Source organism: Streptomyces sp. NPDC043878 (assembly GCF_056435735.1).
The window spans coordinates 1-57,081 of sequence record NZ_JBWKDW010000018.1 but is presented as its reverse complement, the minus strand read 5'-3'; the positions used below and the strand labels follow the sequence as shown (position 1 = coordinate 57,081).

General features: G+C 71.1%; 48 protein-coding genes (1 of these 48 only partly in view). 22 read left to right on the top strand and 26 right to left on the bottom strand.

Going from position 1 to position 57,081, the window contains the following annotated elements; genetic code table 11:
* Positions 1-1,682, bottom strand: the 5' portion of a protein-coding gene (locus AC07AZ_RS24290) for a glycosyl hydrolase family 18 protein (protein ID WP_478851098.1). 139 nt of this gene lie to the left of the window's left edge; only the first 1,682 of its 1,821 coding nucleotides appear in the window; its start codon is at positions 1,680-1,682; its stop codon lies off the left edge, out of view.
* Positions 1,683-1,902: 220 nt separating this feature from the next.
* Positions 1,903-2,475, bottom strand: coding sequence for a cob(I)yrinic acid a,c-diamide adenosyltransferase (locus tag AC07AZ_RS24285; RefSeq protein WP_478851096.1), 573 nt, complete (start codon positions 2,473-2,475; stop codon positions 1,903-1,905).
* 325 nt (positions 2,476-2,800) lie between these two features.
* Between AC07AZ_RS24285 and AC07AZ_RS24280 the strand changes: the two genes are divergently transcribed.
* The 3 genes from AC07AZ_RS24280 to AC07AZ_RS24270 all read left to right on the top strand — a co-directional run bounded on the left by AC07AZ_RS24280 (position 2,801) and on the right by AC07AZ_RS24270 (position 6,945).
* Complete coding sequence (locus tag AC07AZ_RS24280) at positions 2,801-3,649, top strand: 3-hydroxyacyl-CoA dehydrogenase family protein (protein WP_478851094.1); 849 nt, start codon at positions 2,801-2,803, stop codon at positions 3,647-3,649.
* 150 nt (positions 3,650-3,799) lie between these two features.
* Positions 3,800-4,123 (top strand): STAS domain-containing protein, encoded by a 324-nt coding sequence (locus AC07AZ_RS24275; RefSeq protein ID WP_478851092.1) that lies wholly within the window; start codon positions 3,800-3,802, stop codon positions 4,121-4,123.
* A gap of 275 nt (positions 4,124-4,398) precedes the next feature.
* On the top strand, positions 4,399-6,945 hold the full coding sequence (locus AC07AZ_RS24270) for an ATP-binding protein (RefSeq protein WP_478851090.1): 2,547 nt from the start codon (positions 4,399-4,401) through the stop codon (positions 6,943-6,945).
* Positions 6,946-7,057: 112 nt separating this feature from the next.
* Here AC07AZ_RS24270 and nucS read toward each other — a convergent pair whose 3' ends face one another.
* Positions 7,058-7,729: an endonuclease NucS gene (gene nucS, locus AC07AZ_RS24265; protein ID WP_478851088.1), complete on the bottom strand. Its 672-nt coding sequence runs from the start codon at positions 7,727-7,729 to the stop codon at positions 7,058-7,060.
* 303 nt (positions 7,730-8,032) lie between these two features.
* Here nucS and AC07AZ_RS24260 point away from each other — a divergent pair, with 303 nt between their 5' ends.
* A complete protein-coding gene (locus AC07AZ_RS24260) occupies positions 8,033-8,425 on the top strand; it encodes an SCO5389 family protein (RefSeq protein ID WP_478851086.1) in 393 nt (130 codons plus the stop codon).
* Positions 8,426-8,508: 83 nt separating this feature from the next.
* On the opposite strand, the gene AC07AZ_RS24255 is transcribed toward AC07AZ_RS24260, so the two are convergent.
* Positions 8,509-9,537 (bottom strand): LLM class flavin-dependent oxidoreductase, encoded by a 1,029-nt coding sequence (locus AC07AZ_RS24255; protein WP_478851084.1) that lies wholly within the window; start codon positions 9,535-9,537, stop codon positions 8,509-8,511.
* A gap of 222 nt (positions 9,538-9,759) precedes the next feature.
* On the opposite strand from AC07AZ_RS24255, the gene AC07AZ_RS24250 reads away from it, so the two are divergent.
* Positions 9,760-10,092, top strand: coding sequence for an ATP/GTP-binding protein (locus AC07AZ_RS24250; protein ID WP_478851082.1), 333 nt, complete (start codon positions 9,760-9,762; stop codon positions 10,090-10,092).
* A 19-nt stretch (positions 10,093-10,111) separates the two neighbouring features.
* Here AC07AZ_RS24250 and AC07AZ_RS24245 read toward each other — a convergent pair whose 3' ends face one another.
* The 7 genes from AC07AZ_RS24245 to mce all read right to left on the bottom strand — a co-directional run bounded on the left by AC07AZ_RS24245 (position 10,112) and on the right by mce (position 19,824).
* The gene (locus AC07AZ_RS24245; protein WP_478851080.1) at positions 10,112-10,984 is read right to left on the bottom strand and encodes an ABC transporter permease; all 873 of its coding nucleotides are present in this window, start codon (positions 10,982-10,984) and stop codon (positions 10,112-10,114) included.
* Positions 10,981-12,219 carry an ABC transporter ATP-binding protein gene (locus tag AC07AZ_RS24240; RefSeq protein WP_478851078.1) on the bottom strand — a complete coding sequence of 413 codons (1,239 nt, stop codon included), beginning with the start codon at positions 12,217-12,219 and terminating at the stop codon, positions 10,981-10,983. The genes AC07AZ_RS24245 and AC07AZ_RS24240 overlap by 4 nt, the downstream gene beginning before the upstream one ends.
* Positions 12,220-12,335: 116 nt before the next feature.
* Positions 12,336-13,106, bottom strand: a complete 771-nt coding sequence (locus AC07AZ_RS24235; RefSeq protein ID WP_478851076.1) for an ABC transporter permease — start codon at positions 13,104-13,106, stop codon at positions 12,336-12,338.
* Positions 13,107-13,108: 2 nt separating this feature from the next.
* Complete coding sequence (locus AC07AZ_RS24230) at positions 13,109-14,059, bottom strand: ABC transporter ATP-binding protein (RefSeq protein WP_478851074.1); 951 nt, start codon at positions 14,057-14,059, stop codon at positions 13,109-13,111.
* Between the two features lie 119 nt (positions 14,060-14,178).
* Complete coding sequence (locus tag AC07AZ_RS24225) at positions 14,179-15,111, bottom strand: cellulose-binding protein (protein WP_478851072.1); 933 nt, start codon at positions 15,109-15,111, stop codon at positions 14,179-14,181.
* A 182-nt stretch (positions 15,112-15,293) separates the two neighbouring features.
* Positions 15,294-19,175, bottom strand: coding sequence for a polarized growth protein Scy (gene scy / locus AC07AZ_RS24220; RefSeq protein WP_478851070.1), 3,882 nt, complete (start codon positions 19,173-19,175; stop codon positions 15,294-15,296).
* A gap of 208 nt (positions 19,176-19,383) precedes the next feature.
* Positions 19,384-19,824 carry a methylmalonyl-CoA epimerase gene (gene mce / locus AC07AZ_RS24215; RefSeq protein WP_478851068.1) on the bottom strand — a complete coding sequence of 147 codons (441 nt, stop codon included), beginning with the start codon at positions 19,822-19,824 and terminating at the stop codon, positions 19,384-19,386.
* A 152-nt stretch (positions 19,825-19,976) separates the two neighbouring features.
* Here mce and AC07AZ_RS24210 point away from each other — a divergent pair, with 152 nt between their 5' ends.
* A complete protein-coding gene (locus AC07AZ_RS24210) occupies positions 19,977-21,179 on the top strand; it encodes an acetyl-CoA C-acetyltransferase (protein WP_478851066.1) in 1,203 nt (400 codons plus the stop codon).
* A 41-nt stretch (positions 21,180-21,220) separates the two neighbouring features.
* Positions 21,221-22,180, top strand: coding sequence for a methylmalonyl Co-A mutase-associated GTPase MeaB (gene meaB / locus AC07AZ_RS24205; RefSeq protein WP_478851064.1), 960 nt, complete (start codon positions 21,221-21,223; stop codon positions 22,178-22,180).
* A gap of 277 nt (positions 22,181-22,457) precedes the next feature.
* Here the strand turns inward: meaB and AC07AZ_RS24200 are convergent, their stop codons facing one another.
* The 4 genes from AC07AZ_RS24200 to AC07AZ_RS24185 all read right to left on the bottom strand — a co-directional run bounded on the left by AC07AZ_RS24200 (position 22,458) and on the right by AC07AZ_RS24185 (position 25,111).
* A complete protein-coding gene (locus tag AC07AZ_RS24200) occupies positions 22,458-22,934 on the bottom strand; it encodes a MarR family winged helix-turn-helix transcriptional regulator (RefSeq protein WP_478851062.1) in 477 nt (158 codons plus the stop codon).
* Positions 22,935-23,026: 92 nt separating this feature from the next.
* Entirely contained in the window at positions 23,027-23,824 is a 798-nt protein-coding gene (locus AC07AZ_RS24195; protein ID WP_478851060.1) for an AIM24 family protein, read from the bottom strand.
* Positions 23,825-23,826: 2 nt separating this feature from the next.
* Positions 23,827-24,477: an AIM24 family protein gene (locus tag AC07AZ_RS24190; RefSeq protein WP_478851058.1), complete on the bottom strand. Its 651-nt coding sequence runs from the start codon at positions 24,475-24,477 to the stop codon at positions 23,827-23,829.
* A gap of 1 nt (position 24,478) precedes the next feature.
* Entirely contained in the window at positions 24,479-25,111 is a 633-nt protein-coding gene (locus AC07AZ_RS24185) for an AIM24 family protein (RefSeq protein WP_478851318.1), read from the bottom strand.
* Positions 25,112-25,338: 227 nt separating this feature from the next.
* On the opposite strand from AC07AZ_RS24185, the gene AC07AZ_RS24180 reads away from it, so the two are divergent.
* The 5 genes from AC07AZ_RS24180 to AC07AZ_RS24160 all read left to right on the top strand — a co-directional run bounded on the left by AC07AZ_RS24180 (position 25,339) and on the right by AC07AZ_RS24160 (position 28,788).
* On the top strand, positions 25,339-25,686 hold the full coding sequence (locus tag AC07AZ_RS24180; RefSeq protein ID WP_478851056.1) for a DUF3817 domain-containing protein: 348 nt from the start codon (positions 25,339-25,341) through the stop codon (positions 25,684-25,686).
* A complete protein-coding gene (locus AC07AZ_RS24175) occupies positions 25,683-26,045 on the top strand; it encodes an MTH1187 family thiamine-binding protein (RefSeq protein WP_478851054.1) in 363 nt (120 codons plus the stop codon). The genes AC07AZ_RS24180 and AC07AZ_RS24175 overlap by 4 nt, the downstream gene beginning before the upstream one ends.
* Positions 26,046-26,066: 21 nt before the next feature.
* Entirely contained in the window at positions 26,067-26,576 is a 510-nt protein-coding gene (locus AC07AZ_RS24170; protein WP_478851052.1) for a MarR family winged helix-turn-helix transcriptional regulator, read from the top strand.
* Between the two features lie 79 nt (positions 26,577-26,655).
* Entirely contained in the window at positions 26,656-26,994 is a 339-nt protein-coding gene (locus AC07AZ_RS24165) for a DUF3817 domain-containing protein (protein WP_478851050.1), read from the top strand.
* 93 nt (positions 26,995-27,087) lie between these two features.
* The gene (locus AC07AZ_RS24160) at positions 27,088-28,788 is read left to right on the top strand and encodes an acyl-CoA mutase large subunit family protein (RefSeq protein WP_478851048.1); all 1,701 of its coding nucleotides are present in this window, start codon (positions 27,088-27,090) and stop codon (positions 28,786-28,788) included.
* Positions 28,789-28,828: 40 nt separating this feature from the next.
* Here the strand turns inward: AC07AZ_RS24160 and AC07AZ_RS24155 are convergent, their stop codons facing one another.
* Entirely contained in the window at positions 28,829-29,557 is a 729-nt protein-coding gene (locus AC07AZ_RS24155; protein ID WP_478851046.1) for a TetR/AcrR family transcriptional regulator, read from the bottom strand.
* 273 nt (positions 29,558-29,830) lie between these two features.
* Between AC07AZ_RS24155 and AC07AZ_RS24150 the strand changes: the two genes are divergently transcribed.
* The 5 genes from AC07AZ_RS24150 to AC07AZ_RS24130 all read left to right on the top strand — a co-directional run bounded on the left by AC07AZ_RS24150 (position 29,831) and on the right by AC07AZ_RS24130 (position 34,815).
* On the top strand, positions 29,831-30,805 hold the full coding sequence (locus tag AC07AZ_RS24150; RefSeq protein ID WP_478851044.1) for a tetratricopeptide repeat protein: 975 nt from the start codon (positions 29,831-29,833) through the stop codon (positions 30,803-30,805).
* 670 nt (positions 30,806-31,475) lie between these two features.
* A complete protein-coding gene (locus AC07AZ_RS24145; RefSeq protein ID WP_478851042.1) occupies positions 31,476-32,117 on the top strand; it encodes a DUF6230 family protein in 642 nt (213 codons plus the stop codon).
* 136 nt (positions 32,118-32,253) lie between these two features.
* Positions 32,254-32,859 (top strand): DUF6114 domain-containing protein, encoded by a 606-nt coding sequence (locus AC07AZ_RS24140; RefSeq protein WP_478851040.1) that lies wholly within the window; start codon positions 32,254-32,256, stop codon positions 32,857-32,859.
* Positions 32,849-34,180 (top strand): hypothetical protein, encoded by a 1,332-nt coding sequence (locus AC07AZ_RS24135; RefSeq protein WP_478851038.1) that lies wholly within the window; start codon positions 32,849-32,851, stop codon positions 34,178-34,180. Before AC07AZ_RS24140 ends, AC07AZ_RS24135 begins: the two co-directional genes overlap by 11 nt.
* A gap of 215 nt (positions 34,181-34,395) precedes the next feature.
* Positions 34,396-34,815, top strand: coding sequence for a hypothetical protein (locus AC07AZ_RS24130; RefSeq protein WP_478851036.1), 420 nt, complete (start codon positions 34,396-34,398; stop codon positions 34,813-34,815).
* A 63-nt stretch (positions 34,816-34,878) separates the two neighbouring features.
* On the opposite strand, the gene pyk is transcribed toward AC07AZ_RS24130, so the two are convergent.
* The 3 genes from pyk to pta form a co-directional block, all read right to left on the bottom strand.
* Positions 34,879-36,312 (bottom strand): pyruvate kinase, encoded by a 1,434-nt coding sequence (gene pyk / locus AC07AZ_RS24125; RefSeq protein WP_478851034.1) that lies wholly within the window; start codon positions 36,310-36,312, stop codon positions 34,879-34,881.
* Between the two features lie 100 nt (positions 36,313-36,412).
* The gene (locus AC07AZ_RS24120) at positions 36,413-37,624 is read right to left on the bottom strand and encodes an acetate kinase (protein WP_478851032.1); all 1,212 of its coding nucleotides are present in this window, start codon (positions 37,622-37,624) and stop codon (positions 36,413-36,415) included.
* Positions 37,621-39,735, bottom strand: a complete 2,115-nt coding sequence (pta, locus tag AC07AZ_RS24115) for a phosphate acetyltransferase (RefSeq protein WP_478851030.1) — start codon at positions 39,733-39,735, stop codon at positions 37,621-37,623. Before pta ends, AC07AZ_RS24120 begins: the two co-directional genes overlap by 4 nt.
* Before the next feature lie 238 nt (positions 39,736-39,973).
* Here pta and AC07AZ_RS24110 point away from each other — a divergent pair, with 238 nt between their 5' ends.
* Complete coding sequence (locus AC07AZ_RS24110; protein ID WP_478851028.1) at positions 39,974-40,999, top strand: ATP-dependent 6-phosphofructokinase; 1,026 nt, start codon at positions 39,974-39,976, stop codon at positions 40,997-40,999.
* Between the two features lie 7 nt (positions 41,000-41,006).
* Here AC07AZ_RS24110 and AC07AZ_RS24105 read toward each other — a convergent pair whose 3' ends face one another.
* The 3 genes from AC07AZ_RS24105 to AC07AZ_RS24095 form a co-directional block, all read right to left on the bottom strand.
* The gene (locus AC07AZ_RS24105; protein WP_478851026.1) at positions 41,007-41,720 is read right to left on the bottom strand and encodes an XRE family transcriptional regulator; all 714 of its coding nucleotides are present in this window, start codon (positions 41,718-41,720) and stop codon (positions 41,007-41,009) included.
* A gap of 415 nt (positions 41,721-42,135) precedes the next feature.
* Positions 42,136-42,834, bottom strand: coding sequence for a response regulator (locus AC07AZ_RS24100; RefSeq protein ID WP_478851024.1), 699 nt, complete (start codon positions 42,832-42,834; stop codon positions 42,136-42,138).
* Entirely contained in the window at positions 42,831-44,606 is a 1,776-nt protein-coding gene (locus AC07AZ_RS24095; protein ID WP_478851022.1) for a sensor histidine kinase, read from the bottom strand. Before AC07AZ_RS24095 ends, AC07AZ_RS24100 begins: the two co-directional genes overlap by 4 nt.
* Positions 44,607-44,756: 150 nt before the next feature.
* Between AC07AZ_RS24095 and AC07AZ_RS24090 the strand changes: the two genes are divergently transcribed.
* The 4 genes from AC07AZ_RS24090 to AC07AZ_RS24075 all read left to right on the top strand — a co-directional run bounded on the left by AC07AZ_RS24090 (position 44,757) and on the right by AC07AZ_RS24075 (position 49,599).
* Entirely contained in the window at positions 44,757-46,136 is a 1,380-nt protein-coding gene (locus AC07AZ_RS24090) for a cation:dicarboxylate symporter family transporter (RefSeq protein WP_478851020.1), read from the top strand.
* Between the two features lie 275 nt (positions 46,137-46,411).
* Positions 46,412-46,840, top strand: a complete 429-nt coding sequence (locus tag AC07AZ_RS24085) for a MerR family transcriptional regulator (RefSeq protein WP_478851018.1) — start codon at positions 46,412-46,414, stop codon at positions 46,838-46,840.
* Complete coding sequence (locus AC07AZ_RS24080; RefSeq protein WP_478851016.1) at positions 46,837-47,169, top strand: thioredoxin family protein; 333 nt, start codon at positions 46,837-46,839, stop codon at positions 47,167-47,169. Before AC07AZ_RS24085 ends, AC07AZ_RS24080 begins: the two co-directional genes overlap by 4 nt.
* Positions 47,170-47,352: 183 nt before the next feature.
* Positions 47,353-49,599, top strand: a complete 2,247-nt coding sequence (locus tag AC07AZ_RS24075; protein ID WP_478851316.1) for a HelD family protein — start codon at positions 47,353-47,355, stop codon at positions 49,597-49,599.
* Between the two features lie 250 nt (positions 49,600-49,849).
* Here the strand turns inward: AC07AZ_RS24075 and glgB are convergent, their stop codons facing one another.
* The 4 genes from glgB to AC07AZ_RS24055 all read right to left on the bottom strand — a co-directional run.
* Positions 49,850-53,104 (bottom strand): 1,4-alpha-glucan branching enzyme, encoded by a 3,255-nt coding sequence (gene glgB / locus AC07AZ_RS24070; protein WP_478851014.1) that lies wholly within the window; start codon positions 53,102-53,104, stop codon positions 49,850-49,852.
* Positions 53,105-53,133: 29 nt separating this feature from the next.
* Complete coding sequence (locus AC07AZ_RS24065; RefSeq protein ID WP_478851012.1) at positions 53,134-54,522, bottom strand: maltokinase N-terminal cap-like domain-containing protein; 1,389 nt, start codon at positions 54,520-54,522, stop codon at positions 53,134-53,136.
* A 97-nt stretch (positions 54,523-54,619) separates the two neighbouring features.
* Complete coding sequence (treS, locus tag AC07AZ_RS24060) at positions 54,620-56,320, bottom strand: maltose alpha-D-glucosyltransferase (RefSeq protein ID WP_478851010.1); 1,701 nt, start codon at positions 56,318-56,320, stop codon at positions 54,620-54,622.
* On the bottom strand, positions 56,317-57,081 hold a 765-nt coding region (locus tag AC07AZ_RS24055), incomplete at its 5' end, for an alpha-amylase family glycosyl hydrolase (RefSeq protein WP_478851008.1). The genes treS and AC07AZ_RS24055, both read right to left, overlap by 4 nt.

Here is a 57,081-nt window from a genome sequence, read left to right as displayed (position 1 = left end):
GACCACCAGTTGTTGCCGCAGTAGGCGTAGGCCGTGCCGGCGACGGTGCCGTTGGCCGGGCAGGACGTCTTGAGGACCTTGTAGTCCTCGATGCCCTGCTCGTAGGTGCCGGGCGCCGGACCGGTCGCCGTGCCGCCGGGCGCCGCCTGGGTGACTCCGGTCCAGCCGCGGCCGTAGAAGCCGATGCCGATGAGCAGCTTGCTCGCGGCCACGCCCTTCGACTTGAACTTGGCGATCGCGTCGGCCGTGGTGAACCCGGCCTGCGGGATGCCGCTGTAGGTGGTGAGCGGGGAGTGCGGGGCGGTCGGGCCGTCCGCGTCGAACGCGCCGAAGAAGTCGTACGTCATCACGTTGTACCAGTCGACGTACTGCGCCGCTCCCGCGTAGTCGGCGGCGTCGATCTTGCCGCCGGAGGTGCCGTCGGCCGTGGTGGCCGCGGTGACCAGGTTGCCGGTGCCGAACTTGGCGCGCAGGGCCTGCATCAGGTTCCTGTAGGCCGCCGCGCCGCTGGTGTCACAGGACAGGCCGCAGGCGTTCGGGTACTCCCAGTCGATGTCGATACCGTCGAAGACGTCGGCCCAGCGCGGGTCCTCGACCAGGTTGTAGCAGGACTGGGCGAACGCGGCCGGATTGGCGGCCGCCTGGGCGAAGCCGCCGGACCAGGTCCAGCCGCCGAAGGACCACAGCACCTTGATGTTCGGGTACTTGGCCTTCAGCTCGCGCAGCTGGTTGAAGTTGCCGCGCAGCGGCTGGTCCCAGGTGTCGGCGACGCCGCTGACCGACTGGTCGGCGGTGAAGGCCTTGTCGTAGTCGGCATAGGAGTCGCCGATCGCGCACTGGCCGCCTGTGACGTTGCCGAAGGCGTAGTTGATGTGCGTGATCTTGGCGGCCGAGCCCGACGTCACCAGGTTCTTGACGTTGTAGTTGCGGCCGTAGATGCCCCACTCGGTGAAGTAGCCGAGTTTGACCTTGTTCCCGCTGGGCGGGGGAGTGGTGCCGCCGGTGGTGTGCACCGCGACCGCGCCGCCGGCCGGACCGGTCTGGTCGGCGGTGTCCCGGGCCCGGACGGTGTAGGAGTAGTCGGTGCCGGCGGTGAGTCCGGTGTCCGTGTACGAGGTGGTCGTCACCGTGGCGACCTTGGCGCCGTCGCGCAGGACGTCGTAGTTCTTGACGCCCTTGTCGTCGGTGGCCGCGCTCCAGGCGAGCTTCACCGAGGTGTCGGTGATCGACGAGGCGGTCGGGGTGCCCGGCGCCGACGGGGAGGCGTCACCGGGGACGGTCGTGCCGTCGCAGCTGTCGCCGTTCAGCCTGCAGTTGGACGGCGAGCCGGAGCCCGCGCCGTTGAAGCCGAAGGAGACCGAGGCGCCGGCGGCGAGGGAGCCGTTGTAGGACTTGTTCTTCGCCGTCCAGTGGGTGCCAGAGGACGTGACGTCCGCGTCCCAGGCGGAGGTGACGGACGTGCCGGAGGGGAAGTCCCACTCGACCGTCCAGGAGCTGATGGCGGTGGTGCCGGTGTTCTTCACCGTCCACCTGCCCTCGAAGCCGGTGCCCCAGTCGGAGCTCTTGGTGTAGGTGGCGGTGGCGGTCGTCGCGGCCTGGGCGGGGCTCGCGAGGCCGACCAGACCGGCCAGCGGGAGCAGCAGTGTCGCGAACCCTGCCGCGGCTCTGTGTCTGAAGCGCATGCTGCGCCTCCTCGTCGGGGATCGTCGGAGGGGGCGTGACTGAGCCTTCACACCCCACAGTGCCGCGAGAATAGAAAGGTCTGGACCATAGGTCAATAGGTCTGGACCACTGCTCCGGTATGTGCGGTGGACCCCCAACTCTCGTGACAGCGCCACCGCTTGGGCCCGACGACCTCACCTCGGCGGGCCCCGCGGGCGGCTGACGTGCGGGGAGCCGCCCTCAGCGCTCCCCGCCAGGGACCCACAGCACGTCCCCGACGTCCTTGTTGGCCGTGCGCGCCAGGATGAAGAGCAGGTCCGACAGACGGTTGAGGTAGGTCGCCGTGAGCGGGTTCATCACCTCGCCGTGCACCTCCAGGGCGGCCCACGTGGAGCGCTCCGCCCGCCGTACGACCGTGCACGCCTGGTGCAGCAGGGCCGCGCCCGGGGTGCCGCCCGGGAGGATGAAGGACCGCAGCTTCTCCAGCCGTTCGTTGAAGCGGTCGCAGTCCGCCTCCAGCTTGTCGACGTAGAACTGCTCGACCCGCAGCGGCGGGAACTCCGGGTTCTCCACCACCGGCGTCGACAGGTCCGCGCCCACGTCGAACAGGTCGTTCTGGACGCGGGTGAGGACCTTCACGACCTCCTCGTCCAGACCGCCGAGGGCGATCGCGGTACCGATCACGGCGTTCGCCTCGTTGGCGTCCGCGTACGCGGAGATCCGCAGATCGGTCTTGGCGACCCGGCTCATGTCGCCGAGTGCGGTGGTGCCCCGGTCGCCGGTCCGGGTGTAGATGCGCGTCAGATTGACCATGGGGCCAGCGTAGTTACGCGGCACCCCTCCGGGCGACGCGCGGGCCCGCCCGCGGTGCCGGCCGGCCGTGGGACCGCCGCCGGGCGCAATCCGGACGAAGTGTCACGTCCGGACGCTCGCGCTCCTCGGCGACATAGCGGAGTTGTCACGCGAAAAGGGGCTCAACTAGGCCGTACGAGGGGTGCGGTGACCCCTGCCGGTGTGACGTCCGTCAGATGAGACGTGACGCGCATTACTTAGCGGTCACACGTCGTCGCGCGAGCGCTAGTGTCCGCCGAAGAGGCATACGTCAACAGTGTGTAAGCGTTCACAGGGGAGTCGCACAGTGGCACGGAAGCTTGCCGTCATCGGCGCCGGGCTCATGGGTTCCGGTATCGCCCAGGTCTCCGCACAGGCGGGCTGGGACGTCGTCCTGCGCGACGTCACCGACGAGGCCCTGACCCGCGGCACCGACGGCATCAAGGCCTCCTACGACCGGTTCGTCGCCAAGGGGAAGCTGGAGGCGCACGACGCCGACGCCGCCATCTCCCGGATCACCGCGACCACCGACCTGGACGCCGTCGCGGACGCCGACGTCGTGATCGAGGCCGTCTTCGAGAAGCTGGAGGTCAAGCACGAGATCTTCCGCGCGCTCGACAAGCTCGTGCGCGAGGACGCCGTGCTGGCCTCCAACACCTCCGCCATCCCGATCACCAAGATCGCGGCGGCCACCGAGCGCCCGGAACGCGTCGTCGGGGTGCACTTCTTCTCGCCGGTGCCGATGATGCAGCTCGTCGAGCTGGTCCGCGGCTACAAGACCAGCGACGAAACCCTGGCCACCGCGCGGGAGTTCGCGGAGTCCGTCGGCAAGACCTGCATCGTCGTCAACCGGGACGTGGCCGGGTTCGTGACCACCCGTCTGATCTCCGCGCTCGTCGTCGAGGCGACCAAGCTCTACGAGTCGGGCGTCGCCACCGCCGAGGACATCGACCTCGCCTGCAAGCTGGGCTTCGGCCACGCGATGGGCCCGCTGGCCACGGCGGACCTGACCGGCGTCGACATCCTGCTGCACGCCACCAGCAACATCTACGCCGAGTCCCAGGACGAGAAGTTCGCACCGCCGGAGCTGATGCGCCGGATGGTTGACGCCGGTGACATCGGACGCAAGAGCGGGCAGGGCTTCTACAAGCACTGAAACCGCACGCACCTCGGGCGTATCACCCGCCCGAGTGAATTGGGTATCGGTTCGCTCACGGACGGCAACCTCTGAGGCTCTCACACCGTCAGAGGTTGCATCACCGAAGACATCAGACACGGAGCACGCACGCACTCTCGGGGAGCGCATATGTTCATCAGGGGCGACCACGCCGAGCTGGTCGTCGGGGGCCGCCTCGACGTCCGCAGCGCGGCGGACGCCCGTACGGTCCTGCACTCGGCCGTCGACGACGGGGTCGGCGACCTCGTGCTCGACCTGTCCGAGCTGGACTCCTGGGACGCCACCGGGCTCGGGGTGATCATGGGAGCACACCGGCGCGCCGGCCGCTGCGGCCGCCGGCTCGTCCTGCGCGAGGTACCGCTGCAGATGCAGCGCCTGCTGGTCGCCACCCGGCTGCACCGCATCCTGGCGATCGAGGGCGGTATCGGCGTGGAGTCCCTGCCCCGCGTGTGACGCCCCTCCCGATGTGACGCGCGCCACTGGTGTGGCGCGGCGGGCGGGGGAGACCCGGGCGGAGCACCCCGAACCGGACGCGGGCAATCCTCATGAGACTGTGATGTCCCGGACGGCGCGGTACCCCGGACTGTCGGAGATACTGACCAAAGGTTTAAGGTTCGGTCGCCCGCTGCGTGACAACCCTTGAGCGGGCCCGGACCAGAAGCGACAGCGCGGTGTGCGGCAAGGCCGGGAGGGGCTCGGCACACGACGCTTTTGGGGGGCTCGAACCTATGGACCCGAACAACCGGGGACCCGAGGAGCACGGCCATGACGCCGGCGGCGACACGCCGCGTCAGCGCCAGTCGAGGGAGTCCCTCGCAGCGGACTTCGGGCAGCACGCTCCCGCGCTCGCCCGCACCGTACAGCTCGTCGCCGGTGACTTCCTGCTCACCGTCAACCCCGTCGACGGCAGCGAGATAGAGACCTGCCCGCCGGGCGAACGGCCGGAGCGGCCCCGTAAGCGCACCCTCGCCGAACGCTTCGACGTCGCCCGTGCCGCGAGGCCGCCCGTCCCGCCCGGCCCGACACCCACCGCGCTGCCCCTCCTGGCCCGCCAGGACGAACGCGAACAACTGGTGCGCCTGCTCGCCCGCGGCCGTTCCGTTCGCCTCACCGGACCCGCCGGTTCCGGCCGCACCAGCCTCCTCGCCCTGGTCGCCGACGACTGCGAGGACCTCGCCCCCGACGGCGTGATCCGCCTCACCGGCTTCCGCCGCTCCCCGGACGACCTGCTCCACGGGCTCTTCCACGCCGTCCACGACGCTCCCCGGTACCGCCCCGGCCCGGACGAACTGCGTGCCTGCCTCAGGGACGTCGGCGCGGTCGTCGTCCTCGACGACCTGGAGTTCGGCGGCACCGCCCTCGACGAGCTCATCGAGGCCACCCCCGAGTGCGCCTTCCTGATGGCCGCCACCCCCGACGTGCCCGCCCCGTCGGCCGGCTCCGCCGTCGAGGAGGTCGTGCTCGGCGGTCTCGACCGCGCCGACGGCCTGGAACTCCTGGAACGCTCCGTCGGCCGCGTCCTCACCGAGGAGGAGGCCAACTGGGCCGGCGACCTCTGGTTCGAGTCCGAGGGCCTGCCGCTGCGCTTCGTCCAGGCCGGTGCCCTGCTCCGCCGCCGCGACGAGGTGCGGGCCGGCACGAGCGCCGTCGACGAGTTCGGCGTCTTCGCGGACGCGCAGGTCACCGACGTCCCCGTGGAGACCGAGGACGGCGACAGCGTCCCGCTGCCCTCCCTCGGCGAGGCCGCCGCGCCCGCCCCGCTGCTCGCGGCCCGGCTCAGCGCCTCGGCGCGGGCCACCCTGCGCTTCGCCGTCGCGCTCGGCGGGGAGGTGCCGCACCAGGCGCACCTGCCCGCGCTCGTCGGAGACACCCACGCCGACGCCGCCCTCGGTGAACTGGTGGCCTGCGGACTGGTCTCCCCGGTCGGCGCCCGCTACCGGCTCGCGGCGGGCGTCCAGACCCAGCTGGAGGCCGCCGGATACGGCGACGAGGCCGACACCCTGGCCCTGTCCGCCGCCCAGCACTACACCTGGTGGGCCGGACACCCCTCGGTCGGCCCGGAGCGGGTGTGCGCCGAGTCGGACGCCCTGCTCGCCGCCCTCGGCGTGCTCGCGCCGGCCACCACGGCCCCGGGCGAGGGCCAGGAGAGCGCCACCGTCCAGCTGGCCCGCACGGCGGCGCCCGCGTTCGCCGCAGGACTGGACTGGAGCGCCTGGGAGCAGACGCTGCAGCTCGGCGACGAGTCCGGCCGGCTCGCGGAGGACGTCGCCGAGCGGGCGTACTTCCACCACGAGCTCGGTGTCCTCGCGCTGTGCGGCGGACAGCTCGACCGGGCCCGCAGCGAACTGGAGACCTCCGTCGGCCTGCGCGGCGCCCTCGCCGACAAGCGCGGCACCGTCGCGAGCCGCCGCGCCCTCACCCTGGTCTCCGACCGCTCCGGCACGGCCTCCGGCCCCGGCCTCGTGGCCGGCCTCGGCTCCGCGGCGGGCGAGGAGACGTCCGAGGCGCGCCACGACGAGTCGGCGTCCCCCGCGGGCGGCACACCGACGCCCTTCCCGCCCCTGCGCCCGCCGGCCCGTGACACCTCGTCCGTGGTCGTCCACCAGTCCGCCGCGCCGCGGGCTCCGAAGCGGGAGGAGCGGGGCATCCGGGCCTACGCCCGCCGCAACCTCGTCGCGGCCGGCGCGGGTGCGCTGCTGGTGGCCGTGCTGGGCACGGTCGTGACGCTCGGCGCCACCTCCAACAACGACGCGAACGACCCGTCCGACCGGGTGGGCGTCAACCCGTCGGCCAGCCAGGGCGGCGGTGACGACAGCCTGGGCGCCGACAAGACCGCGAAGGACAGCACGGGCTCAGGCGACACCGGCCCGGCGACGAGCCGGCCGACCGACCCGGGCCCGGACGGCACGCTCGGCACGACGGACGACCCGACGCCGGAGCAGACTGCGGGACCCTCCGACGATCCGAGCGGGACGGGGGGGCCGGGGAGCAGTGCGCCGAGTTCGCCGTCCACGTCGCCGACCAGGAGGCCCACGACTCCGACGACCCCCACCACACCGACCACTCCGACGACGCCCACCACGCCCACGACGCCGACCACTCCGACGACCCCCACGACTCCAACGACTCCCGTGACTCCGACGGGTGGCCCGACGACGTCCAACTCCGCCAGCGGTCCCGCCTCCAGCGCCCCCGCCGCGACGAGCGGTTCGGCGAGCGCCCCGGTGAGCGGTGGTCAGGACACGCCGCCGACCGGTTCGGACCCGCTGATCTGACGCCCCTCCGGACGCGGTGGGGCCGGGTCCGTCCGCCGGACCCGGCCCGTGACCGCCGTGACTCCTGAAGGGCCGTCGGGCGGCGCGGTACGGCCGCCCGGGGGCCCGTCGGTCAGAACAGCCGCAGCTTGTCGTCCTCGATGCCCCGCAGCGCGTTGTAGTCGAGGACCTGGCAGCCGATGCCCCGGTCGGTGGCGAGGACGCGGGCCTGCGGCTTGATCTCCTGCGCGGCGAAGACACCGCGGACCGGGGCGAGGTGCGGATCGCGGTTCAACAGCTCCAGATAGCGCGTGAGTTGCTCCACGCCGTCGATCTCGCCGCGCCGCTTGATCTCGACCGCGACGGTCTGCCCGGCCGCGTCCCGGCACAGGATGTCGACCGGTCCGATCGCCGTCATGTACTCGCGGCGGATGAGCGTGTAGCCCTCGCCGAGCGTGTCGATGCGGTCGGCGAGGAGTTCCTGGAGGTGCGCTTCCACGCCGTCCTTGATCAGGCCGGGGTCGACGCCGAGTTCGTGCGAGGAGTCGTGGAGGACTTCCTCCATGGTGATGATGAGCTTCTCGCCCGCCTTGTTGACGACGGTCCAGACGCCTTCCTCGTCACCGCTGCCCTCCTTGAGGGTGCAGGGCGGCGACATCCAGTTGAGGGGCTTGTAGGCCCGGTCGTCCGCGTGGATCGAGACGCTTCCGTCCGCCTTGACCAGGATCAGCCGGGGTGCGGAGGGGAGGTGGGCGGTGAGCCGGCCCGCGTAGTCGACGGAGCAGCGGGCAATGACGAGACGCATGGTCGGCAACGCTACTCGACGGGCCGGGGTGCACGCGATTCGCCTCCCTCCGCCCGCCCTGTCCGGCAGGGCCGGAGCGGGCCGCGCCTGTGGCTGTGGAAGACCCGGGTCACCCCTGTTCACCAGTGGCCGATTGTGTGCCTATTGAGGTCGCCCTATGTGCGCAATCTCCTGGTGCCGCCCCCGTCGGCTGCTTACCGTATAAACGGGAGGTCGCGAGATGTGTACTCAGCGTGTTCGGCATCGCGGACTCCCTCATCTGTCCGGCAACCCCTGCTCATCGGGGGTGCGAGAGGAGAACCCATGTCGCTCGACGTCTCACCGGCCCTACTCGAACAGGCCGAGCGAGGCGAGGTCGACGAAGCGGAATTCGTCGACTGCGTCCGGAGCTCCCTGCCCTACGCATGGGAGATGATCAGCTCCCTGGTGGCCCAGCTGAAGGTGGACGGCGGACAGTTCGCCGACAACCAGACGCCTCCGCCGGACGAGCAGGCACGCGGTCAGCTGCTGCGTGCACTTGCGAGTGACGCGATACGCGGTGCGCTGCAGAGGCATTTCGGTGTGCGACTGGCCTTCCAGAACTGCCACCGGGTGGCGGTGTTCCCGGCTGACTCCTCGGTCGACGAGACACTGGCCCGCTTCACCTCGGTGCGCAGTCAGTTGCTGAACCAGTCACCGGAGTTCAGGGACTGCTGACGCGGTGAGCCCGCCTGCTTGCCGCTCCGTACGTGGGAGGTGCATTCGGTACCGGGGCGGCAAGCGGTCCGCGGGGGGCATATTCAGCCGAGGTGTGGAAGTACCTCGGCCCCCAGTCGCCTGAGGTTCTCCTCGGTCGCGGCGAGGTCCCCCGAGCCCTCGACGAGCAGCGCGAAGCGCGAGATGCCGGTGCGCTCGCTGGTCGCCGCGAGCCGGTCCGCGCACAGCCGCGGGGTGCCCACCGGGTGCAGCCCGCAGAGCAGTTCGGTGTACGCCAGCGGGTCGCGCATCGAACGCTGCCGCCCGTCCACCGTCACATGGGCCTCCAGGCCCTGCCTGAGCCAGCCGGGCATCGCCTTCGTCAGTGTCTCCACCGCGTCCGTGCGCCGGTCGGCGATCTCGCACACGCCGGCCGACACATGGGCCGCGCCGAGGATCTCCTCGGCCGGCCGGCCGGCCGCGCGCGCGAGCCGCCGCCACAGGGCGACCATCTCGGCCTTCTCCTCGTCCCCCACGTGCATCCCGAGCAGCATCGGCAGCCCGCGCTCGGCCGCGAGGCGCACACTCGCCGGGGAGGTGCAGGCGACGACGACCTCGGGACCCGCCGTCTCCGACAGGGACTCCGACGGCCGCGGTACGACGGGCACTTCGCGAAACGCGTAGCGGTCCCCGGCGGCCCCGACCGACGGCTCGCGCAGCCAGCGCACCAGCAGATCGAGTGATTCCGGGAACCCCTTCTCGTACGCCTCCAGGCCCGCCCCGAACACCTCCAGGTCGACCCACGGCCCGCCGCGCCCCACCCCCAGCGAGAAGCGCCCGCCGCTCGCCACGTGCAGCAGCGCGGCCTGTTCGCCGAGCGCCACCGGATGGACGGTGGGCAGCACGCTGACCGCGGTGCCCACGCGGACGCGGCGGGTGCGGCCGAGCAGCAGGGCCGCCAGGGTGATCGCCGACGGACAGGTGCCGTACGGCACGAAGTGGTGCTCGGCCAGCCAGACCGTGTCGAGCCCCGCCTCCTCGGCCACCTCGGCCGAGCGGACCGCGCGGTGCAGCGCCTCCCCCTGGCCCTGTCCCGGGAACTGGGCGGCCAACACGAAACTTCCTACGCGCATCGCTCTTCCTGCTTCCTTGGCTCCGACGCGGAGCTCCCCCACCGGGCATAACCGTGTGACACGTGCCGAGGACACGGCCTGGCGAAGAGATTTGCGGATTGTCTGCAGAATGGGGGGCGTGGGTGGGTGACTTGAGCGGGTTGGTCCCCTACGCCTGCCCCTGTCCGTGCCGCGTAGGCTGGACGCGGCCCCTGCATCCTGTATAGCCCCGTGAGGTGTCCCGTGTCCCCGCGTCGCAACCGACCCAAGGAAGCCGCCCCGGCCGCCCGCGGCGCCGAGGACGACCGCCCGGGCCGTTACGGGGGCTGGCAGGCCGCGGAGAACTGGCGGGGCGAGGAGTGGAGCGTGCGCCAGGTGGCGGGGGCGAGCGCGCAGGGCAAGACCTACCGCTGCCCCGGCTGCGACCAGATGATCGCCTCCGGGGTCCCGCACCTCGTGGCCTGGCCCGAGCACGCCGGCGTCGAAGACCGCCGACACTGGCACAAGGCGTGCTGGAACGCGAAGGACCGCCGCACCACGCGGGTGCAGCGGTCCCGTAACGCGCCGAGGTTCTGACGCCGTCGTCGTCCCGTCCCTACACGTCCCGCTTCTCCAGCAGCGCGTAGGCACCGGCGAACGCGGCCGCCGTCACCCCGAGGACGATCCACAGCGGGTCCCAGCCCGAGGGACCCGTGTCCGTCAGGGAGTTGGAGTAGAAGACGCTGAGCTGGTTCGGGATCGAGTACTCGAACAGGGCCTGGCGCACGCCCTCCAGTGACCGGGAGAACATGAACAGCGCGATCACCAGCGGGGCCAGCACGGCGCCGATCATGATGGTGATCGCACCCGCCGAGTGACGGATGATCGAGCCGACGACGAGCGAGAGCAGGCCGAGCAGCGCCAGGTAGAGCGAGACGCCGACCGTGGCCTTCAGCCATTCCTGGCCCGTCGGGTCCTTGGCGCCGGTGCCGTCCAGCAGCGGGATCTGCACCAGGGCCACGAAGCAGGAGGCGGCCAGCGTGACCGCGAACGCCACCCCGAAGAACACGATCGCCTTCGCCGCCAGCACCCGGCCGCGGCTCGGGCAGGCGGTCATCGTGGTGCGGATCATGCCGGTGCCGTACTCCGAGGCCGTGGTCAGCACGCCCAGCGTGATGAGGCACATGCTGCCCAGCAGCAGCCCGAAGAAGCCCATCGACAGCGGGCTCTCACCCGACAGGTCCGAACTCGACGAGCCGACCACCACCCCGGTCAGCAGCCCGATGCCGACCACCAGCAGGACGAACACACCGAGCGTCCACATCGTGGAGCGCACCGACCTGATCTTCGTCCACTCGGAGGCGAGCGCGTGCCCGAGGTGCGTGCGCACCACCGGGATCGGCGAGGTGTAGGTGGGGTACGACGAGGGACCGGGCGCCGCCTGCCAGGCGGGCGCGCCCTGCTGCGTCGGGGGCTGGGGGGTGCTCATCGGGCGTCCTCGGGCTTGGTCAGGTCGGCTGCGGGGGCGGTGGGCAGGGCGGGGGCCGGGGGCTGCGCGTACGGGTTGGGATGACCCGCGCCCGCGGCGGCACCCGGCCCGCCGGGAGCGCCGTACGGCCCGGGCGGCGGCTGCCCCGGCAGCCCGGGAGGTGCCTGCGGCGCGGGCTGTCCCTGCGGCATCGAGAACGGCTGCCCGCCGTGCTGGGGCGGCGGCGGGGCGTACCAGCCGGGCTGGCCCTGCCCCGGCACCGGCGTCGGCGGCTGCGTACCGGGCGGCAGCTGCTGCATCAGCCCGGCCTTCTGGTCGGTGGTCGAGCGGTAGTCGACGACGCCCTGCGTCATCCGCATGTACGCCTCCTCCAGCGAGGCCTGGTGCGGCGACAGCTCCCACAGCCGTACGTCGGAGTCGTGCGCGATGTCGCTGATCCTGGGCAGCGCCAGCCCCGTGACCCGCAGTGCGCCGTCCTGCTCCGGCATGACGTGGCCGCCCGCCTCGGTCAGCGCGACCGTCAGCTTCTCGCGCACCTGCGGCTCGCCGTCCGGCGTCCGCACGCGCGCGAAGTCGGCAGAGTTCGCCGAGATGAAGTCCCGCACGCTCATGTCGGACAGCAGCTGCCCGCGCCCGATGACGATCAGGTGGTCGGCGGTCAGCGCCATCTCGCTCATCAGGTGGCTGGACACGAACACGGTCCGGCCCTCCGCCGCGAGGGCCCGCATCAGGTTGCGCACCCAGAGGATGCCCTCGGGGTCGAGGCCGTTGACGGGCTCGTCGAACAGCAGCACCTGGGGGTCGCCGAGCAGCGCGGCCGCGATACCGAGCCGCTGGCCCATGCCCAGGGAGAAGCCCTTGGACCGCTTCCTCGCCACGTCCTGGAGCCCGACGACGCCCAGCACCTCGTCCACCCGGCGGGCGGGGATCCCCGACAGCTGGGCCAGGCTCAGCAGGTGGTTGCGGGCGTGCCGGCCGCCGTGCACCGCCTTGGCGTCCAGCAGGGCGCCGACCTGGCGGGGAGCGTTGGGCAGCTTGCGGTACGGGAAGCCGCCGATCGTCACCTGCCCCGAGGTGGGGTTGTCCAGGCCGAGGATCATCCGCATGGTCGTCGACTTGCCCGACCCGTTGGGTCCGAGGAAACCGGTGACGGCACCGGGCCGCACCTGGAAGGAAAGGTTGTACACAGCGGTCTTGTCGCCGTAGCGCTTGGTCAGGCCGACTGCCTCGATCATGCTCCGCACCCATCGAAAGGTTCAGGACAGCGGGGCACACGCCCCCCGTAAGGGTTAGGAGCTTATCGGGGAGCTGACGGTTCCACCCAAGGGAAGGCAAAGGCCCGGCGGGCCGGCTACGCGTCCCGCCGTTTGAGCAAGACGTATCCGCCCGCAAGAGCCGCAAGCACCCATAGCGCCATGATGCCGAGCCCGCCCCAGGGGCCGTACGGGGTGTCGTCGTCGAGCGGGGTCACCACCCGCATGATCCTGCTGCCGGCCTGGTCCGGCAGGAACCGGCCGATCTTCTTCGTCGCCGAGACGTTGCCGAGGATGTTGGAGATCAGGAAGAAGAACGGCATCAGGATGCCCAGCGACAGCATCGGCGAGCGCAGCATCGCCGCGACACCCATCGAGAACATCGCGATCAGGGCCATGTAGAGGCCGCCGCCCAGCACCGCGCGCAGGACCCCCGTGTCGCCGATCGACGCCCGGTGCGAGCCGAGCATCGCCTGCCCGAGGAAGAAGGCGAGGAAGCTGGTCACCAGGCCCACGGCGAGGGACAGCCCGGTGGCCACCGCGATCTTGCTGAACAGGAACGTGCCGCGCTGCGGTACGGCGGCCAGCGAGGTGCGGATCATGCCGGTGCTGTACTCGTTCGACACGACGAGCACCCCGAACACGATCATCGCGAGCTGCCCGAGGCTCATGCCCGCGAAGCTGATGAACGTCGGGTCGAAGGAGATCTGGTCCCTGGCGCTCATGTTGTCGAACTCGTTGCGCGACAGCGCCGAGATCAGCATGCCGAGCGCGAGGGTGACGACCACGGCGAGGGACAGCGTCCACACCGTGGACGCCACCGACCGGATCTTGGTCCACTCGGACCGGACGACCTGGATCGCCGCCATCTTCAGCTCCTCGTCCAGTCGTCGCCCCAGGGCCGGTCCGCGGGCTCCTGTGAATGCGCGTGGTACTCCACCGACTCCGCGGTCAGCCGCATGAACGCCTCCTCCAGGGAGGCCTGCTGCGGACTCAGCTCGTGCAGCACGATCTGGTGCTGCGCGGCCAGCTCCCCGATGTGCTCGGACTTGCCGCCGTCGACCTCCAGCGTGCCGCTGCCCGCCTCGACCACGGTGACCCCCGCCCCGTGCAGCACGTCGAGCAGCCGCTCGCGCTGGGGGGAGCGGATACGGACGTACGACCGCGAGTTCCGGTCGATGAAGTCGGCCATGGAGGTGTCGGCGAGGAGCCGGCCCTGGCCGATGACCACGAGGTGGTCGGCGGTCAGCGCCATCTCGCTCATCAGGTGGCTCGACACGAACACGGTCCGCCCCTGGGCCGCGAGGGACTTCATCAGGTTGCGGATCCAGTGGATGCCCTCGGGATCCAGGCCGTTGACCGGCTCGTCGAACATCAGGATCCGGGGGGCGCCGAGCAGCGCGCCCGCGATGCCGAGCCGCTGGCCCATGCCGAGGGAGAAGCCCTTGGCCTTCTTCCTCGCGACCGAGGTGAGACCGACCGTGTCCAGCACCTCGTGCACCCGGCTCGTCGGGATGCCGTTGCTCTGGGCCAGGCACAGCAGGTGGTTGAAGGCGCTGCGGCCGCCGTGCATGGCCTTGGCGTCCAGCAGGGCGCCGATGTGGCGCAGCGGGTCCCTGAGCCGGTCGTAGTGCGTGCCGTCGATGCGGACGTCACCGGCGGTGGGGCGGTCGAGGCCGAGCATCATCCGCATGGTCGTCGACTTGCCGGCGCCGTTCGGCCCGAGGAAGCCCGTGACGATGCCGGGTCTGACGGTGCAGGTGAGGTCGTCGACCGCCACCTTGTCGCCGTACCGCTTCGTCAGGCCCTCAAGCTCGATCATGCGGCCACGCTAGAACGCGGCAAAGCCCTCTGCCACCGGAGTGGCAGAGGGCTTCGCAGGTGTTCAGCTGCCGGATGCCCGGAGGTCACCGGTGCCCGGAGGCAGCCGGCGGCCGATGGTTACCGGGACTGCTGAGCCGGAACGCCCCGGGAGATCGGCTCGTCCTCGGCCGGCGTCGCGGCGGCCACCGCGGCACCGGTGAGCGTGGCCAGCATCTCGCGCACGTTCGTCAGCTGGGCGTTGATCGAGTCGCGGCGGTTGGTGAGGGCCGCGAGCTCGCGCTCGGATTCCGAACGGATGCGGTCGGCCTTGGCGTTCGCGTCGGCCACGATGTCCTCGGCCTGGCGCTGCGCCGTCTCGACGGTCTGACGGGCGCGGCGCTCGGCGTCCGTGCGCAGCTTCTCCGCCTCCAGCCGCAGCTGCTCCGCGCGGTGCTCGATCTCCGCGAGGCGCTTCTCCGCCTTCTGCTGACGCGAGGCCAGGTCGCGCTCGGACTGCTCGCGGCGCTTGGCGAGGTTCGTCTCGAAGTCGGCGGCGGCCTGAGCGGCCTTGGCACGGGTCTCCTCGAAGAGGGCGTCGGCCTCCTCACGCTTCGACTGGGCGTCCTTCTGCGCCTCGGAACGCAGCTGCGAGGCGTCGCTCTTGGCCTTCTCGACGATCCGGACGCCTTCGTCCTCCGCCTTGGACTTGCGCTCCGCGGCGAACGACTCCGCGTCGTTGCGGACCTGCTGGGCCGCCGACTCGGCGAGTTCGCGGTGCTGCTCGGCGGCGCGACGGGCCTCCTCCCGCAGGTCCTTCGCCTCCTCCTCGGCGAGGCGGAGGATCTTCTCGACACGCGCGCCGAGACCGGCGTACGACGGCTCGGCGTCGCTTACCTGGGCCTGGGCGTTCTGCGTCTCGAGGTGGAGCTCCTCGATGCGCTTTTCCAGAGCGGTGATGCGGGCGAGAGCGCTGTCACGGTCGGAGACGAGCTTCGAGATCCGTTCGTCCACCTGCGCGCGGTCGTACCCACGCCGCACAAGCTCGAAGCCGTAGGGGGAAGTGTCGCTCATGGGGTTCCTGTCGAATGAGACCGGTGAGGTGATAGGTGGAATCCTAGGGCCGGAAGCGGTGTGTCATCGAGCGGATGCGCGTTTGATCTGGAGAATGACACCCCTTTTGAGTGGCTAACCGGCGGACGGCTTGCCAAAGACCGACTCAAAGGCGTCAGAAGGCTCCCAATTCGACCTGCGCGTCAGTTGTCTGACGCCTTGCCGCCCGAACGGGGGGCGCCGACCGTGGCCCCCGCCTTCACACCGCCGTCCTTGCCCGCCGCCGGGGCCTCGAAGGATTCCAACGCCTCCAGGACGTCCTGGACACGGGAGATCTCGGCGTTGATGTCCTCGCGCCGGCGCACCAGGATCTCCAGTTCGCGCTTGCCCTCCTCGACCGTGCGCCGCGCCTCGCGGATCGCCTCGGCCTTGAGTTCCTCCGCCTCCCGGATCAGCGTGGCCTTCTTCGTCTCGGCCTCCTTGAGGAGACCCTCGGCCTTCTTCACGGCGGCGATACGCACCTTGCCGGCCTCCGAGTTGGCCTCCGAGACCAGTTCCTTGGCCTTCGCCTGCGCCTTGCCCAACTGCTCCTCGGCGGCCTTGATGAGCGCGTCGCAGCGGTCGCCCGTCGACTTCATCGTCTCGGCGGCCTCGCGGCGGGCCCGCTCGTGCAGCTGCTCGATCTCGGTGGTGATCCGCTCGCGCAGCTCCTCCGCGCGCTCCCGGATCGCGGTGGCGTCCCTGCGGGCGCCGACGAGCAGGTCGTCCGCGTCCGTACGGGCCCTCTCCACCGTCGAGTTGCCCTCGACCGTCGCCTCCGACACCAGCCGGTCGGCCTCGCTGCGGGCCGCGCCGACCATGCTGTCGGCCTGCGCCTCCGCGTCGGCCGTCGTCTGCTGCGCCTGCTGCTGGGCCTCGGTGAGCAGCTTGTCGGCCTCCGCGGCGGTCTCGGTGATGAGCTTGTCGACCTGCTCGGCCGCCTCCGAGCGCCGCTTGTTGGAGTCCCGGCGGGCCTCGTCGAGGGTGCGCTCGGCCTCCTCGCGCGCGGCCGACACCAGACGCTCCGCCGCCGCCTCGGCCGCCGCCTTGGTGCGCTGCGACTCGTCCCTGACCCGCTCCGCGTGCTGCTGCGCCGAACCGACCGTCTCCGCGGCCTCGGCCCGCAGCCGCTCCGCGTCCCCGGCGGCGTCCGCGATCAGCCGCTCGGCCTTGGTGACCGCGTCGACGCGGACCCGCTCGGCCTCGGCCGCCGTCTCCGTCGTGAGCCGCTCGGCCTCGGCGAGGGTCTCCGTCTGGAGCCGCTCCGCCTCCGAACGCGCCTCGTTGATGAGGGTGTCCGCCTGGTTCGCGGCGTCCGACCGGATGCGGTTGGCGTCCTCGCGGGCGTCCGCCCGGGTGCGCGCCGCGGCCTGGTCGGCCTCGGCGACCAGGTCCGACACCTCGGTGCGCACCCGCTGGGCGTGCTCCGACGCGTCCGACCGCAGCCGCTCCGCCTCGGCGATCGCCTCCGAGACCGTGTGCTCGGCGAGCGACTTGGCGGCGTCCGTCTCCTCGTTCGCCTCGCGCCGGATCCGGCTCGCGTCCTCCGCGGCCCGCTCCCGCTCGGCGTAGGCGTCGGCGCGGACCCGGCCCGCCTCCTCCTCGGCCTCGCGGCGGACCCGGCCCGCCACGTGCTCGGCGGCCGAACGCAGCCCGGCGATCTCCTCCTGGGCCTGCTCGTGCAGCCCGGCGACCGCGTCCCGCACCTGCTGGGCGTGCTGCTCGGCGGCCGACACCATCTCGTTGGCCCGCCGGTCGGCCTCCTCGACCAGACGGACCGCCTCGGCCTGCGCGTCCTCCACCCGGCGGCGCGCCGAGGCCAGCAGCTCCTCGCTCTGCTCCCGGGCCTGCTCGCGCTCCTGGCCGGCCTCCTGGCGGGCGCTGCCGAGGAGTTCCTCGGCCTCGCGGCGGCGCCGGGCGGCCTCCTCCTGCGCGGCGGCCAGCGTCTCCGACGCCTCGGCGGCCAGCCGCTCGGCGGCGGCCTGCGCCTCCGCCCGCATCCGGTCGGCGCTGTCCTGGGCCTCCGCCTTCAGCTGTTCGGCCTCGGTGACCGCGTCCGACCGCAGGCGTACGGCGATGGCCTCGCCCTCCGCCCGGGACGCGGAGGCGTCCGCCGCGGCCTCGGTGCGCAGCCGGTCGGCCTCCTCGGTGGCCTGCGCCTGGAGGGTGCGGATGCGCTCCGCGGCCTCGGCGCGCAGCCGTTCGTTCTCCTCGGCGGCCTCCCGGCGGATCCGCGAGGCCTCCTCGCGGGCGTCGGTGAGGGCCTGCTCGGCGGCGGTGAGGCGCTCCTCGGCGTCGGTGTGCAGCCGGGTCAGCTCCTGGGCGGCCTCCGCCCGGCGGGTCTCTATGGCCCGCTCGGTCTCCTCGCGCAGCTCACGGCCGGCCCGCTCGGCGTCGTTCCTGATGCCCTCGGCCTGCTCCAGGGCCTCGTCGCGGTGCCGCTCGGCCTCCTTGCGGGTGCGCTCCAGCGTCTCCTCGGCCTGCCGGCGCAGCGCGGTGGCGCGCTCGATGGCCTCGGTGCGGACCTTCTCGCTGTCCGTGGTGGCGCTCTGCCGCAGCTCGTCCGCGTCGGCCTTGGCCTTGGCCAGCAGATCCTCGGCGGTCCTGGCCGCCTCCTCGATCTGCTGGACGGCCTCCCGTCGCGCCTCGGCACGGATCTTCTCGCCCTCGGCGACCGCGTCGGCGCGCAGCTGCTCGGCCTCGCCGCGCAGCCGGCGGGCCTCCTCCTGGAGCTCGACCGTCTTGGCGCGGTACTCCTTGGTGTCGTCCTTCGCGGAGCCCTTGAGCTGCTCGGCGATGTCGTGCGCCTCGGCGCGCAGCCGGTCGGCCTCGGTCTCCGCGTCGGTGCGGATCCGCTCGGCCTCCTCGGCGGCCGCCCGGGTCGTCTGCCGGGCGTCCTCCTGGGCCTTGTTGAGGACGTCCTCGGCGGTCTTGGCGGTCTTGGCGAGCTGGGAGGCGGTCTCCTCGGCGGTGAGGCTGCGGGCCTTCTCCGCGGCCTCGGCGAGGATCTTCTCGGCCTCGGCGCGGGCGTCGGCGACCAGCTGTTCGGCGTCGGCCTTGGTGGTCTCGGCCTCCTTGGTGGCCTCGCCGACCAGCCGGGCGACCTGTTCCTTGGCCGTACGGGTGCGCTGCTCGTTGGCCGACTCGGCGCTGGAGAGCGCCTTGGCGGCGGCCTCCTTCGCCTCGGTGAGGACCTTCTCGGCCTCGGCGCGCGCCTCACGCAGTGCCGTCTCGGCCTCCGCGATGCGCTGCTCGGCGGTCCGGCTCAGCTCCTGGGCCGTGCGGCGCGCGGTGTCGGACTCGCTCGCGGTGGAGGTGCGCAGCTGCTCGGCGTGCTCGGTGGCCTCCTGGGCCTGCGTCGAGGCGGCGTTGAGGAGCCGTTCGGCGTCGGCGCGGGCGCGGCGCAGCAACTGCTCGGCCTCCGCGCGGGCCGCCTCGGCGTCGCTCTGCAGCCGCTGGCGGGCCTCGGCGGTGACCCGCTCGGCCTCGGCGCGGGCGGCGGCCATGGCCTGCTCGGCCTCGGCCCGCGACTCGTCGAGCAGCCGGCGGGCCTGCTGCTCGGTGCGGGCGCGCAGCTGCTCGGCCCACGCCACGTTCTCGTTGACGTGCGACTCGACGGTCTGCCGGCGCTCGGCGAGCTCCTGGTCCAGCTGCTGCCGGCGGGTGACCGCCTCCTGGTGCAGCTCCGCCTGGAGCCGGGCCGCCTGCTCGGCGTGCTCCTGGAGGATGCGCTGGGTCTGCGACCGCGCCTGGCTCAGCTCCCGCTCGGCGTCCAGCCGCAGCTGGTCGGCCTGGATCTGGGCGTTACGGAGCAGCTGTTCGGCCTGATAGCCGATGTCGCCGCCGTCGTAGGCCGGTCGGGACATGAGGGTGCGCCGCGCCTCGTGCAACTTGGCGCGCAGCACCTCGACCTGGTAGCCGAGGTCCTCGGCGTGCTGGATCGCCTTTTCCCGCTCGGTCTTCAGCCGATCCATCTCGGCCTCGAACCGAGAGAGGTGGTCGACGTCAGCCGCCGGCTCTCGCTCCTGGCGTTCGTAGCCCCGCACTGCGCGGTCCCATCCGTCCCCTGGTCGCAAGTATGGCCAAACGAGCTCCGTCCATACGCCCGAACGGGGCCCCCGGGGAATGGTGTCAGATCAACGGCGGAGCACGGGCTGCCGCCCCGACTCGTCCCCCGAAACCCGGACCCCGGCCCGCGGTCGCCCTCTCGGAGCGGCGACCGCCCCCAACCCTACCGGCCCATATGTACGAGGGTCAGTGCTCAGGTGACTCAACAGGCGCCGAAGTGACCAGTTCTGTCAGTACGCCGTGGCAGTCCTTCGGGTGCAGGAAGGTGATCCGCGACCCCATGGAGCCGCGTCGTGGCTCGTCGTACAGAACGCGTACGCCCTTGTCGCGGATGTCCGCGGCGTCCGCGTCGACGTCCGCCGTACCGAAAGCGATGTGGTGCACGCCCTCGCCGTTCTTGGCGAGCCACTTCGCGACGGTGGAGTCCTCCCGGGTGGGTTCCAGAAGTTGCAGATAGGAAGCCCCGCCGTCGGACGTCTCGTTGATCTTGAGCATGGCCTCGCGCACGCCCTGCTCCTCGTTGACCTCGGAGTGGAACACCTCGAAGCCGTAGGTGGCCCGGTAGAACTCGACGCTCTTGTCGAGGTCGAAACAGGCGATTCCGATGTGGTCGATTCGCGTCAGCATGCTGCCAGTGCAGCGCTCCGGAGGTGGTTACGCAACGTGCGCGCGATCACACCGACGGCCGGGTGACGCGATGGTCTACCGCTCAGTACATTCGAAGTAAACCCTCGTTCACTCACTTCTCGGCTGTGCAAGCTGGAAGGGGATCGCACCTCATGTCTGGAACGAACAGCACTACCTCGGTGATCGTCGCGGGCGCCCGGACGCCCATGGGACGACTGCTGGGCTCGCTGAAGTCCTTCTCGGGAGCCGAACTCGGCGGCTTCGCCATCAAGGCCGCCCTCGACCGTGCGGGGATCGGCGGCGACCAGGTGCAGTACGTGATCATGGGCCAGGTGCTCCAGGCCGGGGCGGGGCAGATCCCGGCCCGCCAGGCCGCCGTCAAGGCCGGCATCCCGATGAGCGTCCCGGCGCTCACCGTCAACAAGGTGTGTCTGTCGGGCCTCGACGCCATCGCGCTGGCCGACCAGCTCATCCGCGCCGGCGAGTTCGACGTGGTGGTCGCGGGCGGCCAGGAGTCCATGACCAACGCCCCCCACCTGCTGCCGAAGTCCCGTGAGGGCTACAAGTACGGCGCGATCGAGATGCTCGACGCGATGGCGTACGACGGTCTGACCGACGCCTTCGAGAACATCGCCATGGGCGAGTCCACGGAGAAGCACAACACGCGCCTGGGCATCAAGCGCCCCGAGCAGGACGAGATCGCGGCGCTCAGCCACCAGCGGGCGGCCGCCGCCCAGAAGAACGGCCTCTTCGAGGCGGAGATCACCCCGGTGGAGATCCCGCAGCGCAAGGGTGAGCCGGTCGTCTTCAGCAAGGACGAGGGCATCCGCGGCGACACGACGGCCGAGTCCCTCGGCAAGCTGCGCCCGGCGTTCACCCGGGACGGCACGATCACCGCCGGTTCCGCCTCGCAGATCTCGGACGGCGCGGCCGCCGTGGTCGTGATGAGCAAGGCCAAGGCGCTGGAGCTCGGTCTGGACTGGATCGCGGAGATCGGCGCGCACGGCAACGTCGCGGGTCCGGACAACTCTTTGCAGTCGCAGCCGTCGAACGCGATCCTGCACGCCCTCAGGAAGGAGGGCCTGGAGGTCTCCGACCTCGACCTGATCGAGATCAACGAGGCGTTCGCCGCGGTCGCCGTCCAGTCAATGAAGGACCTCGGCGTGTCCACGGAAAAGGTGAACGTCAACGGGGGCGCCATCGCCCTCGGCCACCCCATCGGGATGTCCGGCGCCCGCCTGGTCCTGCACCTCGCGCTGGAGCTCAAGCGGCGCGGCGGCGGGGTCGGCGCGGCCGCCCTGTGCGGCGGCGGCGGTCAGGGCGACGCGCTGATCGTGCGGGTGGCCAGGGCCTGAGACGCTTTTCCGGTACCCGACTGCTAGTGAACGGAGCTGTGATGCAGGACGTCTCCACCCTGGTGGCCCAGGCCAGGGAAGGCCGGCCGCGGGCCGTGGCCCGGCTGATCTCCCTGGTGGAGGGGGCGTCCCCGCAACTCAGGGAGGTCATGGCGGCGTTGGCGCCGCTGACCGGCAACGCCTACGTCGTCGGCCTCACCGGGTCGCCGGGCGTCGGCAAGTCCACGTCGACCTCGGCGTTGGTGACGGCGTACCGCAGGCAGGGCAGGCGGGTCGGCGTCCTGGCCGTCGACCCGTCCTCGCCGTTCTCCGGCGGGGCGCTGCTGGGCGACCGGGTGCGGATGTCGGAGCACGCCTCCGACCCGGGTGTCTACATCCGCTCGATGGCCACCCGCGGTCACCTGGGCGGTCTCGCCTGGGCCGCCCCACAGGCGATCCGCGTCCTGGACGCGGCGGGCTGCGACGTGGTCCTGGTGGAGACGGTGGGCGTGGGCCAGTCGGAGGTGGAGATCGCCTCCCAGGCGGACACCTCCGTGGTGCTGCTGGCGCCCGGCATGGGCGACGGCATCCAGGCGGCCAAGGCGGGCATCCTGGAGATCGGTGACGTGTACGTCGTCAACAAGGCGGACCGTGACGGCGCCGACGCGACGGCCCGTGAGCTGAACCACATGCTCGGCCTCGGCGAGTCCCGGGGGCCGGGGGACTGGCGCCCGCCGATCGTGAAGACGGTCGCGGCGCGGTCGGAGGGCATCGACGAGGTGGTCGAGGCCCTGGAGAAGCACCGCGCGTGGATGGAGGAGCGGGGCATCCTGGCCGAGCGCCGGGCGGCCCGCGCCGCCCGCGAGGTGGAGACGATCGCGGTCACGGCCCTGCGGGAGCGCATCGGGGACCTGCATGGCGACCGGCGGCTGAGCAGCCTGGCCGAGCGGATCGTGGCGGGGCGGCTGGACCCCTACCGGGCGGCCGACGAACTGGTGGCGGGGCTGACCGAGGGCACCTGAGGGGCGCGATGACCGGCGGTGGTGTGCCGCCGGTCGTCCCGGGTGGGCGAAGCCCTGTGCGAGGCTCCGCCCACCGCTCGTCCGGCCGGGATACGCCCCGTTCCCGGGGCCTCTGCGCGGTGCCGGTCACGGCCGAAGACCGGTTCCGGTGCCCACTTGGTGCCGGTCGGGGTCCTGGACCGGTTCCGGTGCCCGCGCGGGTGCCGGTCAGGGTCTCGGACCGGACCCGGTCAGGGTCCTGGACGAGACCCGTGGCCGTGCCGAGCCGGTCACGGCGTCAGGGTCGGCCCCGGTGGCCGCGCAGGTGCTCCGCGACGGGCTTGAGGGCCTTGTCGAGCTCCGCCAGGGCCTCGGGCGACAGCAGGTCGATGAAGTGCCTCCGCACCGACGCCACATGATGCGGCGAGACCTTCCGCATGGTCTCCATGCCGCGCTCGGTGAGCACGGCGTACAGCCCGCGGCGGTCGGACTCGCAGTTCTCCCGCCGGACCAGGTCCGCGTTCTCCATGCGGGTGATCTGGTGGGAGAGGCGGCTCTTGGACTGGAGCGTGGCGGAGGCGAGGTCGCTCATCCGCATCCGTACGTCCTCCGACTCGGACAGATTGACCAGGATCTCGTAGTCGTTCATCGTCAGGCCGAACGGTTGCAGGTCCTTTTCGAGCTGGTACGTCAACAGCCTGTTGACCTCCAGGTGGGTGCGCCAGGCGCACTGCTCCGCATCGGTCAGCCAGCGCGTGGCCGTCTCGGTCTCCATGAATGAAGTCTACCTAAAATGTTGAAAGGCGAACTAGTGAGGGTGGCGTGACGGCGCGCACACGTTCGACGTCACACTCCGCAGACTACCGCTCACAGCCCGAAGCGACGCTGGAGGTCCCCCAGCTGTCCGGGAAGGCGCGGTGCGCCTGCCTGCTGTGGGTGGCCTGTGGGCCCCCCGCCGCCACCGGGTACCCCGGCCTGCTGCGCGACCGCCCCCGTGGCCTGCTCGGCCATCAGGGTTTCGGACGACTGGAGCAGTACCGTGCCCGCCCCGACGAACTCGAACTGGTGCTCCTCCCCGGAGGCCCCGCCGAGGCCCGTCAGCGCACGTAGACCGCCCATGAGGCCGGTCATGTACCCGTGGTCGTAGTGGTGGCACGGAGAGGGGCAGTCGGCCCAGCCGACGAGGGCCTGCGGGTCCACCCGGATCGGGGGTTCCATGAACACCACCGGACCGTTCGACGCGGCCACGAACTTGCCGGTTCCGATCAGTGTCAGAAATCCCGGCACGATCGACTGCTTGAGTGCCAGAGTTGGCTGAAAAGCAAGCAGATTGCCCGAGCGAATGGTCAGGTTGCCGTCGTCGAGGTCATAGGAATTCACGTCGAAGGCCCGGTCGGCCAGCAGCATCTTGCCGGAGCCCTCCGCCACGACCCAGTCGCTCGCGTGCAGTGGCGAATGGAACGACGTACGGACCAGACGGTCCAGCCGCCCGTGCCCGATGCCGTTGAACTCCATCGAGCCGTAGTAGGCGATCATCTTGCCCTTCTGCAGGAACCACTGGCTCCCCTTGAGCTCCACGCAGAAGGTGTAGTTGTTGACGTTGTCGTCGACCGGCAGGGTCGTCGGGTCGTAGACCGTCGGGCCGCCGCCCGGAGCCCCGTACATGCTCACAGCTTCTCCTCCGAGGCCTGGACGTACACCGCGCCGCTGCCGCTGAGCTCCAGCTGGAACGCCTCACCGGAGCCGCGGCCCACCATGTCGCGCCAGCCCAGCGCGGTGGACAGCTTGTTGCGCACGTCCCCGTGGTGGGCGACGTACGCCTGGGGGTCGACGTGGACCGGGCGCTGCGGGGTGATCGGGATCTCGAAGACGCCGCCGTGCGCCATCACGGCCACCGCGCCCTGGCCCCCCAGGGTGGTCGTGAACAGCCCCTGTCCCGTGACCTGGCCCCGGACCATGCCCATGACGCCGCCCTGCGAGCCCATGAACATCGTGCCCTGCTGGAGGGTGCCCTCGAAGGCGAGCAGCCGGTCCGCCTCCACGTAGAGGGTGTCGCCGCTGAGGTTGATCACCTGGACGTGGTGGCCGCCGTGCCCGAACAGGACCGTGCCGCTGCCCTCGACGCTCATCAGCGGGGTGGCCTCGCCCGCGACCCGGCGGCCGAGCATCGACATGACCCCGCCCTGGCCGCCCTGCATGTTGGGCGTGAAGGAGACCTCGCCCCTGTAGGCGAGCATCGCGCCGCGCTGGCTGAAGATCCGCTGACCGGGCAGGACGGTCGCCTCGACCATCTTGGAGTTGATCTCGCGCAGAGCCATCTCAGACGTCCCCCGCGATCGTGTTCCGCTCGCTCGGCTGCACGTACACCAGGCCGTCCCCCTCGAAGCGGATCTGGAAGGCCTCGCCGCCGCCCTCGCCCATCAGCGTGCGGAAGGTCACCCCGGACTGGAAGGACTGCCGCAGGTTCCCCTGGTGCGCGATGTAGGCGCCCGGGTCGACGGTCAGCGGGTACTGCGAGCTGACCCGCAGCACCACGGCCGGCCCGTCCGACATGATCGCCGCCTGGCCGTGCCCCTCGATGGTCGTCGTGAACAGCCCGTTGCCCTGCGAGGCCCCGCGCAGGCCGGTGAAGGTGGTCCCGGTGCGCAGGCCGGCGTCGGTCGCGAGCAGGTTGCTCGACTCGACGTACAGCGTGTCGCCCTGGAGGCCCACGAGGTTGATCTCCGAGGCGCGGTCCGCGAACCAGCACGTCCCGTGTCCCTTCACCTCCATCACGGTCATCTGCTCGCCGGTGATCCGCCGGGTGACCATCCCCCGGATGCCCTCACCGCCGCCGCTGAGCTTCTTGAAGGCCATCTGCCCGTCGTACGCGACCATCGAGCCGTTCTTCGCCTTCACGGCGTCCCCGGTCATGTCGACGGCCAGCACCTTGCTGCCTTGAAGTCGAAACATCGCCACGGAGGGACGGTAGCCCGCCGGGCGTGCCCGCGGACAGGGTCCGGGGGCGGAGCCCGACCCCGACCGCACCCCTGGGGGACCGCCGGGCTGCCGGGTGGCACCGGCCCGGACCCCCGCCCCCGTGGCCGCGCCGCCGTTTGTCACAATGGCGGAACGTTTGTGCTTGTGTTCACAAACGACCTCCGTCGTCCCTCCCGCCGCTCTCCCACCGAAGGTGACCCGTGGACATCAAGACCGCCACCGCCCTCCGCCGCCTCCGCCTGGTCTCGGCCCCCGAGGCCGTGTCCTTCCTCCTCCTGCTGGTCTGCTCGGTGCTGAAGCGGACCACGGACTTCGACGCGGTGCCCGTCATGGGCAGGGTCCACGCCGGCCTCTTCGTCCTCTACGTGATCTTCTGGGCGGACGCCTGGAACCGCACGAGGTGGCCGCAGCGCACGGCCGCCCTGTACTTCGTCCTCTCCGTCCTGCCCACCGGCGGCTTCTTCGCCGAGCGCAGGCTGCGGCGCGAGGCCGAGGACGCCGTCATCGCCTCCCGCGCCCGCGCCGAGGCCGCGGTGAAGACCTCATGATCGTCGCCTTCTCCGTGACCCCGCTCGGCGTCGGCGAAGAGGTGGGGGAGTACGTCGCCGACGCCGTCCGCGTGGTCCGCGAGTCGGGCCTGCCGCACCGCACCGACGCGATGTTCACCTCGGTCGAGGGCGAGTGGGACGAGGTCATGGACGTCGTACGGCGCGCGGTCGCGGCGGTCGAGCGGCGCGCCCCGCGGGTCTCCCTGGTCCTCAAGGCGGACATCCGCCCCGGCGTGACGGACGGACTCACCGCCAAGGTGGCGACCGTCGAGCGCCATCTCGCCGGTCCCGACCCCCTCCGACACGGCCCGGCGGACCCCGGCGGACCGAAAGGCGAGACGGGGCTGACCAGCATGTGACCGGCCGGTAAGGTCGGTGCCGTGCCGAAGCCGCTCAGCCTTCCCTTCGACCCCATCGCCCGCGCCGACGAGCTCTGGAAGCAGCGCTGGGGAAACGTGCCGTCCATGGCCGCGATCACCTCCATCATGCGCGCCCACCAGATCCTCCTCGCCGAGGTCGACGCGGTCGTCAAGCCGTACGGACTGACCTTCGCGCGCTACGAGGCGCTGGTGCTGCTCACCTTCTCCAAGGCGGGCGAGCTCACCATGTCCAAGATCGGCGAGCGGCTCATGGTGCACCCGACCTCGGTGACGAACACCGTGGACCGGCTGGTGAAGTCGGGTCTGGTGGCCCGGCGGCCCAACCCCAACGACGGGCGCGGCACGCTCGCCTGCATCACCGGCAAGGGCCGCGAGGTCGTCGAGGCCGCCACCCGCGACCTGATGGCGATGGACTTCGGGCTGGCGGCGTACGACGCCGAGGAGTGCGCCGAGCTCTTCGCCATGCTCAGGCCACTGCGGGTGGCCGCGCACGACTTCGACGAGAAGTGAGCGCACGGGCCGGCGCCGCCTGTGCCGGGCGCCGGGGGTGCCGGAAGATCACCCCAAACCGGCCGTTACGCTCGTACCCATGAAAAAGAGCGTGCTGACCCGCTACCGCGTCATGGCCTACGTCACCGGTGTGCTGCTGGTTCTGCTGTGCCTGAGCATGATCGCCAAGTACGCCTTCGACGTCGACGGCGCCGCGGACTTCACCCGTGTCGTCGCCATCGCGCACGGCTGGCTGTACGTGGTCTACCTGATCTTCGCCTTCGACCTGGGCGCCAAGGCCAAGTGGCCGGTCGCCAAGCAGCTGTGGGTGCTGCTGGCGGGCACCATCCCGACGGCCGCCTTCTTCGTCGAGCGCCGCATCAGCCACGAGCTGGAGCCCCGGATCACGCGGGAAGCGCCCGCCGTCGCCAAGGCCTGAGCCGGCCCGCACGCGGCATCTCCACCGCCGTACGAGGACGCGTACGGCGGTCTCCCATCGACATTTACTAGGACGTCCTAGTAAATTCGAAGCATGGACGCTGAAGCCATCGAGGAGGGCCGCCGACGCTGGCAGGCCCGTTACGACGCCGCCCGCAAGCGCGAGGCGGACTTCACCACGCTCTCCGGCGATCCCGTGGAGCCGGTGTACGGGCCACGGCCCGGTGACACGTACGAGGGTTTCGAGCGGATCGGCTGGCCGGGGGAGTACCCCTTCACCCGCGGCCTGCACGCGACCGGCTACCGGGGCCGCACCTGGACGATCCGGCAGTTCGCCGGCTTCGGGAACGCCCAGCAGACCAACGAGCGCTACAAGATGATCCTCGCCAACGGCGGTGGCGGACTGTCCGTGGCCTTCGACATGCCGACCCTGATGGGACGGGACTCCGACGACCCGCGCGCACTGGGCGAGGTCGGGCACTGCGGGGTCGCCATCGACTCGGCCGCCGACATGGAGGTCCTGTTCGAGGGCATCCCGCTCGCGGACGTGACCACGTCCATGACCATCAGCGGACCGGCCGTCCCCGTCTTCTGCATGTACCTCGTCGCCGCCGAACGCCAGGGCGTCGACCCGGCCGTGCTCAACGGCACGCTGCAGACGGACATCTTCAAGGAGTACATCGCGCAGAAGGAGTGGCTCTTCCAGCCGGAGCCCCATCTGCGCCTGATCGGCGACCTGATGGAGTACTGCGCGGCCGGCATCCCCGCCTACAAGCCGCTGTCCGTCTCCGGCTACCACATCCGCGAGGCCGGGGCGACGGCCGCCCAGGAGCTGGCCTACACGCTGGCGGACGGGTTCGGCTACGTCGAACTGGGCCTGTCCCGCGGGCTCGACGTCGACGTCTTCGCCCCAGGACTGTCCTTCTTCTTCGACGCGCACCTCGACTTCTTCGAGGAGATCGCCAAGTTCCGCGCGGCCCGGCGCATCTGGGCCCGCTGGATGCGCGACGTGTACGGCGCGAAGTCCGACAAGGCGCAGTGGCTGCGCTTCCACACCCAGACGGCCGGCGTCTCGCTGACCGCCCAGCAGCCGTACAACAACGTCGTGCGTACGGCCGTGGAGGCGCTGGCGGCCGTGCTCGGCGGCACCAACTCGCTGCACACCAACGCCCTCGACGAGACGCTGGCCCTGCCGAGTGAGCAGGCGGCGGAGATCGCCCTGCGGACGCAGCAGGTGCTCATGGAGGAGACCGGCGTCGGCAACGTGGCCGACCCGCTGGGCGGCGCCTGGTACGTCGAGCAGCTCACCGACCGCATCGAGGCGGACGCCGAGCGGATCTTCGAACAGATCAAGGAGCGGGGCCTGCGCGCGCACCCCGACGGGCGGCACCCCATCGGACCGGTCACCTCCGGAATCCTGCGGGGCATCGAGGACGGCTGGTTCACCGGCGAGATCGCCGAGTCCGCCTTCCGCTACCAACAGGGCCTGGAGAAGGGGGAGAAGAAGGTGGTGGGCGTCAACGTCCACACCGGTTCCGTCACCGGCGACCTGGAGATCCTGCGGGTCAGCCACGAGGTGGAGCGGGAGCAGGTGCGGTCCCTCGCGACCCGCAAGGACGCCCGCGACGAGGGCGCGGTGCGCTCCGCGCTGGACGCCATGCTCGCCGCCGCGCGCGGTGGCACCAACATGATCAGCCCGATGCTCGACGCGGTACGGGCCGAGGCGACCCTGGGCGAGATCTGCGGGGTGCTGCGCGACGAGTGGGGCGTCTACACCGAGCCGCCGGGGTTCTGACGGGCGGAGGTCTCCCGCACCCGCGTACGAGAAGTGACCGTCAGCCGCTCGACGTCCGGGTCGGGCGGCTGTCGACGTCCACGTGCCGGTCGGCTCCGGGCGGCTCCCCGTGGTCACCGGCCGCCGGTGCGACGGCGGCCGGGACAGCGGCAGCGGTGGGGGCGGCCAGTCCGTACAGGAGGACCTGGGTGAAGCCGCGCACCCACTCCTCGTCCGCCGGCTCCGCGCTCACCAGGGTGCGGTGGACCACCGCACCCGCCACCATGTCGAAGATCAGGTCGACCGTGCGGGTGGCCTCCGCCGTGTCCGGCTCGGGTGCCAGCTCACCCCGCGCCTGGGCCCGTGCCCGGCCGGCCAGGACGAGCCGCTTCTGCCGCTCGACGATGGAGGCGCGGATGCGTTCCCGCAGCGCGTCGTCCCGCGTCGACTCCGCGACCACCGCCATCAGGCCGCTCCTGGCCTCCGGGAGGGCGAGGATCGCCGCGAACTGGAGCACCACGCCCTCGATGTCGGCGGCCAGCGAGCCGCGGTCGGGCAGTTCCAGCGCGTCGAAGAGCTCGGCGACCGCGTCCACCACGAGTTCGTTCTTGCCGGCCCAGCGCCGGTAGAGGGTCGTCTTCGCAACCCCGGCGCGTGTCGCGACGTCTCCCAGGGTGAGCCGCGACCAGCCGAGTTCGACCAGGGCCGCCCGCGTCGCGGCCAGGATCGCGGTGTCCGCGGTGGCGCTGCGCGGGCGTCCGGTGCGGCTCGGGGGCATGCGGCTGTGCATCCTTCGACCATAACCGGCGGTTCTCGTGCGGTCGTGAGGGAGATCACCAGGAGACGGTGGTCCGGAGGCACTCGGTGCCATTACGCTACGACTCGTAGCGAAAGCCTGTGCGCCGACCGACGCACCCGGCCGACGTGAGCGACCACCACTGGCCCGGGTGGGGACCCGGTGCCGCACGACAACGAATACCCCGGTTCTCGTCCCGGCCGGGGGTCCGGGGCCGTCCCCCGGGGTATGGACCACACACGCGCGGGAACGGGGGAGGATAGACGCATGCAGCCACGGAACATGTCCATGAGCGGAGTCGTCGACCTCGCCGCGGTGAAGGCGGCCCAGGAGGCCAAGGCGAAGGCGGAGCAGGCGCGCGCCGAAGCGGCCCGGGAGGGCGGGGGAGGCGCCGTCTCCCCGGCCGACCTCGTTTCCGACGTCGACGAGGCCGGGTTCGAGCTCGACGTCCTCCAGCGGTCCACCGAAGTGCCCGTCGTCATCGACTTCTGGGCCGAGTGGTGCGAGCCGTGCAAGCAGCTGAGCCCCGTCCTGGAGCGGCTGGCCCTCGAGTACAACGGGCGCTTCGTCCTTGCCAAGATCGACGTCGACGCCAACCAGATGCTGATGCAGCAGTTCGGGATCCAGGGGATCCCGGCCGTCTTCGCGGTGGTGGCCGGTCAGGCCCTGCCGCTCTTCCAGGGAGCCGCGGGCGAGGCGCAGATCCGCCAGACCCTGGACCAGTTGGTGCAGGTCGCCGAGGAACGCTTCGGTCTCACCGGCCTGACGGTCGACGCCGACGCCGCGCCGGGCGCCGTACAGGCGGCTCCCGTGGTGCCCCCTGGGCCGCACGACGCCCTGCTGGAGGCCGCCGTACAGGCCCTGGACGCGGGGGACTTCGGGGGCGCCGTACAGGCGTACCGGAACGTACTGAACGACGATCCGGCCAACTCGGAGGCCAAACTGGGTCTCGCGCAGGCCGAGTTGCTCCTGCGGGTGCAGGGTCTGGACCCGCAGCGGACCCGTGAGGAGGCCGCCGCGAAGCCGGCCGACGCGCAGGCGCAGATCGCCGCCGCCGACCTGGATCTGGTGGGTGGTCATGTGGAGGACGCGTTCGGGCGGCTCATCGAGACCGTCCGGCGTACGGCGGGTGACGACCGGGACGCCGTACGGCTGCGGCTCCTGGAGCTGTTCGAGGTCGTGGGCGCCGACGACCCACGGGTGGCGGCGGCTCGCCGGGCGCTCGCGCGGGCCCTGTTCTGAGCGGGCCGGGGCGGGTGTTCTGAGCGGGGTGCGAGCCCGGTTCTGACCAGTCGCTAAACGCGCGGGTGTGTGGTGCCCGCGTGAAAGATCTGGCGACGGACTGCCGGAGCGGCCGCGCTTTACCAAAACTTGGTAAACGCGGCCGCTGTTACTTCAAGTAAGTTTCGGCCGTTGATCTGTCGGACTCTGTCCATTCATCAACAGTTTTGTCCTCCCCTTCTCTGCCACCGAGCGTCGTCGGCCGAGACCGGTGGGTCGTTGTTCGGTTATCCGGCCGTTACTAGCGAGTAACGAACCCCCTTGTGCGGGCGCCGAGAATGCACCACGATCGGCCACGCTCGGTCCATTCGCGTACCCCGACAGCCGGTTGGGTCCAACGGGAACCAGGGTCCCCACCGGGCAGGGTCGACGGCAGTGGCGTCGACTCTTGGGCAGGGGGGTCTTCGCCGTCCGGCGGAGCCTGTCCAGCAAGGTTGTGCGTGATGCGTGTCAGGCGCGACCAGTGGTTGTCGCTCGGGGGTGATCGCCGGTGATTCGGGCGCGTTCGCGCCGTCGAGTGCAGGCGCTCTCCTTCCCGAGGACGTAGCACTTCTCCCATCCCTGCCCGGCTGAGCCGTCTGTCGATAGGACAGTCAGGGCCAGGAGATGTACGTCCGAGAAGGAGGAAAATATGGAGTCCCAGGTGCGTGGCGGGACCAGATGGAAGCGCTTCGCTGTGGTCATGGTGCCCAGCGTCGCCGCCACGGCGTGTATAGGTGTGGCCCTGGCTCAGGGTGCACTTGCCGCGTCGTTCAGTGTGTCGGGGCAGTCGTTCAAGGTCACGGCCAAGGAGCTCAACGGTAAGGGTTTCTCCCAGTACGGGGCCATCGACGCGGGCTACACCCTCGACGGTAAGAAGACGGCTCACCCGGTGGCGGTGTCGGCGTTCACGAGCGCCAACATCGAGAAGATGTGCCAGTCGGTCGTCACGCCGAACATCCCGCTGCTGGGGTCTGTGACCCTGCGGCTGGAGGCGGGTGACAGCAGCGATGAGGACAAGCAGGTCGCTGCGACCAACCTGTACATCGACGTCGAGGACCTTGGCGCGGACGCCGAGTTCACCAACATCGACATCGGTGTGGCGGGCAAGGACCTCAAGGGCGCGAAGATGAAGGCCAATGAATCGGCCAACCCCTTCGGTTTCGCCCAGCAGGCCGACTCGGTGAAGCTCAGCAAGGTCAAGCAGACGGCGTGGGCGACCACCGCGGGAACGTTCAAGCTCCCCGGCCTCAGCATGAAGCTGTCCACGGGCACCAGCGCGGAGTGCTACTAGGCATTCGGTGACGGGCGGGGGAGCCGGAAGGCGTCCCCGCCCGTCGCTCCCGCGTCTGCCTTTGCGCACATCGCGCCCATCTTCATCCCAGTACCACCTTCACCACAGCAAAAGCCGCACCAGGGAGCTGTTTTCCATGAGCGCCGAGACTTCTGCCGAGCCCGGTCAGTTCACTCGCCGGAGGCTGCAGTTCCGTGCGTGGCGGGGTACTCGCCCGTTCTGGGCCGGCCTGTTCGTCGTGATCGCCGGCTTTCCGATCATGTACTTCCCGTACGCGCACCTCCAGGTCGGTCACCTGACGCTGGCCATGGCCACCACCGCGGGGGCCGGCTCGCTGATCATCGGCGTGCTACTGGTCGTCCTGGGCATCAGCCTGTGGGTGCAGAAGCACATCCGCACTTTCGCGGGCGTCGCGGCGATTCTGCTGGGACTGGTGTCCCTGCCCGTCTCCAACTTCGGTGGCTTCATCGTCGGCTTCCTGTTCGCGCTCATCGGTGGCGCGATGGCGGTGTCATGGGCGCCGGGCCCGTCGCCGGAGGAGCAGGTGAATGAGTCCGGCTCCCAGGAGGGCGGCGCCCCGCAGGCGGCGGCCCCCGAGGACGGCACTCCCGAGGTCAGTACCCCCGAGGCCCCGTACAGCGAGGGCCCGGTGTTCACCAAGGACGACCGGCTGGACGAGCCGAACGATCTGTCAGGAACGAGCCCGGGGACCGGGGCATACGGGAGGCACAGTGCCGGCTGACGAGGTGACCCACGGGACTGACGTGGACGCGTCCCGTGTGAGAACCGGGCCGCGGCACGCCGCGCCCAGGAAGCCGATCTTCACCAGGTTCCACGTGCCTGCCGGGAAGGCGATAGCCCTGGCGGCGATGCCGACCGCAGTGCTGATGGGCATGGGCTTCACGCCCACGCTCGCCAACGCGGACGACCAGCCGGCGTCGAACAGCAAGCTGGCCGACGAGTACAAGGACTGCGTCGCCGCCATGACGGACGACGCCTCGGCCTCGGCCTCGCCGTCGCCCTCCGCCTCGGCGAGTGACGACGCGTCGCAGTCCCCGGACACGGGCGACACGGCGGAGCCGACCCCGTCGGTGACGACCTCCGCGGATGCCACGGACCCGGGCAAGGACTCTTCGTCGGATTCAGGTTCCGACGACAAGGCCGACCCCACGCCTTCCGCCTCGGAGACCAAGTCGACCTCGGGCGACGGCGGCGACACCGCCACCCCGGCCCCGTCGGCGTCCGAGACGAGCAAGAACATACTCGAGACCATCGGCGACACCATCGGCGACATCCTCACCGGCGGCGGCCACGCCACGGAGAGTGCGAGCGCGAGCCCGGCCCCCTCGGCCTCCGCGTCCGCCTCCGAGAGCGCGGGCGAGGACACGCCGACCAGTTCCTCCGACGCCGCCAAGGGGACGAGGGAGACGACCGGCAAGGTCACCGACACGGCGAAGAACACCGTGAAGGACGTGACCGACGCCGCGTCGAAGGCGGCCAACGACACCACCAAGACGGCCGAGGACACGACCGCGGCCGCCACGGCGTCCCCCAGTCCCTCGGCGAGCGCGAGCTCCACCGCGAAGGCCGACGACTGCGAGGTCGCCTCGGACGACACGGGCGCAGTCGACAACACGATCCTGCTGCCCGACGACCCCTGGTACCTGAACGCCAGTTCACTGACGCTCAACGGCGCCGACTACCAGGGCATAGTCAAGGTCCGGACGGCCAGCGGCAAGGTCAAGGAAGTCCTGAAGTACGTCATATCCGGCGGCACGAAAATCGTCGACCTGCACCAGACGGTGAACGACGAGCAGTCCGGCAAGACGTACCACGTCCAGTCGGCCAAGGGTAAAGAGTCCACCATCGAGGGTGGCAAGACGGTCATGTACACCGAGAGCATCTCGGGGAACCTGTTCGGCCTGATACCGCTCACCTTCAGCGTGAAGAGCCCGCCGCCGCTGAACATCCCGTACATCGTGTTCACCAACGCGAAGGTCCAGCAGGCCGGCCAGTTCGGCGGCACGCTCACGGTCCCCGGACTGCACCAGTACATCGACTGAGCACCCCCCAGAGCCCGTTCGGGAGCCGCACAAGCGCTGAGGGCGCACCCTGTCACAGGGTGCGCCCTCAGTCGCGTAGGAGGTCCGCGTCGGCCAGAACGGCAAGCCGTTGGCCGGCGACCCGGAATTGTCCAGGCACCAGCAGGCAGTGGTCACTCAAAACATCCGTAAGATCAGGGAGAACATCCGAGTCGCCATGGAAAGGTTCAAGGCGCGTGGCTGCTGATCTCTCCCCGACCTTGGGTGAGGTGCTGCGGCAACTCGCCCAGGCCGTCGGCCGCTACGACGGCGATGCCTCGTTCGCTGACGGCCACGACCGCTGGTCCCTCTACCGCGTGGCGATGGACACTCCCGCCGCACTGCCGCTGCTGTTCGAGGCGGTGTCCTTGAAAGCGGACGGTGCACTGGCATCCGGAGTCGTCGGTGACGTCCTGGAACGCGTACCGGCGGGCGAGCGCGCGCGATGGGTCGGTGTCCTCCCGCTGAACGTGCGCGACTTTTCCGCGCGCCGAGTATCGGTTGCCCCGGGGTCCCAGCCCGTGCGGGCAGCTGACCGGTGGGGACGGGAGAACTTCGACGCCCTGGCGTGGTCGTCGTTCGCGCCGCCGAGGCGCGACACCCGCGGCAGCCACTGACTGCGCGAAAGACGAAGGCGCCCCCTGCCGCAGGGGGCGCCCTCAGGAGCCTTGACGGGCCCGTCAGTTGGCGTGCTCGCCGCCACCCAGGTGGTGGACGCGCAGCATGTTGGTGGTGCCCGCGACGCCGGGGGGCGAGCCGGCCGTGATGATGCAGATGTCGCCCGGGTTGAAGCGGTTGAGCTTGGCGATCTCCTGGTCGACCAGGTCGACCATCTCGTCCGTGCTGTTCACGAACGGCACGACGTGCGACTCCACGCCCCAGCTGAGCGCCAGCTGGTTGCGGGTGCCCTCGTCGGTGGTGAACGCGATGATCGGCTGGACCGCGCGGTAGCGCGACAGCCGGCGCGCGGTGTCACCGGACTGGGTGAAGGCGACCAGGCCCCGGCCGCCGAGGAAGTCCGCGATCTCGCAGGCGGCACGGGCCACCGAACCGCCCTGCGTGCGCGGCTTCTTGCCCGGGACGAGCGGCTGCAGGCCCTTGGACATCAGCTCCTGCTCGGCCGCGACGACGATCTTCGACATCGTCTTCACGGTCTCGATCGGGTACGCGCCCACGCTCGACTCCGCCGACAGCATGACCGCGTCCGCGCCGTCCAGGATCGCGTTGGCGACGTCGGACGCCTCGGCGCGGGTCGGGCGGGAGTTGGTGATCATCGACTCCATCATCTGGGTCGCCACGATCACCGGCTTGGCGTTGCGCCGGCACAGCTCGATCAGGCGCTTCTGCACCATGGGGACCCGCTCCAGCGGGTACTCGACGGCCAGGTCGCCACGGGCGACCATCACACCGTCGAACGCCATGACGACGTCCTCCATGTTGTCCACCGCCTGCGGCTTCTCCACCTTGGCGATGACGGGGACGCGGCGCCCCTCCTCGTCCATGATGCGGTGGACGTCGGCGACGTCCTTGGCGTCCCGGACGAAGGACAGCGCGACGAGGTCGCAGCCCATGCGCAGTGCGAAGCGCAGGTCGTCGATGTCCTTCTCGGACAGCGCCGGAACGTTCACGGCCGTGCCGGGCAGGTTGATGCCCTTGTGGTCGGAGACGACACCGCCCTCGATGACGATCGTCTTCACCCGCGGGCCCTCGACGTCCAGGACCTTCAGCTCGACGTTTCCGTCGTTGATCAGGACCTGGTCGCCACGCGAGACGTCACCGGGCAGGCCCTTGTACGTCGTCCCGCAGATCTGCTTGTCGCCGGGCACGTCCTCGGTGGTGATGACGAACTCGTCGCCGCGCTCCAGCTCGACCGGGCCCTCGGCGAAGGTCTCCAGGCGGATCTTCGGCCCCTGGAGGTCGGCGAGGACACCGATGGCCCGGCCGGTCTCCTTGGCGGCGGCCCGGACCCGGTCGTACCGGCCCTGGTGCTCGGCGTGGCTGCCGTGGCTGAAGTTGAAGCGGGCCACGTTCATGCCGGCTTCGATCAGGGACACGAGCATCTCGTGGGAGTCGACCGCGGGGCCGAGAGTACAGACGATTTTCGAACGGCGCATGAGGCGATCCTATCGGTTTGTTTCGCTACGGAATATTCCGTCTGGTGGAAGATGCAAATGGGCGGGTCCGCGCTCAGGCGTGTTACTGACGTGTAATTCCTCAGCGGCCCTTTCCGACCAGTGCGTAGGTCTGTGTGGCGATCTCCAGTTCCTCGTCGGTCGGCACCACGGCCACGGCGACCCGGGCCCCCGTCGGGGAGATCAGCCGCGGCCCGCCGTCGCGTACGGCGTTCAGCTCGCCGTCCACCGCGAGGCCCAGCCCCTCAAGACCGGCCACCGCCGCCTCCCGCACCGGCGCCGAGTTCTCCCCGACCCCGGCCGTGAAGGCGACCGCGTCCACCCGGCCGAGCACCGCGTAATAGGCGCCGATGTATTTCCGCAGGCGGTGAATGTAGATGTCGAAGGCCAGCGCGGCCTGTTCGTCACCCTCGTCGACCCGGCGGCGGATCTCCCGCATGTCGTTGTCCCCGCACAGACCGATCAGACCGCTCCTCTTGTTGAGAAGAGTGTCGATCTCGTCCGTTGACATTCCGCCAACGCGCATCAAATGGAAGATGACGGCAGGGTCCATGTCTCCGGAGCGCGTACCCATCACGAGCCCCTCCAGCGGCGTGAGCCCCATGGAGGTGTCCACGCACCGGCCACCGCGCACGGCGGACGCGGACGCCCCGTTGCCGAGGTGCAGCACGATCACGTTGACGTCCTCGGGGGCCCTGCCGAGCAGCTTCGCGGTCGCCCGCGACACGTAGGCGTGCGAGGTCCCGTGGAATCCGTAGCGCCTGATCCGGTGCGCGTCGGCGGTCTCCACGTCGATCGCGTAGCGGGCGGCCGACTCCGGCATCGTGGTGTGGAAGGCGGTGTCGAAGACGGCGACCTGGGGCAGGTCGGGCCGCAGCGCCGACGCGGTACGGATACCGGTCAGGTTGGCCGGGTTGTGCAGCGGCGCCACCGGGATCAGCCGCTCGATCTCGGCGAGCACCCGCTCGTCGACGACGGTCGGCTCGGTGAAGTACTTGCCGCCGTGCACCACCCGGTGCCCCACGGCGAGGAGTTCGGGCGAGTCGAGCCCCAGCCCGTCCTTCGCCAGCTCCTCAGCCACGGACTTCAGGGCGGCGTCGTGGTTCGCGATCGGGCCGGTCCACTCGCGGCTTTCACCGCCCCGCGAGACCGGCGTGTGCGACAGCCGGGAACTCGCCTCCCCGATGCGCTCGACGAGCCCCACGGCCAGCCGGCTGCTGTCGCGCATGTCGAGCAGCTGGTACTTCACCGACGAGGAGCCGGAGTTGAGGACGAGGACGCGGGTCGCGCTCACTGGTCGGTCGCCTTCTCGCTGGGGGACTGGGACTGGGACTGGGACTGGGACTGGGCCTGGATCGCCGTGATGGCGACGGTGTTGACGATGTCCTGGACGAGCGCGCCCCGGGACAGGTCGTTGACCGGCTTGCGCAGGCCCTGGAGCACCGGCCCTACCGCGATCGCGCCGGCCGAACGCTGCACGGCCTTGTAGGTGTTGTTGCCCGTGTTGAGGTCGGGGAAGATCAGCACGCTGGCCTGGCCGGCGACCTCCGAGCCCGGCAGCTTGGTCTCGGCGACCGTCGGCTCCACCGCGGCGTCGTACTGGATGGGGCCCTCGATCTTCAGGTCGGGCCGCCGGGCACGGACCAGCTCGGTCGCCTCCCGCACCTTGTCGACGTCGGCCCCCGAGCCGGACGTGCCGGTCGAGTACGACAGCATCGCGATCCTCGGCTCGACGCCGAACCGCGCGGCGGTGGCGGCCGACTGGATGGCGATGTCGGCGAGCTGCTCGGCGTCGGGATCGGGGTTCACCGCGCAGTCGCCGTAGACGAGGACCTTGTCCGCGAGGCACATGAAGAAGACCGACGAGACGATGCCCGCGTCCGGCCGGGTCTTGATGATCTCGAAGGCCGGGCGGATGGTCGCGGCCGTCGAGTGCACCGAACCGGACACCATGCCGTCGGCGAGACCCTCCTGCACCATCAGGGTGCCGAAGTAGTTCACGTCGGAGACGACGTCGTAGGCCAGCTCCACCGTGACCCCCTTGTGGGCGCGCAGCCGGGCGTACTTCTCGGCGAAAGAGTCCCGCAGCTCGCTGGTGGCCGGGTCGATCAGCTGGGTCCCGCCCAGGTCGATGCCGAGATCGGCGGCCTTCTTGCGGATCTGGTCGGCCGGGCCGAGCAGTGTCAGGTCGCACACACCGCGCCGCAGCAGCACCTCGGCGGCGTGCAGCACGCGCGCCTCGGTGCCCTCGGGCAGCACCACCCGCCGCCGGTCGGTACGGGCCTGGTCGAGCAGCTTGTGCTCGAACATCATCGGCGTCACCCGGTCACTGCTCGGCGTGGACACCCGCTTCAGCAGCCCCGCGGTCTCCACGTACCGCTCGAAGAGCCCGAGCGCGGTCTCCGCCTTGCGCGGGGTGGCCGCGTTCAACTTCCCCTCCAGGGAGAAGAGTTCGGCCGCGGTCGGGAAGCTGTTGCCGGCCACCGACAGCACCGGGGTGCCGGGCGCGAGCCGGGCGGCCAGGGTGAGCACCTCGTCGCTCGGCACCTCCCCCAGGGTGAGCAGCAGGCCCGCTATCGGCGGGGTGCCGGCGCTGTGCGCGGCCATCGAACCGACGACCAGGTCGGCGCGGTCGCCCGGGGTGACGACCAGGCAGCCCGGGGTCAGGGCGTGCAGGAAGTTCGGCAGCATCGCGCCGCCGAAGACGAAGTCGAGCGCGTCCCGGGCGAGCCCCGAGTCGTCACCGAGCAGCACCTTCGCGCCGAGGGCCTGGGAGATCTGCGCGACGGTGGGCGCGGACAGGGCGGGTTCGTCGGGGACCACGTAGCAGGGCACGGGCAGCCGGGAGTCGAGTCGGCGGGCGATCTCGTCCCGGTCGTCCCGGGCGACCCGGTTGGTGACCATGGCGAGGATGTCGCAGCCGAGACCGTCGTAGGCGCGGTGGGCGTTGCGGGTCTCGGCGAGCACGGACTCGGTGCTCTGTCCCCGGCCGCCCACCACGGGGATGACGGCCGCGCCGAACTCGTTGGCGAGCCGGGCGTTGAGGGACAGCTCGTCGGGCAGCTGGGTGGCGGCGAAGTCGGTGCCGAGGACGAGGACGACGTCGTAGTCCCGGGCCACGAGGTGGAACCGGTCGACGAGCGCCGACACCAGCGCGTCGGTGCCCTGCTCGGCCTGGAGCGCGGACGCCTCCGGGTAGTCCATGCCGTAGACGGTCGCCGGGTCCTGTGACAGGCGGTAGCGGGCGCGCAGCAGTTCGAAGAGGCGGTCGGGCCCGTCGTGGACGAGAGGGCGGAAGACCCCCACCCGGTCGACCTGGCGGGTCAGGAGCTCCATGACCCCCAGCTCGACGACCTGGCGGCCGTCGCCGCGGTCGATACCGGTCACGTACACGCTGCGCGTCACGCGTGCTCTCCGTTTCGTCTTGAGCGGGAAGTGGGAGTGTGGGGGCCTCATAAAAATCGCCCACCGAGGTGAGCAGAACCCTCTTGACAATACCTCCGGGCCTGGTTAAGACGCCCGTCAGGACAGGGGTGGGGAAAGGGCGAAACGGGTTGTACGGCACGGAAGCGACATCGCCGGGCGGGGCATGAAACAATCGGCCTGGCTCACCGGTCTCAACAGCGAGCAGGAGACACGCACGATGCGCATCGGAGTTCTCACCGCAGGTGGCGACTGCCCTGGTCTGAACGCAGTGATCCGGTCGGTCGTGCACCGCGCGGTCGACCACTACGGCGACGAGGTCATCGGGTTCGAGGACGGCTACGCCGGCCTGCTCGACGGCCGCTACCGCACCCTCGACCTCGACGCGGTGAGCGGCATCCTGGCCCGCGGCGGCACCATCCTCGGCTCCTCCCGCCTGGAGCGCGACCGGCTGCGCGAGGCCTGCGAGAACGCGCTCGACATCGCGCGCGACTTCGGCATCGACGCGCTGATCCCCATCGGCGGCGAGGGCACGCTCACCGCGGCGCGCATGCTGGCCGACGCCGGCCTGCCCGTCGTCGGCGTCCCGAAGACGATCGACAACGACATCTCCTCCACGGACCGCACCTTCGGTTTCGACACCGCGGTCGGGGTCGCCTCCGAGGCGATGGACCGCCTGAAGACGACCGCCGAGTCCCACCAGCGGGTCATGGTCGTCGAGGTCATGGGCCGGCACGCGGGCTGGATCGCGCTGGAGTCCGGCATGGCGGCCGGCGCGCACGGCATCTGCCTGCCCGAGCGCCCCTTCGACCCGGCCGACCTGGTGAAGATGGTCGAGGAGCGCTTCGCCCGCGGCAAGCGGTTCGCGGTGGTGTGCGTGGCCGAGGGCGCCCACCCGGCCGAGGGGTCCATGGACTACGACAAGGGCGAGATCGACGCGTTCGGTCACGAGCGCTTCCAGGGCATCGGTACGGCGCTGGCGTTCGAGCTGGAGCGCCGGCTCGGCAAGGAGGCCAAGCCGGTCATCCTCGGCCACGTCCAGCGCGGTGGCGTTCCGACGGCGTACGACCGGGTGCTCGCCACCCGCTTCGGCTGGCACGCCGTGGAGGCCGCGCACCGCGGTGAGTTCGGCAGGATGACGGCGCTGCGCGGGACGGACATCGTGATGGTGCCGCTCGCGGAGGCGGTCACCGAACTGAAGACGGTGCCGAAGGACCGGATGGACGAGACCGAGTCGGTCTTCTAGCCGGCCGCTAACCGGTGTTGTCCCGGACGGCCGTCCAGAAGCGGTCGATGATCCCGTCGAGGAAGTCCCGGCCGGCGTCGCCCGAGGCGCTCGCCGCCGCGCCGCCGCCCCACCTGAGGGTGGCGGCCATCTGCCCCTGGTAGTCCTTGTGCAGCTCCCGGAGGGTGTCCTCCAGGAGCCGCCGGTCCAGGGGCACCGTTTTCGCGAGCGGCCGCACGTACGCCTGCCAGCGGGTGGTCACGGCGCCGCGCAGGAGCTCGGCGAGTCGCGCGTCGCGTCCCGTGACGCTGACGTAGTCGGGGAGCGAGAGGTCGAGCAGCCGGGCGAGCGCGGCGGACTGACGCTCGGTGCCGCGCCACGCGTCGTTGTCCTCCATGTGGAGATAGGCGAGGAGTTCCAGACCGACGGTGCGGGCGACGTCGTCCGGCGCCAGGCCGTGTGCGACGCGGTGCTCCCGCAGGGTCCGCGGCCTGCCGATGAGTTCACCGGGGGAGCACCACAACACGCCCGCGAGGGCGGTGAGTTCGAGGCCGACGGGCGCGCTCGTGCCGCTTTCCCAGGTGAGGACGAGGTCCGGGGTGACATGCGAGAGCCCATAGGAGGCGCGCATGCCGTAGGCGACGTGCTGGGGTCCCATGCCGAGGGCGGTGCGGAGTCTGCGGGCGGCGGGGGCGTCGAAGGGGGGAGTGGGCTTGTTCGGCGGAGCTGGAGTTCGGCGCACGGCCCACAAGGTAGGGGCCACCGCGGCGCGTTGACTACGGTCTGTTCGGCCAGGATCACGCATCGTGGGAACGTGGGGTTCCGGCCGTGCCCGGGAAATGGCCGGAGATCGTCCGTCGCCCGGACGGGGTGGGTGTCGAACGCCGTGCCGAACGGCGCCTCGGGCGCCCGGGCCGGGGCACGATCTCCCCGCAACCGGCGAATGGCAAGGCGGGGCGGCATATTCACCCGCGCCCGCAGCCGCCCGGACGCCCGCACCCCACGACGGCCGGCGACCGCGCGGGTCGCCCACAGTGACGGACGCCGAAGAGGTGTACGGCACGCCCGGCCCGGCGGACGCCCGCCCGGACGCCGGGAAAGCGCGGCGCAAACCGAACCCTCGCCGCCGCCCCGCGCGGGGTGGTCGGAGGCGTCGTTCAGCGGGCCGGGCCCGTCGTCCGGACCCAGCGGTACACCAGTTCGGGTCTGCCCACCTGTCCGTAGAGCGGCTTGCGCTCCGCCCGGCCGCCGTCCACCAGGTGTTCCAGATAGCGCCGGGCGGTGATGCGGGAGATTCCCACCGTCTCCGCGACGCCCGTCGCCGTGAAGCCCTCCGCGCTGTCCCGCAGCGCGACCGTCACCCGCTCCAGGGTCGGCGCGCTCAGGCCCTTCGGCAGCGCCGCGGGGCCGGGGGCCCGGAGGGTCGCGAGCGCCCGGTCGACCTCGTCCTGGCCGCTGGCCTCACCCGCCGCCGCGTGGAACTCCGCGTAGCGGATCAGCCGGTCGCGCAGCGTGCCGAACGTGAACGGCTTGAGCACGTACTGCACGACGCCCAGCGACACGCCCTCCCGCACCACCGCCAGGTCACGGGCCGACGTCACGGCGATCACGTCCGCCTGATGTCCCGCCGCCCGCAGCGAGCGGGCCAGCTGCAGCCCGTGCACGTCCGGCAGGTGCAGGTCCAGAAGCAGCAGGTCCACCGCCGTCCGCTCCAGCGCGCGGCGCGCCTCCGCGCCGGTGTGCGCCCTGCCCACGGCCACGAACCCCGGCACCCGGCCGACGTACAGGACGTGGGCGTCGGCGGCGACGGGATCGTCCTCGACGACCAGGACACGGATGGGCTGCTCGGTCGTCATGCGTCGCCTCCAGGGGCAGTGCCGCTCACGGCGGCCCGTTCGGCGGGGCCGCCCTCGGCGGGCGCCCCGGGGGTGCCCGCCGAGGCCCCCGGAGTGCCCGCCGTCGCGGCCCCGGCGGTGCCCGTCCTCGTGGCCTCCGGAGTGCCCGCCGTCGCGGTGTCCGCCGCCCGCTCCGCGTCCTCGCCCAGCGCGAGCCGGACCTCGAACAGCGCGCCGCCCTCGTCGGCAGCCGTGACCGACAGGGTGCCGTCGTGGCGGTGCACCGCCTGGCGGACCAGGGCGAGACCAAGGCCCCGGCCGCCCGGTCCCGCCGGTTTCGTGGAGAACCCGCGCCGGAAGACGGCCTCGGTGTGGGCCGGGTCGACGCCCGCGCCGGTGTCCGACACCCGCAGCACCAGCGAGGAACCGTCCGTGTAGGCCGTCACCGTCACCCGGGCCGGCACGCTGCCCTGCGCCGCGTCCACCGCGTTGTCGATCAGGTTGCCGAGGATCGTCACCAGGTCCCGGGCGGGCAGCGACGCCGGGAGCAGACCGTCGTCGAGGCTGCTGTCCTCGGACACCACCAGCTCCACGCCCCGCTCGTTGGCCTGGGCCGTCTTGCCGAGCAGCAGGGCCGCCAGTACCGGCTCGCCGACCGCGGAGACCACCTGGTCGGTGAGGGTCTGGGCCAGTTCGAGTTCGGCGGTCGCGAAGTCCACCGCCTCCTCGGCCCGGCCCAGTTCGATCAGCGAGACGACCGTGTGCAGGCGGTTGGCCGCCTCGTGCGCCTGCGAGCGGAGGGCCTGGGTGAAGCCGCGTTCGGAGTCCAACTCGCCCATGAGGGACTGGAGTTCGGTGACATCGCGGAGGGTGACGACCGTGCCCCGGCGCTCTCCACCGGACACCGGCGAGGTGTTCACCACCAGCACGCGGTCCGCCGTCAGCAGCACCTCGTCCACCCTCGGCCCGGACGCCAGCAGCGCCCCCGTCAGCGGGGCCGGCAGCCCGAGGTCCGCGACGGACCTGCCCACCACGTCACCTCCCACCCCCAGCAACTCCCGTCCGCCGTCGTTGATGAGCGCCACACGGTACTGCCCGTCCAACATCAGCAGCCCCTCGCGTACGGCGTGCAGCGCGGCCTGGTGGTAGTCGTGCATGTGACTGAGCTCGGCCGCGTTCATGCCGTGCGTGTGACGGCGCAGCCGGGCGTTGATCACGTACGTGCCGAACGCGCCCAGCGCGAGGGCGCCGGCCGCGGCCGCGAGCAGCGCCGTCACCTGGCCCTGCACCCGCTTGCTGATCGCCTCGACCTTGATGCCGGCGCTGACCAGGCCGATGACCCGCTGGTCGTCGTCCTCGACCGGGGTGACCGCCCGGACCGACGCGCCGAGGGTGCCGGTGAACGTCTCGGTGAAGGTGTCGCCGCGCAGCGCCCGGTCGATGTTGCCGCGGAAGTGCAGGCCGATCTGGTCGGGCCTCGGGTGCGTCCAGCGGATGCCCTGCGGGTTCATGATCGTGACGAAGTCGACCCCGGTGTCCCGCTGGACCCGCAGGGCGTACGGCTGGAGGGTGGCCGAGGGGTCGGCGGTGCCGATCGCCGCCCGGACGGAGGGGGCGTCCGCGACCGACCGGGCCACCGCCACCGCCTGGCGGCCCGCCGCGTCCTGGGCCTGGCTGCGGTCGCTGACGTAGGTGAACAGCGCGTAGCCGGCGACCAGGACCGCTATCAGCACGGCCTGCATGCCGAAGAGCTGGCCGGCCAGGCTGCGGGGCCGGGGGACGGGGATGCGCATGCCGTCAGTCTGCCTCCGATGTCGGTGTGAACTAAATGAACGGAAGGGTGACCGCCTTCACAGGCCGGGAGATAGTCACGACATTCCCCTGAACCCCCGGACGTGAGCCGCACGCCGGTAAGGCCGACGACGTCGTCAAGGAGGGCCGCCGTGACCAGCGCAGCCGATACGGCATCCGCCGCACCCCCCGCCAAGCGGGACCGCACCCACTACCTCTACATCGCGGTGATCGTCGCGGTCGCCATCGGAATCACCGTCGGTCTGGTCGCGCCGGACTTCGCGGTCGAGCTGAAGCCCCTCGGTACGGGCTTCGTCAACCTGATCAAGATGATGATCTCGCCGATCATCTTCTGCACGATCGTGCTGGGCATCGGCTCGGTGCGCAAGGCCGCCAGGGTCGGCGCGGTCGGCGGTATCGCCCTGCTGTACTTCACGATCATGTCGCTGGTCGCCCTGGCCATCGGTCTGGTCGTCGGCAACATCCTGGAGCCGGGCACCGGCCTCGCGGTGACCGACGCGATCAAGGACGTCGGTCACGCACAGGTCGACGCGGAGGCGAAGAACACCACCGACTTCCTGCTCGGCATCATCCCGACCACGATCGTGTCCGCCTTCACCGAGGGCGAGGTGCTCCAGACCCTGCTGGTCGCACTGCTCACCGGCTTCGCGCTGCAGGCCATGGGCCCGGCCGGACAGCCGGTACTGCGCGGGGTCGAGCACATCCAGCGGCTCGTCTTCCGCATCCTCGCGATGGTGATGTGGGCGGCGCCGGTCGGCGCGTTCGGCGCGATGGCGGCCGTCGTCGGCTCGGCGGGCGTCGACGCCCTGAAGAGTCTCGCCGTGCTGATGCTCGGCTTCTACGCCACCTGCTTCCTCTTCGTCTTCATCGTGCTCGGCACGCTGCTGCGGCTGGTCGCGGGCCTCAACATCCTCACCCTGTTCAGGTACCTGGGCCGCGAGTTCCTGCTGATCCTGTCGACCTCGTCGTCCGAGTCGGCGCTGCCGCGGCTCATCGCGAAGATGGAGCACCTGGGCGTCAGCAAGCCGGTGGTCGGCATCACCGTCCCGACCGGCTACTCCTTCAACCTCGACGGCACCATGATCTACATGACCATGGCGTCCCTGTTCATCGCCGACGCCATGGGCACGCCGATGTCGGTGGGCGAGCAGATCCCGCTGCTGCTCTTCCTGTTCGTCGCCTCCAAGGGCGCGGCCGGCGTGACCGGCGCGGGCATGGCCACGCTGGCGGGCGGTCTCCAGTCGCACAAGCCGGCGCTGGTGGACGGCATCGGCCTGATCGTCGGCATCGACCGCTTCATGAGCGAGGCCCGCGCCCTGACGAACTTCGCGGGCAACGCGGTCGCCACCGTCCTGATCGGCACCTGGACGAAGGAGATCGACCGCGAGCGCGTGGACCAGGTGCTCGCCGGGCAGCTCCCCTTCGACGAGAAGACGCTCCTGGACGACGACGAGGCCACCACCGCCGGTGTGCCCGAGCAGGGCGGAGAGAAGGAACTCGCCCGAGCCTGAGGAGGCGTCGGCAGGCGCCGCCCGCCCACCGCACGGCGGCTCCCGCCCACCCCACGGCGGCTCCCGCCCACCCCACGGCGGCCCCCCGGCCCGCCGGCCTCCGACCCACCGTCTCCGGGCGGCCGAGTACTCCCCCGTGGCTCGGTCGCCCGGTCCCCTTCCCCCCTCCTCACCGGCATACGGTGCGCAGGGCCGCCCGCCTCCTCGGCGGGCGGCCCTTTCCGTGTGCCGGCGCTGTTGCCTTGACGTCGGGGTCAAGGCTTACGTTCGTCCGTATGCGAATCGGCGAGCTGGCCGCACGGGCCGGGACCACGACGCGGACGCTGCGGTACTACGAGTCCCGGGGGCTGCTGCCCGCACGGCGGGGCGGCAACGGGTACCGGACGTACGACGAGGACGACCTGAAGCTGCTGCGGCAGATCAGGACGCTCCAGGACTTCGGGTTCGACCTGGAGGAGACCCGGCCCTTCGTGGAGTGTCTGCGGGCCGGGCATCCGGAGGGCGACGCGTGTCCCGCCTCGCTCGCGGTCTACCGGCGCAAGCTCGACGAACTCGACGAGCTGATCGGCGAACTGCGTGACGTGCGGGCGAAGGTCGGTGAGCAGCTCGTGCGGGCCGAGCGGGCCCGTGACGAGCTGGCGGCCGAGGCGCTGGCTCCGGGAGGTCCGGAGCCCGTGTGTGAACTGGGAGGGCGGAGACAATGATCAGGGCGGCGGGCGTGACCGAGGTGACGGACGCGGACTTCGAGACCGAGGTGATCGGGGCGGACCGGCCGGTGCTGGTGGAATTCACCGCCGACTGGTGTCCGCCGTGCCGGCAGATGGGGCCGGTGCTGACCGCCCTCGCCGCGGAGGAGGGCGAGCGGCTCAAGGTCGTACAACTGGACGTGGACACCAATCCGACGACGACGAACGCCTACCGGGTGCTGTCGATGCCGACGTTCATGGTGTTCAGGGGCGGCGAGCCGGTGAAGTCGATGGTGGGGGCGCGGCCCAAGCGGCGGCTCCTGGAGGAGCTGTCGGACGTCCTGTGACCCAGACCGCCCCGCGGCCCCGCCGGAAATGAGGAAATCCCCCGAGCAATTGCGCTCGGGGGATTTCTCTGGGTATATTCAATGGTTCGCGACTTCACGGGAGTTAGGTCGCAATAAGTTCAGTGAGCAGAGTATATCCGGGCGGGAGTGGAATTGTCAAACACCGACTTTCCAGACAGTGAATTGCGGCGCGAGCAGGAATTCGTCGACGGGCTGTACGCGCGTGTGGACGCCCTGCGTGGCGACACCGAGGGCGCCCTCACGGACGCGCTCACCCAGGGCAACACGCCCATGCAGGCCCGCCTGGAACGGGACATCCTGGTCGCCGAGCGGTCGGGACTGCTCGCCGCGCTCAACGCGGTGGACGGCTCCCTCTGCTTCGGCCGCATCGACCTCACCTCGGGCGTCAGCCACCACATCGGCCGGATCGGCCTGCGCGTCGACGACGCCGAGCGCACCCCGATCCTCATCGACTGGCGGGCCGACGTCGCCCGCCCCTTCTACCTCGCCACCGGCCACACCCCGATGGGTCTGCGCCGGCGCCGGCACCTCACCACCGAGGGGCGCCGGGTCACCGCCCTGCACGACGAGATCCTCGACCTCGGCGACCAGGAGCGCACCGGTCACGAGGACCCCACCGGCGACGCCGTGCTGCTCGCCGCGCTCGACTCGGCCCGCACCGGCCGGATGAGCGACATCGTGCAGACCATCCAGGCCGAACAGGACGAGATCATCCGCGCCCCGCACCGCGGGGTGCTGGTCGTCGAGGGCGGCCCGGGCACCGGCAAGACGGCCGTCGCCCTGCACCGGGCGGCGTACCTGCTGTACGAGCACCGGGAACTGCTCGCCAAGCGGGCCGTCCTGATCGTCGGACCCAACCCCGCCTTCCTCGGCTACATCGGGGAGGTGCTGCCCTCGCTGGGCGAGACCGGCGTGCTCCTGGCGACCGTCGGCGAACTCTTCCCCGGCGTGAAGGCGACCGCGACGGACACGCCCCGGGCCGCCGCCGTCAAGGGCCGCGCGGCCATGGCGGACGTCCTCGCCGCCGTCGTACGCGACCGGCAGAAACTGCCCGACCCGGTGATCACCATCGAGCACGACCGCGAGGTCCTGATGCTCGACGACGGCCTGGTGAACGTCGCCCGCGAGCGCACCCGGGAGGCGAACCTGCCGCACAACGTGGCGCGCGAGCACTTCGAGGGACACATCCTCAACACGCTCACCGACATGGTCGCCGAACGCATCGGCACGGACCCCTACGACGGCTCGAACCTCCTCGACCCCAGTGACATCACGCAGATCCGCGACGAACTCGCCGGCAACCCCGAAGTCTGGTCCGCCATCGACCAGTTGTGGCCGCGGCTGACCCCGCGCCGGCTCGTCGCGGACTTCCTGGCCGCCCCCGAGAGCCACCTCGGCGCCGAGGACGCGGACGCCGTCCGCCGTCCCGTGACCCGGGCGTGGACCGTGGCGGACGTGCCACTGCTCGACGAGGCGGCCGAACTGCTGGGCGAGGACGCCCGGTTGGCCCGGGCGCTCGCCGAACGCGAACGCGAGACGCAGATCGCCTACGCCCAGGGAGTCCTCGACGTCTCCTTCGCCTCGCGGACCTACGAGTTCGACGACAAGGAGGAGGAGGACTCCGAGGTCCTGTCCGCGCACGACATCATCGACGCCGAACGCTTCGCCGAACGCCACGAGGAGGACGACCACCGCAGCGCGGCCGAGCGCGCGGCGGCCGACCGCACCTGGGCGTTCGGGCACATCATCGTCGACGAGGCGCAGGAACTGTCGCCGATGGCCTGGCGGCTGCTCATGCGGCGCAGCCCGACCCGTTCGATGACGCTGGTCGGCGACCCCGCCCAGACCGCGGAGGCGGCGGGCGTCGGCTCCTGGTCCGGCATCCTCGAACCGTACGTCGGCGACCGCTGGGAGCACACCCGGCTCGGCGTCAACTACCGTACGCCCGCCGAGATCATGGACGTCGCCGCGGCGGTGGTCCGCGCGGAGCACCCCGGCTTCGAACCGCCGAGCTCGGTGCGGTCGACGGGGGTACGGCCGTGGGTGCGCGCCACCGACGACCTGCCCGGCGCGGTCGCCAAGGCCGTCGGGGAGCTGACCCCGGCCGAGGGCCGGCTCGCCGTGATCGCCCCGCGCGACCTGCACCGGAAGCTGGCCGCGCGACTGGACGGCGTGACCGCGGGCGCCGAGCCCGACCTCACCCGGACCGTCGTCCTGCTCGACCCGCGGCAGTCCAAGGGGCTGGAGTTCGACTCCGTGCTCGTGGTGGAGCCGGGGCGGTACGGGACGAGCGACCTGTACGTGGCGTTGACGCGGGCCACGCAGCGGCTGGGGGTGTTGCACACGGGGGCGTTGCCGGTGGCGCTGGGCGACGCGGTCGCCGACGCGGGGGGCCGCGTCGCCGGGTAACGGGGCGTCGCGGGGGCGGGGAGCGGGGCGTCGCGGGGGCGACGAGGGATGTCGCCCCCGCCGCCCCTTCCCTTCCCGTCCCGGGGGCTGCCGCCCCCGGACCCCCTTTCGGCCCGAAGGGCCTCGTCCTCAAGCGCCGGATGGGCTGGAGGGTTTGACGGGCCTCGTCCTCAAGCGCCGGATGGGCTGGAGGGTTTGACGGGCCTCGCCCTCAAGCGCCGGACAGGCTGGAGGGTCTGACGGGCTACGACTACGCCGGGCGCAGCCACACCGTCGACAGAGGTGGCAGGGTGAGCCTGATGCTGGCGGGGCGGCCGTGCCAGCCCTGGGGTTCCGGTTTGACCGGGTCCGGGTGGTGGACGTCGCTGCCGCCGTACTTCGCGGTGTCGGTGTTGAGGATCTCGTGCCAGGCCGGGATGTCGTCCGGGACGCCGAGACGGTACTCGTGGCGGACCACGGGGGCGAGGTTCGACACCGCGAGGAGCGGGCTGCCGTCCGCGTCGAAGCGCAGGAACGCGAAGACGTTGTCCTCCGCCGCGTCGCCCACCACCCACTGGAAACCGGACGGGTCGGTGTCCTGCTGCCACAGCGCGGGTGTGTGCCGGTAGAGGGTGTTCAGGTCGCGGACCAGGTCCCTGACCCCCCGGTGGTCGGCCTCCGCGCCGTACGCCGGGTCGAGCAGCCACCAGTCGGGGCCGCGCTCCTCGGACCATTCGGTGCCCTGGGCGAACTCCTGGCCCATGAAGATCAGTTGCTTGCCTGGATGGGCCCACATGAACGCCAGGTACGCCCGCAGGTTGGCCCGTTGCTGCCACCAGTCGCCGGGCATCTTCGACACCAGCGAGCCCTTGCCGTGCACGACCTCGTCGTGCGAGATCGGCAGGACGTAGTTCTCGCTGTACGCGTACACCATCGAGAACGTCATCTCGTGGTGGTGGTACTTGCGGTGGACCGGCTGGTGGCTCATGTAGTCGAGCGAGTCGTGCATCCAGCCCATGTTCCACTTCAGGCCGAAGCCGAGACCGCCGAAGCCGCCCGGACCCATGTGGTGGGTGGCCCGGGTGACGCCGTCCCACGCCGTGGACTCCTCGGCGACCGTCAGCACGCCCGGGACCCGCCGGTAGACCGTCGCGTTCATCTCCTGCAGGAACGCCACCGCGTCCAGGTTCTCCCGGCCGCCGTGCTCGTTGGGCACCCACTGGCCCGGCTCGCGCGAGTAGTCGAGGTAGAGCATCGAGGCGACGGCGTCCACCCGCAGCCCGTCGATGTGGAACTCCTCGCACCAGTACACGGCGTTCGCGACCAGGAAGTTGCGCACCTCGCGCCGGCCGTAGTCGAACTCCAGGGTGCCCCAGTCCGGATGGGCGGAACGCAGCGGGTTCTCGTGCTCGTACAGCGGGCGGCCGTCGAACTCGGCCAGCGCCCAGGAGTCCCGCGGGAAGTGAGCGGGCACCCAGTCCATGATCACGCCGATGCCGGCCCGGTGCAGGGCGTCGACGAGGTACTTGAAGTCGTCCGGGTCACCGAGGCGCGCGGTGGGGGCGTAGAACCCGGTGACCTGGTAGCCCCAGGACCCGCCGAAGGGGTGCTCCGCTACGGGCATCAGCTCGACGTGCGTGAAGCCCAGGTCCTTGACGTACGACGGCAGTTCCTCCGCCAGCTCGCGGTAGGTCAACCCCGGCCGCCAGGACGCCAGATGCACCTCGTACACCGAGAAGGGCGCCTTGTGCGCGGGCCGCTCGGCGCGGCGGGCGAGCCACTCCTCGTCCTGCCAGACGTGGCGCGAGGTGTGGACGACCGACGACGTCAGCGGCGGCACCTCGGTGCGGCGGGCCATCGGGTCGGCCCGCAGCGTCTTGGAACCGTCGGGCCGGGTGATCTCGAACTTGTACAGCTCGCCCTCGCCGACGCCGGGCACGAACAGCTCCCACACGCCGGTCCCGCCGAGCGAGCGCATGGGGTGACCGGTCGCGTTCCAGAAGTTGAAGGTGCCGGCCACCCGCACGCCCCGCGCGTTCGGCGCCCACACCGTGAAGCGGGTGCCGTCCACGCCCTGGTGCGTCATCGGCTCGGCGCCCAGCGCCTTCCACAGCTCCTCGTGCCGGCCCTCACCGATCAGGTGCAGGTCGAGGTCACCGAGCGCGGGCAGGAAGCGGTAGGCGTCCTCGGTCTCCTGGACCGTCTCCTCGTAGGCGACGAGCAGGCGGTAGCCGGGGACCGTGTCGAGCGGCAGCACCCCGGAGAAGAACCCGTCCCCGTCGTCGTGCAGCTCCGTCCGCGACTCGCCGACGACGACCGCCACGGACAGGGCGTACGGCCGGAACGCCCGGAAGACGATCCCGCCACCGGGCGCCGGGTGCGCGCCGAGCACGGAGTGCGGGGCGTGGTGCGCCCCGTCGAGCAGCCGCCAGCGGTCACCGATGTCGACGGCGGGCGAGAAGGGGGTCGGCGCGTCGCCGGAGTCCTCGGCGGGGGTGGGGGTGTGGGCGGGGGCCTCGGCCGCCGCGGCTTCCGCCGGTGTCGCCGCGGCCTCCGCCGCCGCAACCGCCGCGACCGGCTCGTCGGCGATCTGCTCGGCGGCCGCCTTCTTCGCCGTCGCCTTCTTCGCCGTCGCCTTCTTCGCCGTCGTCGTCTTCGCGATGACCTTCTTCGCGATGGTCTTCTTGGCGGCGGTCTTTTTGGCGGCTGCCTTCGTCGCGGCCGCCTTCTTCGTCACGGTCTTCCTGGCCGCGTCCTTCGGACCGACGGCCGTCTCAGCCGTCGTTGCTGCCGCCGTCTCGGCCACCGCCCGCTCGGCCGCTGCCTTCTTCACCGCGGCGGTCTTCGTCGGAGCGGCCTTCTTCGTGACGGTCTTCTTGGTGACGGCCTTCTTCGCCGCGTCCTTGGGACCGGCCGCCGCCTCGCCCGCCGCCGCCCCGGCGGTCGCCTTCTCGGCGGCCGCCTTCTTCGTGGTCGCCTTCTTCGTCGCGGCCTTCTTCGCGACGACCGTCCTGGTCTCCGGAGTGCTGGAGACGGCCGCCGTCCGGGCCACCGTCTTCTTGGCCGTCTTCTCGGCCGTGGCCTTCCGCGCCGGGGTCTTCTTCGCCGCGGTGGTTCCGGCTGCCGTCTTCTCCGCCACGGTCTTCTTCGCCACGGCCGTCTTCTCGGCCACGGCCGTCTTCTTCGCCACGGCCTTCTTCGCGGCCGTCTTCTCCGGCGAAGCGTTGGTCGCCGGGACCTCCTTCGCGACCGTCTTCGTAGCCGAGGCCCTGGTCGCCGGGGTCTTCCTCGCAGTCGTCGTCTTCGTCGTCTTCTTAGCCGGGGGCTTCTCCCCGGCGACCGCCTCGACCGTCTCCACCGTCTTCTCGGCGGCCTTCTTCACGGCCCTGCGGGCCGTCTCCACGCCTTTCTCCGCGCTCTTCCTCACGGACCTCTTCTTCTGCGCGGCGGCCGGCTGCGCGGTGCTGGTGCTTTCCTCGGCCGTCTTCTTCGGATCCGGACCGCTGGACGGGGGGCGGGGGGTCACGGGTGGTGCCTCCTGGGCGCAGGGTGAGGTCAGGACAGGTCGGGTGAGGCGAGGCGGCGCACCGCGGACAGCGGTACCGGCAGCCAGTCGGGACGGTGCCGCGCCTCGTAGAGGACTTCGTAGACGGCTTTGTCCGTCTCGTAGGCGCGCAACAGCACGGGGTCGGTGCGCGGATCGCGGCCGGCCACGTCCGCGTACCCGGAGCAGTACGCGGCCCGGCAGGTCTCCGCCCAGCCCGGTACCGGCACCTCCGCGGAGTGCGCCGCGTAGTCGAAGGAGCGCAGCATCCCCGCGATGTCCCGCCCGGTCGGCTGGGGCATCCGGCGTTCGGCCAGCGGCTTCGACGGCTCGCCCTCGAAGTCGATCAGGGACCACTGTCCGGTCGGCGAGCGCAGGCACTGGCCGAGGTGCAGGTCGCCGTGGATGCGCTGGGCGGTCCAGGTGCGGCCCTCGGCGGCCAGGTCGGCCAGCGCGGTGAAGGCGGAGCGCAGGCCGGGGGCGTACGGCCGGAGCGCGGGCACCGCCTGCGCGGCGAGGTCGAGGCGCTCGATCATGCCGTCGACCAGCAGTTCCACCTGGCTGTGGCCGAGGGTGACGGTGGGCAGGGCCCGGGCGAGCGCGGTGTGCACCTCGGCGGTGGCCCGGCCCAGTTCGCGCGCCTCGGTGCCGAAGTCCTCGCCCTTGGCGAGTTCGCGCAGCGCCAGCTCCCAGCCGTCTGAGGCGCCCTGCACGAAGGGCTGCAGCACGCCGAGGACGTACGACTGGCCGGCCAGCTCCGCCCGCAGCCATCCCGTCGGCGCGGGCACCCGCGGGCAGCCCTCCCGGGCCAGCGCCAGCGGCAGTTCCAGGTCGGGGTTCACGCCGGGCACGATCCGGCGCAGCAGCTTCAGGATGAACGTGTCTCCGTAGACGATCGACGAGTTGGACTGCTCGGCGGTCATCAGGCGTGGGACGAGTCCGTCGCGGATCTCCTGGTTCGGGTCCCGCTCGAAACGCAGCCCGCCGATCCTGGTCCCGGTGCGCAGTGCCTCCAGGAGCAGTCCGGCGGGCCGGGCGTCGTACAGGGCGTCGTAGACCGTGTGTCCGGCGAACGGGCCGTCCTGTGCGTGTCCGATGAGCGCGGGCGCCAGCCGGGGTGGCAGCGCCTCGCGCTCGCCTATCAGGAGCTGGTAGGTGTCACCCGGGTGGGCCGGGCCGCCCAGCGCGGACGGCTGGTGGGCGCGCACCAGCAGGTGGTGCAGGCTCAGCTTTCCGCCGGCCGGGACCAGCTCGGTGGCCGCGACCAGCGAGAACCCGGTGACCGGACGTCCCTTGCCCGCGAACCAGCGCTGCCGCGGCAGCCACTCCCGCAGCAGGGGGTCCAGCGACGCAAGGAGGCCGGGACTGGTGGTGGCGGTACGGATGACGGCTTCCGACATGGGCGTCGCGTCCTTTCCCCGGGGGGTCGGGGGGTGTTACTGATGCGGTGCCCCGGGCGGGGCGGTGGAAACCGCCCCGCCCGGGTTCGGCGGGCATCTACGCGGTGTCCCTGCGCAGCCGGAACCAGTAGAAGCCGTGTCCCGCGAGGGTCAGGAGGTACGGCAGCTCGCCGATGGCCGGGAAGCGGACCCCACCGAACAGCTCGACCGGATGCCGGCCTTCGAAGGCGCTCAGATCGAGCTCCGTCGGCTGTGCGAACCGCGAGAAGTTGTGCACGCACAGCACCAGGTCGTCCTCGTACTCGCGGAGGAAGGCGAGGACGGCGGGGTTGGAGGAGGGGAGTTCGGTGTAGGAGCCGAGGCCGAAGGCGTGGTTCTGTTTGCGGATCTCGATCATGCGCCGGGTCCAGTGCAGGAGCGAGGACGGCGAGGACATGGAGGCCTCGACGTTGGTGACCTGGTAGCCGTAGACCGGGTCCATGATCGTGGGCAGGTAGAGCCGGCCGGGGTCGCAGGAGGAGAAGCCGGCGTTGCGGTCGGGGGTCCACTGCATGGGGGTGCGGACGGCGTCGCGGTCGCCGAGCCAGATGTTGTCGCCCATGCCGATCTCGTCGCCGTAGTAGAGGATCGGCGAGCCGGGCAGGGACAGCAGCAGCGCGGTGAACAGCTCGATCTGGTTGCGGTCGTTGTCGAGCAGGGTGGCGAGGCGGCGGCGGATGCCGATGTTGGCGCGCATGCGGGGGTCTTTCGCGTACTCGGCCCACATGTAGTCGCGTTCCTCGTCGGTGACCATCTCCAGGGTCAGCTCGTCGTGGTTGCGCAGGAAGATGCCCCACTGGCAGCCGGAGGGGATGGCCGGGGTCTTGGCGAGGATCTCGGAGACCGGGTAGCGCGACTCGCGGCGGACGGCCATGAAGATGCGGGGCATGACCGGGAAGTGGAACGCCATGTGGCACTCGTCGCCGCCGGCCTCGTAGTCGCCGAAGTAGTCGACGACGTCCTCGGGCCACTGGTTCGCCTCCGCCAGCACGACCGTGTCCGGGTAGGAGGCGTCGATCTCCTTGCGGACCCGCTTGAGGAACTCATGGGTTGCAGGAAGGTTTTCGCAGTTGGTGCCTTCCTCCTGGAAGAGGTACGGCACCGCGTCCAGCCGGAATCCGTCGATGCCGAGGTCCAGCCAGAACCGCAGCGCGGAGATCATCTCCTCCTGGACGGCCGGGTTCTCGTAGTTGAGGTCCGGCTGGTGGGAGAAGAAGCGGTGCCAGTAGTACTGCTTGCGGACCGGGTCGAAGGTCCAGTTGGAGGCTTCGGTGTCGACGAAGATGATCCGCGCGTCCGGGTACTGCTTGTCGTCGTCGGCCCACGTGTAGTAGTCGCCGTAGGGGCCGTCGGGGTCCTTGCGCGACTCCTGGAACCACGGATGCTGGTCGCTGGTGTGGTTCATGACGAAGTCGATGATGACCCGCATGCCGCGCTGGTGGGCGGCGTCGACGAACTCCACGAAGTCGGCGAGGTCACCGAACTCGGGCAGGACGGCGGTGTAGTCCGAGACGTCGTAGCCGCCGTCGCGCAGCGGCGACTTGAAGAAGGGCGGCAGCCACAGGCAGTCGATACCCAGCCACTGCAGGTAGTCGAGCTTGGCGGTCAGGCCCTTGAGGTCGCCGACGCCGTCGCCGTTGCTGTCCTGGAAGGAGCGCACCAGGACCTCGTAGAAGACGGCTCGTTTGAACCAGTCGGGGTCGCGGTCCTTGGCGGGGGTGTCCTCGAAGGTGTCCGGGACGGGCTCGTTGACGATCATATTGTGGGTGACCCTCCGATCTGCGGGGTGGACGGTCGCAGAACCGTGAAGACGTGTGCGGGTCGGGTGCCCGGTTCGAGGCGTACGTAATTGGCCCTGCCCCAGTGATAGGTCTCACCCGTGAGTTCGTCACGCACCGGCACCGACTCGTGCCACTCCAGGCCGAGTTGCGGCATGTCCAACGAGACCGTCGCCTCCTGGGTGTGGTGGGGGTCGAGGTTGGCGACCACCAGAACCGTGTTCGAACCCTGTCGCTTCGAGTATGCGATCACCGCGTCCTGGTCCGCATGGTGGAAGTGGAGATCGCGGAGCTGACGCAGCGCGGGGCTGGCCCGCCGGATGGTGTTGAGCCGGGTGATGAGGGGGGTGATGGTGCGGCCGGTGCGTTCGGCGGCGTCCCAGTCGCGGTGCCTGAGCTGGTACTTCTCCGAGTCGAGGTACTCCTCGCCGCCCTCGCGCAGGGGTGCGTTCTCGCACAGTTCGTAGCCGCTGTAGACGCCCCAGGTGGGGGAGAGGGTGGCGGCCAGCACGGCCCGGACCTCGAACGCGGGCCGGCCGCCGCGCTGGAGGTAGGCGTGCAGGATGTCGGGGGTGTTGACGAAGAAGTTGGGCCGCATGTAGGCGGCCGACTCCCCCGACAGGTCGCTGAGGTACTCGGTGAGTTCCTGCTTGGTGTTGCGCCAGGTGAAGTAGGTGTACGACTGCTGGAAGCCGATCTGGGCCAGGGTGTGCATCATCGCCGGCCGGGTGAACGCCTCGGC

What these genes read in the sequence shown, in the direction of transcription:
- AC07AZ_RS24185 (WP_478851318.1), bottom strand. Translation starts at nt 25,111, where the DNA reads ATGTTTCGACTTCAAGGCAGCAAGGTGCTGGCCGTCGACATGACCGGG.
- AC07AZ_RS24225 (WP_478851072.1), bottom strand. Translation starts at nt 15,111, where the DNA reads ATGAGCGACACTTCCCCCTACGGCTTCGAGCTTGTGCGGCGTGGGTAC.
- AC07AZ_RS24160 (WP_478851048.1), top strand. Translation starts at nt 27,088, where the DNA reads ATGGACGCTGAAGCCATCGAGGAGGGCCGCCGACGCTGGCAGGCCCGT.
- treS (WP_478851010.1), bottom strand. Translation starts at nt 56,320, where the DNA reads ATGATCGTCAACGAGCCCGTCCCGGACACCTTCGAGGACACCCCCGCC.
- AC07AZ_RS24095 (WP_478851022.1), bottom strand. Translation starts at nt 44,606, where the DNA reads ATGCGCATCCCCGTCCCCCGGCCCCGCAGCCTGGCCGGCCAGCTCTTC.
- AC07AZ_RS24200 (WP_478851062.1), bottom strand. Translation starts at nt 22,934, where the DNA reads ATGGAGACCGAGACGGCCACGCGCTGGCTGACCGATGCGGAGCAGTGC.
- AC07AZ_RS24175 (WP_478851054.1), top strand. Translation starts at nt 25,683, where the DNA reads ATGATCGTCGCCTTCTCCGTGACCCCGCTCGGCGTCGGCGAAGAGGTG.
- AC07AZ_RS24245 (WP_478851080.1), bottom strand. Translation starts at nt 10,984, where the DNA reads ATGAGCACCCCCCAGCCCCCGACGCAGCAGGGCGCGCCCGCCTGGCAG.
- AC07AZ_RS24065 (WP_478851012.1), bottom strand. Translation starts at nt 54,522, where the DNA reads ATGTCGGAAGCCGTCATCCGTACCGCCACCACCAGTCCCGGCCTCCTT.
- AC07AZ_RS24155 (WP_478851046.1), bottom strand. Translation starts at nt 29,557, where the DNA reads ATGCACAGCCGCATGCCCCCGAGCCGCACCGGACGCCCGCGCAGCGCC.
- AC07AZ_RS24285 (WP_478851096.1), bottom strand. Translation starts at nt 2,475, where the DNA reads ATGGTCAATCTGACGCGCATCTACACCCGGACCGGCGACCGGGGCACC.
- AC07AZ_RS24240 (WP_478851078.1), bottom strand. Translation starts at nt 12,219, where the DNA reads ATGATCGAGGCAGTCGGCCTGACCAAGCGCTACGGCGACAAGACCGCT.
- AC07AZ_RS24110 (WP_478851028.1), top strand. Translation starts at nt 39,974, where the DNA reads ATGCGCATCGGAGTTCTCACCGCAGGTGGCGACTGCCCTGGTCTGAAC.
- AC07AZ_RS24165 (WP_478851050.1), top strand. Translation starts at nt 26,656, where the DNA reads ATGAAAAAGAGCGTGCTGACCCGCTACCGCGTCATGGCCTACGTCACC.
- AC07AZ_RS24100 (WP_478851024.1), bottom strand. Translation starts at nt 42,834, where the DNA reads ATGACGACCGAGCAGCCCATCCGTGTCCTGGTCGTCGAGGACGATCCC.
- AC07AZ_RS24195 (WP_478851060.1), bottom strand. Translation starts at nt 23,824, where the DNA reads ATGTACGGGGCTCCGGGCGGCGGCCCGACGGTCTACGACCCGACGACC.
- AC07AZ_RS24190 (WP_478851058.1), bottom strand. Translation starts at nt 24,477, where the DNA reads ATGGCTCTGCGCGAGATCAACTCCAAGATGGTCGAGGCGACCGTCCTG.
- AC07AZ_RS24275 (WP_478851092.1), top strand. Translation starts at nt 3,800, where the DNA reads ATGTTCATCAGGGGCGACCACGCCGAGCTGGTCGTCGGGGGCCGCCTC.
- AC07AZ_RS24270 (WP_478851090.1), top strand. Translation starts at nt 4,399, where the DNA reads ATGGACCCGAACAACCGGGGACCCGAGGAGCACGGCCATGACGCCGGC.
- AC07AZ_RS24145 (WP_478851042.1), top strand. Translation starts at nt 31,476, where the DNA reads ATGGAGTCCCAGGTGCGTGGCGGGACCAGATGGAAGCGCTTCGCTGTG.
- AC07AZ_RS24230 (WP_478851074.1), bottom strand. Translation starts at nt 14,059, where the DNA reads ATGATCGAGCTTGAGGGCCTGACGAAGCGGTACGGCGACAAGGTGGCG.
- AC07AZ_RS24150 (WP_478851044.1), top strand. Translation starts at nt 29,831, where the DNA reads ATGCAGCCACGGAACATGTCCATGAGCGGAGTCGTCGACCTCGCCGCG.
- AC07AZ_RS24085 (WP_478851018.1), top strand. Translation starts at nt 46,412, where the DNA reads ATGCGAATCGGCGAGCTGGCCGCACGGGCCGGGACCACGACGCGGACG.
- meaB (WP_478851064.1), top strand. Translation starts at nt 21,221, where the DNA reads ATGCAGGACGTCTCCACCCTGGTGGCCCAGGCCAGGGAAGGCCGGCCG.
- nucS (WP_478851088.1), bottom strand. Translation starts at nt 7,729, where the DNA reads ATGCGTCTCGTCATTGCCCGCTGCTCCGTCGACTACGCGGGCCGGCTC.
- pyk (WP_478851034.1), bottom strand. Translation starts at nt 36,312, where the DNA reads ATGCGCCGTTCGAAAATCGTCTGTACTCTCGGCCCCGCGGTCGACTCC.
- AC07AZ_RS24260 (WP_478851086.1), top strand. Translation starts at nt 8,033, where the DNA reads ATGTCGCTCGACGTCTCACCGGCCCTACTCGAACAGGCCGAGCGAGGC.
- AC07AZ_RS24210 (WP_478851066.1), top strand. Translation starts at nt 19,977, where the DNA reads ATGTCTGGAACGAACAGCACTACCTCGGTGATCGTCGCGGGCGCCCGG.
- AC07AZ_RS24235 (WP_478851076.1), bottom strand. Translation starts at nt 13,106, where the DNA reads ATGGCGGCGATCCAGGTCGTCCGGTCCGAGTGGACCAAGATCCGGTCG.
- AC07AZ_RS24255 (WP_478851084.1), bottom strand. Translation starts at nt 9,537, where the DNA reads ATGCGCGTAGGAAGTTTCGTGTTGGCCGCCCAGTTCCCGGGACAGGGC.
- AC07AZ_RS24080 (WP_478851016.1), top strand. Translation starts at nt 46,837, where the DNA reads ATGATCAGGGCGGCGGGCGTGACCGAGGTGACGGACGCGGACTTCGAG.
- AC07AZ_RS24140 (WP_478851040.1), top strand. Translation starts at nt 32,254, where the DNA reads ATGAGCGCCGAGACTTCTGCCGAGCCCGGTCAGTTCACTCGCCGGAGG.
- mce (WP_478851068.1), bottom strand. Translation starts at nt 19,824, where the DNA reads ATGCTGACGCGAATCGACCACATCGGAATCGCCTGTTTCGACCTCGAC.